Annotated in this window: 47 protein-coding genes and 4 pseudogenes (1 of these 51 running past the window's edge); 37 read left to right on the top strand and 14 right to left on the bottom strand. The window is 68.8% G+C overall.

What is annotated here, in order from left to right; all coding sequences use genetic code 11:
- The 4 genes from OOZ19_RS02795 to OOZ19_RS02780 form a co-directional block, all read left to right on the top strand.
- On the top strand, positions 1 to 489 hold the 3' portion of the coding sequence (locus OOZ19_RS02795) for a glutaminase (protein ID WP_266087881.1). 426 nt of this gene lie to the left of the window's left edge; 489 of the gene's 915 nt are visible here — the last part of the coding sequence; its start codon lies beyond the left edge, outside the window; it ends in the stop codon at positions 487 to 489.
- 430 nt (positions 490 to 919) lie between these two features.
- The gene (locus OOZ19_RS02790; protein ID WP_266087879.1) at positions 920 to 1,381 is read left to right on the top strand and encodes a DUF1707 SHOCT-like domain-containing protein; all 462 of its coding nucleotides are present in this window, start codon (positions 920 to 922) and stop codon (positions 1,379 to 1,381) included.
- An 803-nt stretch (positions 1,382 to 2,184) separates the two neighbouring features.
- Positions 2,185 to 2,514 (top strand): condensation domain-containing protein, encoded by a 330-nt coding sequence (locus OOZ19_RS02785; protein WP_266087877.1) that lies wholly within the window; start codon positions 2,185 to 2,187, stop codon positions 2,512 to 2,514.
- Positions 2,511 to 11,090 (top strand): non-ribosomal peptide synthetase, encoded by an 8,580-nt coding sequence (locus OOZ19_RS02780; RefSeq protein ID WP_266087875.1) that lies wholly within the window; start codon positions 2,511 to 2,513, stop codon positions 11,088 to 11,090. The genes OOZ19_RS02785 and OOZ19_RS02780 overlap by 4 nt, the downstream gene beginning before the upstream one ends.
- A 236-nt stretch (positions 11,091 to 11,326) precedes the next feature.
- Here the strand turns inward: OOZ19_RS02780 and OOZ19_RS02775 are convergent, their stop codons facing one another.
- On the bottom strand, positions 11,327 to 12,607 hold the full coding sequence (locus tag OOZ19_RS02775) for a DUF1214 domain-containing protein (RefSeq protein WP_266087873.1): 1,281 nt from the start codon (positions 12,605 to 12,607) through the stop codon (positions 11,327 to 11,329).
- Between the two features lie 254 nt (positions 12,608 to 12,861).
- Between OOZ19_RS02775 and OOZ19_RS02770 the strand changes: the two genes are divergently transcribed.
- Complete coding sequence (locus OOZ19_RS02770) at positions 12,862 to 14,097, top strand: DUF1254 domain-containing protein (protein ID WP_266087871.1); 1,236 nt, start codon at positions 12,862 to 12,864, stop codon at positions 14,095 to 14,097.
- On the opposite strand, the gene OOZ19_RS02765 is transcribed toward OOZ19_RS02770, so the two are convergent.
- From OOZ19_RS02765 to OOZ19_RS02755, 3 genes are all read right to left on the bottom strand, one after another.
- Complete coding sequence (locus tag OOZ19_RS02765; protein WP_266087869.1) at positions 14,092 to 15,438, bottom strand: MFS transporter; 1,347 nt, start codon at positions 15,436 to 15,438, stop codon at positions 14,092 to 14,094. The genes OOZ19_RS02770 and OOZ19_RS02765 overlap by 6 nt on opposite strands.
- A gap of 150 nt (positions 15,439 to 15,588) precedes the next feature.
- Positions 15,589 to 16,596 (bottom strand): NADP-dependent oxidoreductase, encoded by a 1,008-nt coding sequence (locus tag OOZ19_RS02760; protein ID WP_266087867.1) that lies wholly within the window; start codon positions 16,594 to 16,596, stop codon positions 15,589 to 15,591.
- Between the two features lie 129 nt (positions 16,597 to 16,725).
- On the bottom strand, positions 16,726 to 17,748 hold the full coding sequence (locus OOZ19_RS02755; RefSeq protein ID WP_266087865.1) for an alcohol dehydrogenase catalytic domain-containing protein: 1,023 nt from the start codon (positions 17,746 to 17,748) through the stop codon (positions 16,726 to 16,728).
- Positions 17,749 to 17,960: 212 nt separating this feature from the next.
- Here OOZ19_RS02755 and OOZ19_RS02750 point away from each other — a divergent pair, with 212 nt between their 5' ends.
- From OOZ19_RS02750 to OOZ19_RS02675, 16 genes are all read left to right on the top strand, one after another.
- Complete coding sequence (locus tag OOZ19_RS02750; RefSeq protein ID WP_266087863.1) at positions 17,961 to 18,749, top strand: enoyl-CoA hydratase/isomerase family protein; 789 nt, start codon at positions 17,961 to 17,963, stop codon at positions 18,747 to 18,749.
- 60 nt (positions 18,750 to 18,809) lie between these two features.
- Positions 18,810 to 19,817 carry a phosphotransferase family protein gene (locus OOZ19_RS02745; protein ID WP_266087861.1) on the top strand — a complete coding sequence of 336 codons (1,008 nt, stop codon included), beginning with the start codon at positions 18,810 to 18,812 and terminating at the stop codon, positions 19,815 to 19,817.
- Positions 19,814 to 20,569: an SDR family NAD(P)-dependent oxidoreductase gene (locus OOZ19_RS02740; RefSeq protein WP_266087858.1), complete on the top strand. Its 756-nt coding sequence runs from the start codon at positions 19,814 to 19,816 to the stop codon at positions 20,567 to 20,569. The genes OOZ19_RS02745 and OOZ19_RS02740 overlap by 4 nt, the downstream gene beginning before the upstream one ends.
- On the top strand, positions 20,566 to 21,786 hold the full coding sequence (locus tag OOZ19_RS02735) for an acyl-CoA dehydrogenase family protein (protein WP_266087855.1): 1,221 nt from the start codon (positions 20,566 to 20,568) through the stop codon (positions 21,784 to 21,786). Before OOZ19_RS02740 ends, OOZ19_RS02735 begins: the two co-directional genes overlap by 4 nt.
- A 38-nt stretch (positions 21,787 to 21,824) precedes the next feature.
- The gene (locus OOZ19_RS02730; protein WP_266087853.1) at positions 21,825 to 22,643 is read left to right on the top strand and encodes an SDR family NAD(P)-dependent oxidoreductase; all 819 of its coding nucleotides are present in this window, start codon (positions 21,825 to 21,827) and stop codon (positions 22,641 to 22,643) included.
- An 11-nt stretch (positions 22,644 to 22,654) separates the two neighbouring features.
- Positions 22,655 to 23,074 (top strand): Zn-ribbon domain-containing OB-fold protein, encoded by a 420-nt coding sequence (locus OOZ19_RS02725; RefSeq protein WP_266087851.1) that lies wholly within the window; start codon positions 22,655 to 22,657, stop codon positions 23,072 to 23,074.
- On the top strand, positions 23,071 to 24,219 hold the full coding sequence (locus OOZ19_RS02720; protein WP_266087849.1) for a thiolase family protein: 1,149 nt from the start codon (positions 23,071 to 23,073) through the stop codon (positions 24,217 to 24,219). Before OOZ19_RS02725 ends, OOZ19_RS02720 begins: the two co-directional genes overlap by 4 nt.
- Positions 24,220 to 24,231: 12 nt before the next feature.
- Positions 24,232 to 25,551: an acyl-CoA dehydrogenase family protein gene (locus tag OOZ19_RS02715; RefSeq protein WP_266087847.1), complete on the top strand. Its 1,320-nt coding sequence runs from the start codon at positions 24,232 to 24,234 to the stop codon at positions 25,549 to 25,551.
- The gene (locus tag OOZ19_RS02710) at positions 25,548 to 26,690 is read left to right on the top strand and encodes an acyl-CoA dehydrogenase family protein (RefSeq protein WP_266087845.1); all 1,143 of its coding nucleotides are present in this window, start codon (positions 25,548 to 25,550) and stop codon (positions 26,688 to 26,690) included. The genes OOZ19_RS02715 and OOZ19_RS02710 overlap by 4 nt, the downstream gene beginning before the upstream one ends.
- A 57-nt stretch (positions 26,691 to 26,747) precedes the next feature.
- Positions 26,748 to 26,915, top strand: a complete 168-nt coding sequence (locus tag OOZ19_RS02705; protein WP_266087843.1) for a hypothetical protein — start codon at positions 26,748 to 26,750, stop codon at positions 26,913 to 26,915.
- A 92-nt stretch (positions 26,916 to 27,007) separates the two neighbouring features.
- Positions 27,008 to 28,306 carry an FAD-dependent oxidoreductase gene (locus OOZ19_RS02700; protein ID WP_266087841.1) on the top strand — a complete coding sequence of 433 codons (1,299 nt, stop codon included), beginning with the start codon at positions 27,008 to 27,010 and terminating at the stop codon, positions 28,304 to 28,306.
- Positions 28,307 to 28,352: 46 nt separating this feature from the next.
- Entirely contained in the window at positions 28,353 to 28,979 is a 627-nt protein-coding gene (locus OOZ19_RS02695) for a TetR/AcrR family transcriptional regulator (RefSeq protein ID WP_266087839.1), read from the top strand.
- 411 nt (positions 28,980 to 29,390) lie between these two features.
- Positions 29,391 to 29,753 carry a nuclear transport factor 2 family protein gene (locus OOZ19_RS02690; RefSeq protein ID WP_266087837.1) on the top strand — a complete coding sequence of 121 codons (363 nt, stop codon included), beginning with the start codon at positions 29,391 to 29,393 and terminating at the stop codon, positions 29,751 to 29,753.
- Positions 29,750 to 30,133 (top strand): nuclear transport factor 2 family protein, encoded by a 384-nt coding sequence (locus tag OOZ19_RS02685; protein ID WP_266087835.1) that lies wholly within the window; start codon positions 29,750 to 29,752, stop codon positions 30,131 to 30,133. The genes OOZ19_RS02690 and OOZ19_RS02685 overlap by 4 nt, the downstream gene beginning before the upstream one ends.
- A 31-nt stretch (positions 30,134 to 30,164) precedes the next feature.
- Positions 30,165 to 30,485, top strand: a complete 321-nt coding sequence (locus OOZ19_RS02680; protein ID WP_266087833.1) for an EthD family reductase — start codon at positions 30,165 to 30,167, stop codon at positions 30,483 to 30,485.
- 27 nt (positions 30,486 to 30,512) lie between these two features.
- Complete coding sequence (locus tag OOZ19_RS02675) at positions 30,513 to 32,003, top strand: class I adenylate-forming enzyme family protein (RefSeq protein WP_266087831.1); 1,491 nt, start codon at positions 30,513 to 30,515, stop codon at positions 32,001 to 32,003.
- 64 nt (positions 32,004 to 32,067) lie between these two features.
- Here the strand turns inward: OOZ19_RS02675 and OOZ19_RS02670 are convergent, their stop codons facing one another.
- Positions 32,068 to 32,817 (bottom strand): SDR family NAD(P)-dependent oxidoreductase, encoded by a 750-nt coding sequence (locus OOZ19_RS02670; protein ID WP_266087829.1) that lies wholly within the window; start codon positions 32,815 to 32,817, stop codon positions 32,068 to 32,070.
- A 211-nt stretch (positions 32,818 to 33,028) separates the two neighbouring features.
- On the opposite strand from OOZ19_RS02670, the gene OOZ19_RS02665 reads away from it, so the two are divergent.
- The 6 genes from OOZ19_RS02665 (at position 33,029) to OOZ19_RS02645 (ending at position 37,776) form a co-directional block, all read left to right on the top strand.
- Positions 33,029 to 34,177: an acetyl-CoA C-acetyltransferase gene (locus OOZ19_RS02665; protein WP_266087827.1), complete on the top strand. Its 1,149-nt coding sequence runs from the start codon at positions 33,029 to 33,031 to the stop codon at positions 34,175 to 34,177.
- Positions 34,178 to 34,199: 22 nt separating this feature from the next.
- The gene (locus OOZ19_RS02660; protein WP_323055089.1) at positions 34,200 to 35,060 is read left to right on the top strand and encodes an enoyl-CoA hydratase/isomerase family protein; all 861 of its coding nucleotides are present in this window, start codon (positions 34,200 to 34,202) and stop codon (positions 35,058 to 35,060) included.
- Positions 35,061 to 35,164: 104 nt separating this feature from the next.
- A complete protein-coding gene (locus OOZ19_RS02655; protein ID WP_266087823.1) occupies positions 35,165 to 36,217 on the top strand; it encodes an MBL fold metallo-hydrolase in 1,053 nt (350 codons plus the stop codon).
- A gap of 55 nt (positions 36,218 to 36,272) precedes the next feature.
- A complete protein-coding gene (locus tag OOZ19_RS02650) occupies positions 36,273 to 36,941 on the top strand; it encodes an SDR family NAD(P)-dependent oxidoreductase (RefSeq protein WP_507028801.1) in 669 nt (222 codons plus the stop codon).
- On the top strand, positions 36,878 to 37,030 hold the full coding sequence (locus tag OOZ19_RS30075) for an SDR family oxidoreductase (RefSeq protein WP_416309386.1): 153 nt from the start codon (positions 36,878 to 36,880) through the stop codon (positions 37,028 to 37,030). The genes OOZ19_RS02650 and OOZ19_RS30075 overlap by 64 nt, the downstream gene beginning before the upstream one ends.
- Entirely contained in the window at positions 37,027 to 37,776 is a 750-nt protein-coding gene (locus OOZ19_RS02645) for an SDR family NAD(P)-dependent oxidoreductase (RefSeq protein WP_266087819.1), read from the top strand. Before OOZ19_RS30075 ends, OOZ19_RS02645 begins: the two co-directional genes overlap by 4 nt.
- Before the next feature lie 399 nt (positions 37,777 to 38,175).
- Here the strand turns inward: OOZ19_RS02645 and OOZ19_RS02640 are convergent, their stop codons facing one another.
- Positions 38,176 to 39,231: an MFS transporter gene (locus tag OOZ19_RS02640; RefSeq protein ID WP_266087817.1), complete on the bottom strand. Its 1,056-nt coding sequence runs from the start codon at positions 39,229 to 39,231 to the stop codon at positions 38,176 to 38,178.
- Positions 39,232 to 39,378: 147 nt separating this feature from the next.
- Here OOZ19_RS02640 and OOZ19_RS02635 point away from each other — a divergent pair, with 147 nt between their 5' ends.
- The 4 genes from OOZ19_RS02635 to OOZ19_RS02620 all read left to right on the top strand — a co-directional run bounded on the left by OOZ19_RS02635 (position 39,379) and on the right by OOZ19_RS02620 (position 42,439).
- A complete protein-coding gene (locus OOZ19_RS02635) occupies positions 39,379 to 40,194 on the top strand; it encodes a LacI family DNA-binding transcriptional regulator (RefSeq protein WP_266087815.1) in 816 nt (271 codons plus the stop codon).
- Positions 40,195 to 40,739: 545 nt separating this feature from the next.
- Positions 40,740 to 41,024, top strand: coding sequence for an IS30 family transposase (locus tag OOZ19_RS02630; RefSeq protein WP_266088323.1), 285 nt, complete (start codon positions 40,740 to 40,742; stop codon positions 41,022 to 41,024).
- A 255-nt stretch (positions 41,025 to 41,279) separates the two neighbouring features.
- A complete protein-coding gene (locus tag OOZ19_RS02625; RefSeq protein ID WP_507028800.1) occupies positions 41,280 to 41,969 on the top strand; it encodes an NsdA family TPR-like regulatory protein in 690 nt (229 codons plus the stop codon).
- 134 nt (positions 41,970 to 42,103) lie between these two features.
- Complete coding sequence (locus OOZ19_RS02620; protein ID WP_266087811.1) at positions 42,104 to 42,439, top strand: hypothetical protein; 336 nt, start codon at positions 42,104 to 42,106, stop codon at positions 42,437 to 42,439.
- A gap of 207 nt (positions 42,440 to 42,646) precedes the next feature.
- Here OOZ19_RS02620 and OOZ19_RS02615 read toward each other — a convergent pair whose 3' ends face one another.
- Positions 42,647 to 44,350 carry a hypothetical protein gene (locus OOZ19_RS02615; protein ID WP_266087810.1) on the bottom strand — a complete coding sequence of 568 codons (1,704 nt, stop codon included), beginning with the start codon at positions 44,348 to 44,350 and terminating at the stop codon, positions 42,647 to 42,649.
- A 542-nt stretch (positions 44,351 to 44,892) separates the two neighbouring features.
- Here OOZ19_RS02615 and OOZ19_RS29990 point away from each other — a divergent pair.
- Together OOZ19_RS29990 and OOZ19_RS02610 are read left to right on the top strand one after the other, a co-directional pair.
- A pseudogene (locus OOZ19_RS29990) lies at positions 44,893 to 45,003 on the top strand (helix-turn-helix domain-containing protein); the annotation flags it as partial.
- 54 nt (positions 45,004 to 45,057) lie between these two features.
- The gene (locus OOZ19_RS02610) at positions 45,058 to 45,495 is read left to right on the top strand and encodes a hypothetical protein (protein WP_266087809.1); all 438 of its coding nucleotides are present in this window, start codon (positions 45,058 to 45,060) and stop codon (positions 45,493 to 45,495) included.
- Positions 45,496 to 45,508: 13 nt separating this feature from the next.
- Here OOZ19_RS02610 and OOZ19_RS02605 read toward each other — a convergent pair whose 3' ends face one another.
- The 4 genes and pseudogenes from OOZ19_RS02605 to OOZ19_RS30070 form a co-directional block, all read right to left on the bottom strand.
- Positions 45,509 to 45,904: a hypothetical protein gene (locus tag OOZ19_RS02605; RefSeq protein ID WP_266087808.1), complete on the bottom strand. Its 396-nt coding sequence runs from the start codon at positions 45,902 to 45,904 to the stop codon at positions 45,509 to 45,511.
- A 58-nt stretch (positions 45,905 to 45,962) separates the two neighbouring features.
- Positions 45,963 to 47,033, bottom strand: coding sequence for a glycoside hydrolase family 18 protein (locus tag OOZ19_RS02600; protein ID WP_266087806.1), 1,071 nt, complete (start codon positions 47,031 to 47,033; stop codon positions 45,963 to 45,965).
- Positions 47,034 to 48,139: 1,106 nt separating this feature from the next.
- Positions 48,140 to 48,949: pseudogene (locus tag OOZ19_RS02595) on the bottom strand (MFS transporter); the annotation flags it as partial.
- 166 nt (positions 48,950 to 49,115) lie between these two features.
- Positions 49,116 to 49,241: pseudogene (locus OOZ19_RS30070) on the bottom strand (hypothetical protein); the annotation flags it as partial.
- Positions 49,242 to 50,141: 900 nt separating this feature from the next.
- Between OOZ19_RS30070 and OOZ19_RS02590 the strand changes: the two are divergent.
- Complete coding sequence (locus tag OOZ19_RS02590) at positions 50,142 to 51,362, top strand: ISAs1 family transposase (protein ID WP_266087804.1); 1,221 nt, start codon at positions 50,142 to 50,144, stop codon at positions 51,360 to 51,362.
- Here OOZ19_RS02590 and OOZ19_RS02585 read toward each other — a convergent pair.
- Positions 51,263 to 51,870, bottom strand: a pseudogene (locus tag OOZ19_RS02585) (MFS transporter); the annotation flags it as partial. The gene OOZ19_RS02590 and the pseudogene OOZ19_RS02585 overlap by 100 nt on opposite strands.
- A gap of 19 nt (positions 51,871 to 51,889) precedes the next feature.
- Between OOZ19_RS02585 and OOZ19_RS02580 the strand changes: the two are divergent.
- From OOZ19_RS02580 to OOZ19_RS02570, 3 genes are all read left to right on the top strand, one after another.
- Entirely contained in the window at positions 51,890 to 53,119 is a 1,230-nt protein-coding gene (locus tag OOZ19_RS02580) for a cytochrome P450 (protein WP_266087802.1), read from the top strand.
- Positions 53,120 to 53,226: 107 nt separating this feature from the next.
- A complete protein-coding gene (locus OOZ19_RS02575) occupies positions 53,227 to 53,829 on the top strand; it encodes a TetR family transcriptional regulator (RefSeq protein WP_323055088.1) in 603 nt (200 codons plus the stop codon).
- 7 nt (positions 53,830 to 53,836) lie between these two features.
- Positions 53,837 to 54,058 carry a ferredoxin gene (locus OOZ19_RS02570; RefSeq protein WP_266087800.1) on the top strand — a complete coding sequence of 74 codons (222 nt, stop codon included), beginning with the start codon at positions 53,837 to 53,839 and terminating at the stop codon, positions 54,056 to 54,058.
- Positions 54,059 to 55,175: 1,117 nt separating this feature from the next.
- Here the strand turns inward: OOZ19_RS02570 and OOZ19_RS02565 are convergent.
- On the bottom strand, positions 55,176 to 56,396 hold the full coding sequence (locus OOZ19_RS02565; RefSeq protein WP_266088321.1) for an FAD-dependent monooxygenase: 1,221 nt from the start codon (positions 56,394 to 56,396) through the stop codon (positions 55,176 to 55,178).
- Positions 56,397 to 56,460: 64 nt separating this feature from the next.
- On the bottom strand, positions 56,461 to 57,671 hold a 1,211-nt coding region (locus OOZ19_RS02560; protein WP_266087798.1), incomplete at its 5' end, for a type I polyketide synthase.

Raw genomic sequence — 57,671 nt, 5'->3', positions numbered from 1 at the left:
AGCGGCAACCCGGACTTGCGGGTCGATGAGGAGGTGGCCGCTTCCGAAGCGGCCCACGGGGACCGCAACCTGGCCCTGACCCACTTCATGGCGTCCTACGGCAACATGCGCAACCCGGTGGCGACCGTGCTCGACCAGTACGTCCGGCAGTGCTCGATCGAGATGAGCTGCCGCGACCTGGCCCGCGCGGGGTTGTTCCTCGCTGCGCACGGCGTTCGGCGGGATGGTTCGGAGCTGGTCACGCGCAGGCAGGCGAAGCGCATCAACGCGATCATGCTGACCTGCGGGACCTACGACGCCGCCGGAGATTTCGCCTACCGCGTCGGCGTTCCCGGCAAGAGCGGGGTCGGTGGCGGGATCCTCGCGATCGTGCCGGGCCGGTGCGCGGTCGCGGTGTGGAGCCCGGGACTCGACGAGCGCGGCAACTCGGTGGCCGGTGTCGCGGCGCTCGACCACTTCACCACTTTGACCGGCTGGTCGGTCTTCTGACCTCCGCGGTGACCGACGGGTCGCGCGGGGCGCGAGCGGTGGTACCGACCCGGCGGGCCTGCCGGATCGGCTCGTAGTCCGTGATCGGGCGGCACGCACCACCCGCGGACGAGACCACGACCGGTAGCGCAGAAGGATTCAGTTCTGCAGCGACGCAATTCGTCGCTGCGTGAGCGAGTGCGTGCCGGGTAGGGACGTGGAAACCGGACCGGTTTCCACGAAAGGTCATCTGGTGAGCGAAGATGCTCCGAATTGCCCGGTAAGGGTTCGCCTCGCTTGCCGTGCGGCGAGCACGGGCCGGGCACTGCACGTGCCCGTAGCGTCAGAACCGGCGGTCGATGGCCGGTCAGCGTCGTCGCCGGGCTGTCAACCCCGATCTTCCGCCGTGAGTGGAACTGAGCTCCGTCCAGGCTTTGTACACTCTGCACCTATGGAAGGGCCATCAGACTCGGGACGGGTTCGCGCGTCACATGCAGACCGGACGGAAGCACAGCAACTGCTCGGGGACCACCTCGACGCCGGTCGCCTGAACTCGGACGAGTACGGGCAGCGCACAGCCGCCGCCTCGTGCGCGCGTACACGGGGAGAGATCCAGGCGTTGTTCCGCGAATTGCCGGATCCTCGTCCGCGATTCGGCGCACCCGGCACGCAGGCATTCAGTCCAGTCAAGGCATCCCCGCGGGGTGAGGTGGCTGCTGCTGTTCAGGACGATCAGCTGGTTCGTCACCTGAGGTACGGCGCGATTTCCGTCATGGTTCCGTGCGCGGTGTTCGGCGCAGGGGTGGGACTTGTCGAGTTCGGGGGCGAGCCGGCCGTCTTGCTCCTCGCCGCGGTCACGATCGCGGTGATTTACGGAGTACTCGCCTTCGTGGGTTATTTCAAACGCCGCTGAACCCCGTCCGCTGCCGCTGGCCACCACCGCCGATCAGGCCTGGCGGAACGGACCATCGAACTCGCCGAACAGGGTATCCGGGTCGTCGACCGGCCCTGCCGGTTCGCCGACGAGCTCGCCCGGCTCAGCTGCGGCCGACACCCCGGACCGAACCGGGAGCAGAACTGGCCGACGAGGACCACAGCGCTCGCCCCGGCCGCGCCACCGTTTCACCTGCTAGCGCCGCACCCGCGAAATCAACGCCGTTCCAGTCCGCGCCGGCTTCGTCAGCCACTGGCACGTTGACTGCGCGCCCCCAACGGAGAAGGCGCCGGTTCCACGAGTGGGAGCAGTGCGGTCAGCGGGCAGGTGAGCGACCACGAGCGGGAGGCGAGGAAGGCCACCGTCGCAAGGTGATCGCCAACGGCACGGCGTGGAACTCGGCCGCGCAGCTGAGATGCGTGTGGTCGGGTCGATTCGCCGCGCGCAAGACCGTGCCGAAGGGCGTCTCGGCGTGCACCGCGGCAAGAACCCTGCTGCGGTGGCCTGATCAACACTCGATCCGCACGTCCCGGCACCGTGGATGATCGTCGCTCGCATGAAAGACCTTCCGGACGAGATGTGCCTTCCGCCGCGGGTGCGGCACCGCGCGCGTGCGCGGCAGCGGTGTCGGTCCGGCCGGGCTCTCCGAGCGGAGGCGACTGGCTTGCGGGCGGCAAAAGGAACTTCGGGCAGACTTCGACCGCGGCCATCGACTCTCTCGAACCAGCGGTGTTTGACTGATCTAGACAGGTAGCAGGCGTTTCCTGGAAAGGCCGCCCTCGATGCACGTGTCCGCCCCGTTGTCGTCCGGGCAACAGCGCCTTCGGATCGCCTCACAGCTGGACGGCGCCGACCCGGCCTGCAACGAGACCTTGGCGTTCGCCTTGCGGGACCCGCTCAACCGCGAGGCGTTGCGCCGAGCCTTCCCCCGCACCGTCACCGAGGTGGCCGGGCAGCCGCACGAAGCCGCCGAGCTGCGGCGCGCCGACCCGTCCGAGCCGTTCGACCTGGCGCGCGCCCCGCTGGCCAGGACCCGGCTGCTGACCGCTGGCGAGAGTGCTGCGCTGCCCCGGGGCGCGGAGCTGATCACGGCCGAGCTGGAGGCCCGATGACCTCGATCGCCCACCGCGTCCACGACCGGGCCGTGCGCCACCCGGACGCCGTCGCCGTTTCCGACGGCTCCCGTCGGCTCACCTACGCGGAGCTGGACGCCGGCGCTGCTGCCGTCGCGGAATCGTTGTCCCACAAGGGGTTTCGTCCGGGTGACGCGATCGCCGTGGGCCTGCCGCGCTCGGCGGAGCTGGTGCAGGTCATGCTGGGCGTGCTGCGCTTGGGCGGCCAGGTCGTGCCGCTGGACCGGCAGAGCCCACCCGCGCGCCGCGACGTCATCCTCGCCGACGCGAACGCGGCTGCCGTCGTGCACGACGGGCTACCTGGCCTGGCCCCGCTGCCGCCCGGCGAACTGCTGACTGAGAAGGCCGAAGCCGGCCCCCCGGCCGCGCCCGCCCCTGCCTCGTTCCTCTTCTACACCTCCGGCACCACCGGTCGGCCCAAGGGCGTCGAGGTGCGTGACGCGGGCGTCCTGCGGCTCGCTGATCCCGGCTGGCTCGACCCCGGCACCCGGTTCGCCTGCCTGGCCAACCCCGCCTTCGACGCCATCAGCTTCGAGGTGTGGGTGCCGCTGCTGACCGGTGGCACCTGCGTCGTCCTCGACGACGAAACCGTCCACGACCCGCGGGTCCTCGCGGACGCACTCGTCGGCGAGCGCATCGACACGATGTTCGTGACCGCGACGCTGTTCAACGCGGTCGCCGAGGCCGTGCCGGACAGCTTCGCCACCGTGCGCCGGGTCCTCATCGGTGGGGAGCAGCTCAACGCTTCGCTGATCCGCCGCTGGTACCGGGCCAATCCGGACGCACCGACCCGGCTGCAGAACGGCTACGGCCCGACCGAGACGACGACCTTCGCGCTCAGCCACCCGATCCCGCGCGACTTCGACGGCGACGTGGTGCCGATCGGTCGCCCGCTGCCGGGCACCAGCGCGGTCGCGGTGACCGAAGAAGAACGGGTTGCGGGCGTCGATGAGGTCGCCGAGTTGTACCTGGCCGGGGCCGGGGTCGCCATCGGCTACCGCGGCCTGCCCGAGGAAACCGGGCGGCGGTTCGTCCGGCTGCCGTGGTTCGACGACGGCCGCGCGCAGTTCTACCGCACCGGCGACCTGGTTCGCGTTCTGCCGGAGGGCCGGTTCGCCTACGCCGGGCGAACAGATCGGCAGGTGAAGGTCCGCGGGTTCCGGATCGAGCCGGGCGAGCTGGAACAGCGGCTGCTCGCGCACCCGCAGATCCGGCAGGCGCACGTGGCCGTCCGCCGCGCGGCCACCGCTGAGCTGCTCGCCTTCGTCGTGACCGACGACTTCTCCTTCGACGCCTTGGAAGCGCACCTGAACGCGAGTGTGCCGTCCTACATGCGCCCGCACCACGTGTTCCGCATCGAGGAGCTGCCCCGGAACGCGAACGGGAAGGTCGACGAAGCCGCCCTGCTGGCGGGCGGATTCTCGCCGTGGCGGCCGGACACCGGCGGTGCGGCGACACCGTGGCAACGCGAAGTCCTGGACGGCGTGGAGGACGTCCTCGGCATCACCGGCCTCGGACCCGGTGACACGTGGCTGCGATCCGGGGGCGACTCGCTCAAGGCACTGCGGCTGCGATTCGCGATCCGCGAACGCTGGGGCGCGGACCTGGCGCCTTCGGTGGTGCAGCGGGGCTCCTTTTCCGACCTCGCCTCCGCCGTCGCGGTGGCGGGACGGGCGGAGTACCCGGCCGCGGGTGCGCCGACGAACGCGACGACTGCTTCGGCGACCAGCGAACAACAGCGGATTTGGCTGCTGCAGCAACGCGATCCCGCATCCACGGCCTACCACGTGCCGCTCGCCTTCCGGGTCACCGGCGAGCCCGACGTCGACGCCCTGCGCCGGGACGTGCGCGGCCTAGTGGCGCGGCACCCCGCGCTGCGCACCGCTTTCGCGGCGACGCCCGAGGGTCTGCGGCAGGTGGCGAAGGAGCCGTACGACCCGTGGACCGAGGCGGACGAGGACTTCTTCACCGCGCCGTTCGACCTGACCGCGGGCCGGCTGCTGCGGGCGGCCTGGCGGCCGGAGCCCGGGGGAGGAACGCTCCTGCTGTGTCCGCATCACATCGCGGTCGACGGCTGGTCGCTGAACGTCCTGTTCCGCGAGCTCTCCGGCGAGCAGCCGCATGACGGGCACACGCCACTGGACTTCGCCGGATGGCAGTCCCGGTGGTTCGCCTCCTCCGGCTACCGCGCCCGGCGGGACGCGCTGACCGCCTGGCTCGACGACGACGCGCTCCCCACTGGTGAAACATCGCTCGCCGGGCGGCTGCGGACTACCACGATCGGGCGCGAGCGCGTCGATGAATGGGCCGGAGAGCTGGGTCTGACCCGCTTCCAGCTGCTGCTGGGCGTGTTCGCCTGGAGCCTCTACGCCGTGACCGGGCGGACCGGGCCCCGGATCGCCGCACCGGTGGCCAACCGGCCCGTGCGGGAGTTCGAGGACTGCGTCGGGATGTTCGCCAACACCGTGCGGCTGCCGCTGTCGGTGGCCCCGGACGAAGACCTGGAGACCCAGCTGCGCCGGTTCGGCGAAGCGTCGGGCGCGGCGCTGGACCACCAGGACGTCGCGTTCGCCGATCTCGATCCCGGGCAGGCGGCCTTCGACTACCTATTCGTGCTGGAGAACACCGACTTCGGCGCGCTGCGCCTGCCCGGCTGCTCGATCAGTCCGCAGTGGACCGAGGCGGCCGAGGCCAAGTGCGCACTCACGCTGTCGGTCGTGGAACGGCCGGAGGGCTTCGACTGCCTCTGGGAGTACGGCGAAGGCCACTTCACCGAAGTCGAGGCGGAGGCCCTCGGCGATGTCTTCGGCCGCGCCCTCACCGGAACCGCGCGGACCCCGGCCGAACTGGCCGAGCCGTACCGCCGGGACCTGCCCGACCACGGCCGCGGCGAGGCGGCGGAGCTCGCGTGGGACACCATGGCGGAAGGCTTCGCGCGGCAGGTCGCGCGCACTCCCGAGGCCCCGGCGCTCACCGGCGACACGACGCTGTCCTACGCAGAGCTGGACGCGCACGCGGCACGGCTGGCCGTCGTCCTCCCCGACGACGCCACCGACATCGCGCTGTACTTCCGGCCGTCCGCCGAGCACATCGTCGCGCTCCTCGCGCTCGCGCGGCTGAACATCACCGCCGTGCCCCTGGACCCCGCCTACCCGGCCGCGTTGCTGAGCGACGTCCTCAGCCGGGTCCGCCCGCACTACGTCCTGCTCGCCCCCGGCGACGCGGATTCGTTCGACGCGATCGACACCGGTGTCGAACGGCGGTTCGTCACGCTCGCCGAAGGGCCGGTGCCGGATGTTCCCGCCCGGTATGCCGGCTGGCCGCTCTACGCGCTGTTCACCTCGGGCTCGACCGGTACCCCCAAGGGCGTGCGCGTCCCGGATCGCACCCTGGCCAACCTGATCCAATGGCAGGACGCGCCACCCGCGGCGACCCAGCAGTTCTCGATGCTGTCGTTCGACGTGTCGTTCCAGGAGATCTTCACGACCCTTTGCGGGGGCGGCCACCTGCATCTGGTTCGCCCGGAGTGGCGCCACGACGGTCCGGCACTGCTAGCGCAACTGGAAACAGCCGGGATCGAACGGATCTTCCTGCCCTACGTCGCGCTGCAACTGCTAGCCGAGCACGGCGACCGGCTCGGGCTTTACCCGTCGCGGTTGCGGGACGTGATCACCGCCGGCGAGCAGCTGGTGTGCACCCCGGTGATCCGCCGCTGGTTCGCCGGACTGCGGGGCGCCCGCCTGCACAACCACTACGGCCCGACCGAGACCCACGTCGTGAGCGCGCTGGTGCTCGACGGTGATCCCGAGGACTGGCCCGAGCGTCCTGCCATCGGCCGTCCGGTGGCGAACGCGGTGCTGCGGGTCGCCGACGCCACGGGCGCGCCCTTGCCGCAGGGGCGGGCCGGTGAGCTGCTCATCGGCGGTCTCGCCGCGAACCGGTGCTACCTCGGCGAAATCGCGGAAGAGAGGTTCGCCGAACTTCCCGAGCTCTACTACCGCAGCGGCGACCTCGCGCACTTCGACCGCGCCGGGCTGCTGCACTTCGACGGGCGCACCGACCGGCAGGTCAAAGTCAGCGGGCACCGCCTCGAACCGGGGCAGGTCGAGGCGGCGCTGCTGCGGCACCCCGATGTCGTCAACGCGGTCGTCGCCCCCGAAGGCGAGCGGCTGGCCGCCTATCTGGAGTGCCGCCGGACGCCGACCGCGGCGGAGCTGGTAAATCACCTCCTGCCGCTGCTGCCGCCCCACGCGCGGGTCGACCGGTTCCGCGTCGTGGCCACCCTCCCGCGCACGCCCAGCGGGAAGCTCGACCGGGACGCCGCCGCGCGCACGCCCGGCGACGATCTCCACGGGACGTCCGCGCTCCCGTCGAACGAGCTCGCGGCGCTGTTCGAGGAGGTGACCGGCGCGCCGATCGGCCTCGACGAGACGTTCTTCGCCGCCGGCGCCACCAGCCTCGCGCTGATGCGGTTCCACCTGCGCTGCGCCGAGGCGGGATACCGGTTCACCGCCGCCGATCTCTTCGAGCACACCACCCTCCGGGATCTGACCCGGTACCTCGAAGACCACCGGGCACAGGTCATGGGCTCTGCCGGGGAACCTGTCGGCGCCGACGAGCCGGTGGCGGTCATCGGCATGGCCGTGCGGGCGCCCGGAGCACCGGACCTGGCCGCGTTCTGGGACATGGTCCGGGACGGCCGCCGGGGCATCGAGGAGTTCCCCGCCGCCGACGGCCTGGTCGGCGCGCGCAGCATGCTCGACGCGCCGCTGGCGTTCGATCCGGATCACTTCGGGATCAGCCACCGCGACGCCGCGATCATGGACCCGCAGCAGCGGCAGTTGCTGATGTGCTGCGTCGAAGCTCTGGCACACGCGGGTATCGACGGATCCCAGGGCCGGACCGGGATCGTCGCGTGCTGCGGTGAGAACACGTACGTCCGGAAGATGCTGCGCGAGGCCGACCCGGCCGCGATACCGGACGACTTCCAGCTCGCCCTCCACCACGAGAGGGACTTCCTCGCCACGAAGGTCGCCTATCACCTCGACTTGACCGGACCTGCGCTGACGACCCAGACGGCGTGTTCGAGTTCGCTGGTCAACGTGCACCAGGCTGCCGGGATGCTTCGCGCGGGCGAGGCGGACGTGATGCTGGCCGGTGGCGTGTTCGTCGACATCACGCTGACCGAGGGATACCGGTACCGGCCGCAGCACATCTTCTCCTCCGACGGGCACTGCCGCCCGTTCAGCGACGACGCGGACGGCACGGTGGGCGGAAGCGGCGTCGGCATCGTGGTGCTGAAGCCATTGCGGGCAGCTCGCCGCGACGGCGACGCGGTGTATTCGGTGATCACCGGTTCCGCGCTGACCAATGACGGCGCGGCGAAGCAGGGCTACACCGCGCCATCACCGGCCGGGCAGCGGGAGGCGATCCGGGCGGCGCTGCGCCGGGCCGGGCGCTCCGGTGCCGATGTCGGGTACGTGGAGGCGCACGGAACCGGGACGCGCTTGGGCGATCCGATCGAGGTCTCGGCGTTGCGCGGGGCGTTGGCCGAGTCCCGGGGTTGCGCGATTTCGTCGGTGAAAAGCCAGATCGGGCACCTGGGCACGGCGGCAGGCGTAGTGGGCCTGATCCGCGCGACGTTGGCCGTCCATCACGGCGTGTTCCCACCGACGGTCGATTTCCGCGCCCCCAACCCGGCTCTGGAGCTGGGGCCGTTCCGCGTGCCGACGCGAGCCGAGCCGTGGCCCACGGGTCCGCGGGTGGCCGGAGTGAGCAGTTACGGCATTGGTGGGACCAACGCCCACGTGATCGTGGAATCGGTCCGGCCGGTACCGCCGCAGCACCCCGACCCCGTTCGGTGCCTGGTACTTTCGGCGCACAGCGCGGAAGCATTGCGCGCCGAGGCGAGGCGCGTGGCGGCGTACCTGACGATACGCCCCGAGTCCTACGTGGACGTTCTCCGGCACTTGCAGTCGGGCCGCCCGCTCGGCCGCTGGCGCCTGGCGGCGGCATGCGAGGACGCGGCCACCGCGGTCGGCTGGCTGCGCACCGCCGAGCCACAGCAGGTGCTCGAGCCGCCCAGTCCCGCCCACTCCCGCCAAGGCGCCACGCTGCCTCCCGCCGCGCTGGCCGCCGCCTGGCTGGCCGGGACACCCGTCGACTGGGGCCGCTCCACCGCCCCGGCACCGTGGGACTTCCCCCCGCCCGCCTTCGCGGTGCGAGACTTCGATTTCCCGCGGCGGCCCGCCGTCCAGCGGCGCCCCGAAAACGACTGGTTGCACCAGCCCACCTGGGTCCGGCTCCGCCGGGCCACGCCCGCTACCACCCGTGCGGACCGCATCCTCGTCATCTCCGGCGAGGGCCCGCTCACCGCGCCCGCCCTCGACGCCGCCTACCAGCGCGTCGTGCGGGTGCGCGCCGCCGCCGGGTTCGCCGTCCTCGGCCCCGACGACTTCGAAGCCGATCCGGCCGACACCGCATCGCTGCGCCAGGTTCTCGACGCACTGCCCGCCACCGGGATCGACTGGCTGCACACCCTGCCGCTCGGGATCACCGGGCCCGTCGCCGAAGCCTCTCTCGCCCGAGCGGGTTGGGCGTGCCTGGACACCCCCGTCGCCCTCCTGCGGGCCGTTCGCGACCGGCCGGTGCGGACCTGGTGGATCTCCACCGGTGCCGCGCCAGTCAACACCACCGTCACGCGTCCCGAAGCCGGGCTGCTCGCCGGGGTGAGCACCGTCGGGTCGCAGGAAAGCGGAGTGCCCGGCCACTGGGTCGACCTTCCCGACTCCGGACTGGACCTCCTCGCCGGTCTGCTCACCGGGCCGAGGCCACCGGAGAAGGTCGCCCTGCGGGCCGGGTTCTGGTGGGCGCGGGACAGCGCGCCGGTCGCCGCCGAGGAACCGGTCGTCGGCGACGGGACCTACCTCGTCCTCGGCGGCACCGGCGGCATCGGGACCGCCGTCGCCGAGGTGCTGCTCACGCGCACCCGCGGCACGGTCGTCCTGCTGGCGCGGCGGCCCCGCCTGCCCGAGGCGCTCAAGCCGTGGTCGGACCGGGTCGACCTGCTGGCCGCCGACCTGACCACCATCACCGCAGACGAGATCGACGGCCACCTCGGCACCCCGCTGGCGGGGATCGTGCACGCGGCCAGGGGGTCCGCCAGCGGTCCCATCACCACTCGCGACCAGGCCGCCAAGCTCGCCGGGGCCCTGCTCACGGAGCGGCTCATCGAACGCCACCGGCCCGCGTTCGCCGTCTACTGCTCGTCGCTGTCCGCCGAGTTCGGCGGGACCGGTCAGGTGGACCACGCCGCCGCCAACGGGTTCCTCGACGCGCTCGCGCACCGCGACGGCCCGACCGCCCGGCTCTCGATCGACTGGGACGTCTGGCGCGACACCGGCGTGGCCGTCACGGCACTGGAAACCGATGACCGGCACCAGGCGCACCTGGCGGTCGGCCTGAGCGCCGAAGAGGCCCGGCGTACCTTCGCCCGCGCACTGGGGGCCGGGTTGCCGCAGCTCCTGGTCGCCACGGCCGGGCTTGACGCCGCGCGGAAGTTCCACGAACGCGACACCGCACCGGGCACACCGGTTGCACCGGAACCGGCCAGGGACGCCGAAGCGGAGCTGACCGGGGAGGTGCGCGCCCTGCTGGGCGTCGCCGAGCTCGACCCGGACGTGCCGCTGTACGACCTGGGCGCCGATTCCCTGATGCTGCTGGACGTCGTGGAATCGGTGAAACGCCTTTTCGGCGTCGACCTCAACCTCGCTTGGCTGGGCCCGGAAGTGACGATGAACGCGTTGCTGGCGGAACTTTCCGCGGCGGGCGACACCGGCGAAGTGGTGGTGCAGGTGTGGCGGGACGGCACGAGTCGAGACGCCGTGTGCCTCGTGCACCCGGTCGGCGGCGACGTCCACGCCTACCGCCCGCTCGTCGACGCCCTGCCCCGCGAAATCGGCGTGTGCGTGATCGCCGACCCCGCGCTGAGCCGACCGGAACCGCCCGGCTGGCCGATCGCGGACCGGGCTCGCCGCTACCACGAGGCGCTGCAGGCGCGGTTACCCGGCCGCGCGTGGCAGCTGGCCGGCTGGTCGTTCGGCGCCTGGGTGGCGGCCGGCATGGCTGCCGAAGCCGAGGCGGCTGGGCAGCCGGCGCGGGCCCTGCACCTCATCGACCCGCCACCGCCCGGCACGAGCGCCGCCGACTACAGCGACGCGCAGCTGGAGGCGATGTTCGAGCGAGAACTCGGCACTTCCAGCGGCACGGCGGTCGAACACGCCCGGCGGTTCGTTCTCGCGTGCCGAGCCAACCTGCGCAGCATGACCGGCCACGAGCTGCCGTGCCTGGCCTCGACCCCCAGCTACGTCTGGCTGGCCACGGAACCGGAACCCGGCCTGCCGATCGCCGATCGCGACGGCTGGCGCACCCTCCTGCCTGAACCGAGCCACTGGCGCGAACTGCCCGCCACGCACTACAGCATCGTGCGCGCGCCGCACATCACCTCCATTGCCGCGGCGATCGCCCCGGCCACCGGCTCGCCTGACCTGGGGTAATCCGAGTCGGACTCGGGAGGGCGAGAGGTGCCGGTTGGTGTGGTGCGGTCATGGTCGAGGTCGCATGCTCGTAGGGCGATTGCGGCGCGGTGACGGGCGGTTCCGGTGAGCGGGCGCGGTGTGAGGGTGTCTACTGCGGGGTCATTTCCGGTGGTGGCGGCGATGTGTCCGGGCGGAATCGTATGGGCAGTAGGGCGTATGCCCCGACATGTCGCTGCGGGTGGTGAGCGGAGAGTTCAGGGCATCTTTCGCATGGGCTTCGGGATTACGGGTGGTGGATCCCACTCCGTGGTCGCCGGTCGGTAGAGCCTGAGCATCAGCCGGAACGGACCCGCAGGCACTGGAAGCCAGTTCGCCGTCGTGTCAGGTCGCGCGGCGCTGATCTCGAGAGTCAGCGATCCGTCCGGGCGGTACGTGAGCCGGGGCGTGCGGTCGCCAATGGCATACCGGCCGGTTTCGTTGGCCACCAGCAGGCCCTTCGCGTGGTAAGCGGTCAGCGACCAGAACGCCCGGGCCGGGGGCAGCGATCCCGCCTCGAAGGTCAGCCGGTAATCGTGCACGCTGCCGTCGAGGAGGTCTCGGTTGGAGTCGACCTCGCACACCGGGTACAGCGCTTCGGCGACGGGATTGATGAAGATCTGCGAGTGGGCCACGGCGGCCCGCAAAAGGTGGTCTCCGCCGAAATCGGTTCCGGTGTCGTTGATCGCCCAGCCGTTGGCGGGTCGGCCGAGTCCGCGTACGTGTGCACGGATGTCCTGAAGCCCGTGCCTCAAACCGTCGGCGGATTCTGGCGGAGAGGGGTTGTCCAGCAGTCGCGATCGGGTCAGCGTCCGCTGGAGGGGTTCGTCGACGAGCGCGGGGTCGGCGTCGTCCAGGACCTGTCGGAGCGCGCGGGCGAAAGCTTCGGGCTCTGTGGTTTCGGCCTGGCGGGACAGGCGGGCGAGGCTCAGGTCGCCGGTGGGCGGCGGCGCATCGCTGACGGGCAGGCGCCGCAGCTCGATCGCGTCCTGCAGTCGATGAGTGGCGTCGAGCGCGTCGTCCGATGCCTCCGGTTCGACCAAGATCCGCCCGACGACCATGACGTAGCGCCACCAGGTGCGGAGCCGGACCTCGTCCTCGGTGACCTCGAGTCGGTCCGGTCCGCCTGCGATCGAGACCACGGGCAGGCGTTCGCCCGGCGCCGACGCGCTGATCGTGATCGGGGTGCTGGTGTCGGGCAGGGCGAGTTGGAAGCTTGCGTATCGGGGGCCGAAGTCGGGAAACCGCAGGGTGAAGTCGTTGTGCCGGACGTCTAGCCAGGCGACCGAGTAGAGGGTGTCGACGTTGGGGGCGACGCCGACGGTCAGCGTCGGATCGGAGAGTCGGCGCTGATGTCCGAAGGCGTTCAGCGGGGCACCTGCGGAGTTGAGCGGTCGCTTCGCGTTCGGGTCCAGCGGCTGGGTGAAGTTGAGGCGCACCCGCTGGGCGAAGACGAGGGGGTAGGCCCACACCTGGACCGCCCGCGCGGCCTCGTTCAACGTCGTCGTTCGTTCACCGGCCACGCACGCCTCCCTACTGATTTGAACTTGGTTCAATTACTATATCCGAACCGCGCCCCGCTCTTGCTGAGCGGAAGCGCGATATCGGCGGCACGACGGCACGGGAGGTGGGTGGGGTTATGGGTCCGCTCGGTTATGACACGAATGATCTGCCCCAGGTCGGGAGATCCGCGAGTGACGACATCCTCCCCGTCGAGCAGGGGAGTCGCGCGTCCTGGATCGAGGCACTGGGTGTGCAGGCCGCGATCTACGCCACGCCCGCAGTGCTGCAGTACGCGCAGATGTCGGAGCAGGTGCTCCGTCCTGGCGCGCCGGGACGGGTGGCCTCGTTCATCCACGAGCGCATCCCGGCCGGCCCTGAATTCCACGCTTTTCGGGCGCCCAATGTGGACACTCTCTACTCCAACGCCTGGGTGCGCCTGGGTGCGGAGCCGGTCGAGCTTCGGCTCCCGGACTTCGGAACGCGCTACTTCACCGTCCAGGTGGTCGATGCCTACAGCAACTCCATCAACATCAGCGCCCGGACCTTCGGCTCGGCCGCGGCGTGCTATTGGCTGGTCCCGCCCGACTGGTCGGGAGACGCGCCCGATGGCGTCACCGTCGTGCGGGTGGCGACCACCATCACCTGGTTGTTGCTGCGAATCCAGGTGCTGGACGGTGACCTCGACGTGGTCCGGGAGTTGCAGGACGAGGTCAGCTTGACGGGCGGTGAAACCGGTGACGCTCTCGGTCCCGTCGTGGGCGCCGACGAGGTGGAGGCGGACTGGCGCGCCTTCTTCCGGGCGTTCGACGCGGTGCTGCGCCTCAACTCCTTCCCGCGCGACGAATGGGCCCATGTGCGCCAGTTCCGGGGACTCGGGTTGCTCGGGCCGAAGCCCTGGGATCCGGACGCGCTCGACGTGGCAACAGTGGGAGCGCTGGAGCGTTCCTTCGCCACCGCTCAGTCCCTGCTCCGCTCCTCGCGCCCCCAACTGGGCATTGCCACCGGAACGGGGTGGACGCGAGTCCTCGACAAGGGGGCGCATGGGCACAACTTCCTCGCCCGTGCGGTGATGAACCACGTCGGTCTCGGTGCGAACGTCGCGGAGGAGAACACGTCGTTCAACACGCACGTGGACTCCACCGGGCAGAGGCTGGCCGGTCGCAGCGGACCTTACGTCCTCGAATTCGCCGGGCAGCCACCGCAGACCGCGTTCTGGAGCGTGACCCTCTACCGCGCCGAGACGGGGCGGCTCCACGCCAACCCCGTCCGCCGCCATGCCCTGGGCAGCGCCGCGCTCGCCGGTGACGGGGGACCGGCGCGGCTGGTGATCAGCCACACCGATCCCGGTGCCGCGAACTGGCTTCCGTGTCCGGAGGGCGAGTTCTACCTGATCCTGCGCATCTACTCGCCCGGTCAGGAGGTCGTCGCGGGATCCTGGCTGCCCGCTGCGGTGCGTCGAGGAGCGGGCGCGGCGGACGGCCTATGACCGAACCGGCGGGGAGTCCGGCTCGTCGGCAGCCGGGCTCTCCTCCGCGGGCATGTCCTGGTGCGAGGTCTCCTGCATCGTCGCGACGACGATCAGACCCACCAGCGCGGCGAAGACCGCGTAGAACGCCGGAGAGATCGTGAGTCCGGTGACCTTGACCAGCCCGGTCGCGATCAGCGACACGAGTCCCGTCCCGATGACCCCGCCCACGTTGAAGCCGAGCGAGATCCCGGTGTAGCGCACCCTGGTCGGGAACAGCTCGCTGTACTGCGTGTAGACCACGCCCTGCTGGATGCTGAACGGGATGTTGAGGACCAGTGCGGCGACGATGGCCAAGATGAGCGAACCTTGCTGCATCACCCAGAAACAGGGGATCGCGAGCAGGACGAACCCCGTCATCGCGCCGGCGAGGACGCGACGTCGACCGAGGCGATCGCTCAGGGCGCCTGCCCACGGAATGGCCGCCAACGGCATGAGCACGATCAGGACGATCAGCCACAGCGACCCGGTCAGCGGGTAGTTCAGGACCGCCGAGAGATGGACGAGCAGGTAGACCGACGCGATCCCACCGGTGGTCATGGTCGAGTACGCGATGCCGACGACTCGGAGGACGGAGGCCTTGTGCGTCCGGAGCACTTCCGTCACGGGCGCTTTGGGGGGAGCCGAGTTCTTGGCCATCTGCACGAACATCGGGGAGTCCTCGACCCGCATCCGATAGAGGACGGCAGCCACTAGGAGGGGCGCGGCGACGAGGAACGGTACGCGCCAGCCCCAGCTGCTCATCTGCTGCGTGGACGTGAGGGCGCTCAGGACCGCGACGGTGCCCGCGGCACTCGCGATGCCGAGCGAGATTCCGATCGAGGTCGCGGAACCGAACAGCCCGCGCCGCCGGGAGGGGGCCGACTCGGTCGACAGCGAGGCGGCCCCGCCGATTTCGCCCCCGGCGGCGAGCCCCTGGACGATGCGCAGGAGCGTCAGGAGGATGGGCGCCCCGATGCCGATCGAGGCGTAGGTCGGCAGCATTCCGGTCAGCATCGTGGCCGTCCCCATCACCGCGACGGTGGCCATGAGCACGGCCTTGCGGCCGCGCCGGTCACCTATGCGGCCGAAGATCAACCCGCCGACGGGCCGGGCCAGGGCCCCGGTGGCGACCACCCCCAGCGTCCCGAGCAGCCCGACGAGGCTGTCGCCCGCGGGGAAGAAGAGCGGCGCCAGGACGACCGCGAGGTAGCCGTAGATCGCGAAGTCGTAGTACTCGATGGCCGTTCCGGCTGACGCTGCCACGCTGGCACGGCGGGCCAGGCGGTCGCGGTCGCGATCGCCCATTGCTTGTGTCGACATCGGCGCTCCTTTGCGCTCTGCAACGACCGTCGCAGTCGTTTGGCCGCAGTGCCGATAAGGTAGACATGAATTGACGTCAGTTCAACTAGCTCCGCGAGGTAGGGAGGCGGCAGAAGCCGGGGTCGTCGCATGCGGTCGCTCGTGCGCACCTCAGATCCGGACGAGGGTCTTGCCGATCGTGCGTCCGGCCATCATGTCGACCAGGGCGGTGGGCGCAGCCTCGAGGCCGTCGTAGACGCTCTCCCGGTGGACCAGCCGTCCTTCGGCGAGCCAGCCGCCGAGCCGCCGCTGCATCTCGTCGAGGAGCGGAACGTGCGCGCTGCCGCGGAATCCGCGCAGGGTGAGGTTCTTCGAGGTGGCGAGGAACAGGTTGCGCGGTCCGGCCGTCTCGCCGTCGTATTCGGAGATCGAGCCGCACAGCGCGGCCCGGCCGTTGTTGTTCAACGCGTCGAGCGCGGCCTCGAGGTGGGCGCCGCCGACGCCGTCGAAGTAGAGGTCCAAGCCCTCCGGCGCGGCCTGGCCCAGCGACTCCGCCAACGGTCGCGAACGCCAGTTGAAAGCCGCGTCCACGTCGATCTCGTCGAGCAGCCAGGCCACCTTCTCGTCGCTGCCGGCGCTGGCCACGACCCGGAGGCCGCTGAGCTTCGCGACCTGGCACACCAGGTTGCCGACGGCGCCGGCGGCGGCCGACACCCAGATCGTGCCGGTGTCGCCCAACGCGCCTATCACGTGCAATCCCGCATAGGCGGTCAGGCCCATCGCGCCGAGCGGGCCCAGGTACGCCTGGGCCGGAGCCTTGTCGACGTCGAGCAGGCGCAGGTTCGCGATGCCGTTCATCGCGACCTCGTCGGAATCGACGACCGCGTGGCTGCGCCAGCCGTAGGAGTGCCACACCGTGCTGCCGACGGGAAAACCGTCGGCCAGCGATTCCTCGATGACGCCGACGGTGAAGATGCCGTCCATCGCCTCGCCGACCGGGAACGCGGCGAAGTACCCCTGCGGTGCGTCGGCGCGCAAACGCAGCCGCAGCCCGGGATCCACCGAGGTCCACGTGTTGCGCACGAGCACTTGCCCCGGCTCGAGATTCGGCAGGCCGACGGTCGCGAGCTCGAAGTGGTGCCGGCCGACCTCGCCGACCGGCAGCTCGAGCACCTGCACTTGAACGCACTCCATGAGGTCTCCAAAGGTCGTTGACGTTCAGGACGTGGTGTCCGGGCGTCCCGCAGTGGGTTGCTTCGCCGAACGCGCCGCCGGCCTCGGCGTCTCGGAGCCGGCATCGCTCGGTGATCAAGGAAGGACGACGGCACGGCCGAGGACTCTGCCGTGCCGGAGGTCGTCTAGCGCTCTGTCCACGTCGTCGAGCGGGTAGATCGTGGTTTCGGCGCGGAGACCGTGGTCGCGTGCGAGCATGACGACCTCGGCGAGTTCGTCGCGACCTCCCCAGAACGGGACGTGCGCACGAGCTCCGAGTGGCAACGCGGCGCCCTTCGCAACCGGCAGCGTGCCGCCTGCGCTGCCGATGACGACGAGGTCGCCGGCCCGCCGCAGCGACCGCGCCGCCAGGGTCATCGTCGCGTCACTGCCGACGAAGTCCAGCACGACGTCCGCGCCCCGCGCGGGAAGCGCGCCGGCCACGTCGTTCGGCGCGCAGGCGGTCGCGGCGCCGCAGGCGCGTGCGAGATCGCGCGCCTCGGTGCGGACGTCGACGGCGATGACGTGCGCGTTCGACAGGGCGGTGAGGATGCCGACCGCGAGGTGTCCCAGGCCGCCGACGCCGATCACGAGCGCGATCGCGTCCGGTTCGGTGAGCGCGTCTCGGCAGCCGCTGATCGCGTGGTAGGACGTGAGCCCCGCGTCCGCCAGGGTCGCCGCGAGAGTGGGATCGAGGCCGCCGGCGGGCACGAGGCGCCCGGCCTCGACGACCATCTCATCGGCGAGCCCGCCGTCGATCCCCAGCCCGATTCCCGCCGCGTTCGGATCGGGCTGGTCGCAGTAGTTCGGCCTTCCTGTCGTGCACCGCGCGCACTGCCCGCATCCCCACGGGCCGTGGACGATCACCTGGTCGCCGACGTGCACGCCGGTCACGCCCGCCCCGAGCTCGACGACCCGGCCGCAGGTTTCGTGGCCGAGCGTGTACGGCGTCGGCCAGGCCGTGGCCGAGCGGACTCCGGTCGCGTCGATGACGTGCAGGTCCGACTGGCAGAGACCGGTGGCCAGCACCTCCAGGCGAGCCTGGCCGGCCCGTGGCACCGGAGAGGCGACCTCGATCAGGCCGCTGCGGCCGTCGCTGAACATCCGATACGCACGCATGCTGCTCCTCATCGCGTCTGGCCTGAAATCTGAAGTGAAGTGAGTTCAGCATGGGCTCGTGGCGGTCTTCTTGGCAACGCTGGAGGTGGCGGTGCAGTTCGGCGAGCTCCTGGCTCTCGTGCGGCCGAGAGGCGGGCGGGGTGTTCGAAGTATTGACACGGGAGAGTCCGCGACCCATTATCGAATTGAAGTCAGTTCAAGGGAGGAAGCACATGGCAGTCGAGGATGACATCCAGTTCGAGAAGGACGGCAACGTCGCACGCGTCTGGCTGAACCGCCCGCACAAGCGCAACTGCATCACGGTGCCGATGCTCAACCGGCTCGACGAGATCATCACCGAGATCGACAACGACCCGGAACTGCGCGTTCTGGTCTTCCGCGGCCGTGAGAATACCTTCTCGTCCGGCTTCGACCTGGACAGCTTGCAGTCCGACTTCATCGGATCGAGCACCGCGATGGACGTCGCCGTCGTGTCCGCCAAGGTCTGCGACCGGCTCTACAACATGTCGACGCCGTCGGTGGCCGTCATCGAGGGCTATGCGACGGCGGGCGGGTTCGAGGTCATGATCTCCTGCGACTTCGCGATCGCCGACGACGACGCGAAGATCGGCGACTTCCACATCCGCCGCGCCCTGTTCGGTGGTGCCGGCCCGATCTACCGCCTGCCGCGCATGCTGGGCATCCGCAAGACCAAGGAGCTCATGCTCACCGGCAAGTTGCTCAGCGGCAAGGAGGCCGACGATTTCGACCTCGTCAACGCCAGCGCTCCGGCCGACGAGCTGGACGAGACGGTCGAGGAGTTCATCAGCCACCTCACGGACAAGAGCCCGTTCCAGATGAAGCTCACGAAGATGGCGGTGGACCGGGGCCTGGACGCCGACATCGCCTCGCTGATGGTGCTGGAGCACCTCGCGGTGGGCGTCACGCTCAACTCCCAGGACGCGGCCGAAGGCGTCGCGTCGTTCTTGGAGAAGCGCGACCCGAAGTGGACCGGTCGCTGAGCCGGCAGTCCGTTCCGTGGTGATCGAGCAGTGGTGGCCTTGCGGGCAAAGGAGCTTGCGATGACGAAGCCGGCCGTCGTGGACGCCGATCCCGAGCTCGGTGCGCGGGTGCGTGCCGAGCTCGGCGGGCCGGGCCCGTTGCGGACGCTGGAAGGTGGCCGCAGTGGTTTGACCTACGTGGTCACCGACGCCGTCGGGAACGACCACGTAGTCAAGGCGGTGCCGCCGGGGAGGCGTGCGGTGGGACGCGATGACGTACTGCGGCAGTCGCACGTGCTGTCGGCCCTGGCCGAAGCCGGCGTGAGGTCCGCGGTGCCGCTCCCGGCGATCACCGCCCGGAGCGAGGCGGAACCGGCTTGGTTCGCCATGGAGCGTGCGCGGGGAACGGCCGAGGAACCGGTGCTCGAAGACCATCCGCTCCCGCAGGGCGCCGGCCGGGATCGGATGCTCGCCGCGGCAGGAATTCTCGGTGGGCTCCACGCCGTGCCCGTCGCGGAGATCGAAGCGGGCCTGCGTGCGGCCGGGGGCGCGGTTCCGGAGCCGCTCCGCCCCGCGGACGAGCTCGCGCGCTGGACCAGGACGATGCACGCCGTTCCCGAGGAACTCCGCTCCGGTTCGGACGCCTTGTTGTCCGCGCTGGAAGGCGCGGTGCCCGACGCGGTGGATCCGGTGCTGGTGCACGGCGACTTCCGCCTCGGCAACCTGCTCTGCGTCGGTGCCGAACCGACAGCGCTGGTCGACTGGGAGATCTGGAGCATCGGAGATCCGCGGGTCGACCTCGGCTGGTTCGGCGTGTTCACCGACGGCGCGCTGTTCCCCGGTGTCGGTCGCGTCGTGGCGGAGCTGCCGTCCGAAGCGGAGCTGCTGGCGGTCTACGGGAACCCGGAACCGCCGGACTACGCGTGGTTCCGCGCGCTCGGTCGGATGAAGATGGCCGCGATCATGGGGCACAACCTGAAGCGGCATCGCGAGGGCGTGCACCACGATCCTGTTCAGGAGCAGCTCCCGGCCACCATCGACGCGCTGATCGGTTCGGGGAGCTCGATCCTCGAGGAGTGGTCGCGATGACGGTGCCGACTCCCGGGGAGCTGTTCGGGCTGCAGGGCAAGACGGCGCTGGTCACCGGGGCGTCGTCGGGACTGGGTGCGCGGTTCGCGACCGTGCTGGCCACCGCAGGCGCGACCGTGTGGATCACGGCCCGGCGCAAGGAGAAGCTCGACGCGCTGGCGGCGACGAATCCGGCGCTGCGCGTCCTGTCGGCCGACCTCTCCGACGAGGAGGCCCGGGAAGCGCTGATCGCCGAGACCGGGGCGGTCGACGTGCTGGTGAACAACGCCGGCACGGAAAGCGGCGCGAAACCGTTGGACGAAACGCCGTCCGGATTCGCGGGGGTGCTCGGCACCAACCTGGTCGCCCCGTTCCACCTGGCTCAGCTCGCGGCTCGCGCGGCCGACGGCGGCTCGCTGTCGGTGATCAACGTCAGTTCGATCCTCGGACTGGTTTCCGCGGCACCGCTGGGCGGTGCGAGCTACGCCTCGGCCAAGGCCGGTCTGATCGGCCTCACCCGGGAACTGGCCGGGCACTGGGGCGGGCGCGGTGTGCGCGTCAACGCCCTGGCGCCGGGGTGGTTCCGCACGGAGATGAACGACGAACTGTTCGCCGACGACCGGTCGGTGCGCTGGATCGAACGCAACACCATGCTCCGCCGGGCCGGTGAAGGGTCCGAACTGGACGGTGCGCTGCTCTTCCTCGCATCAGCGGCGTCGAGCTACTGCACCGGCCAGGTGCTGGCGGTCGACGGAGGGTGGACGGCCCGATGACGAGCATCGACGAATTCATCGCGGAGGCGCGCGAGTGGCTCGAGCAGAACGCGACTCCACGTCAGGACGTCGACGCGTCCCGCGCGTCGGTGTCGGTGTTCCACGACCTGCCCGCAGACGAGGAACGCGCGCTGCTCGACCGCGTGTGCGCCTGGCAGCGCAGGCGGTTCGACGCCGGATACGGCGCTCTGACCTGGCCCGAATCCGACGGCGGCGCAGGACTCACCCCCGCGCACGAGGAGGCGTTCGCCGAGCTGGAGCGCGAGTTCGACACACCGGGTCAGCACGAGCTGGCCTCGGTCAGCGCGCACCTGATCGCTCCGACGATCGACCTGTTCGGCACCCCCGAGCAACGCCGACACCTCGTCCGGCCGCTGCTGCGCGGTGACGAACTCGCCTGCCAGCTGTTCTCCGAACCGTCCGCGGGATCCGACCTCGCCGGGCTCGCCACCCGGGCCGAGCGGCGGGGAGCGAACTGGGTGGTCAACGGGCAGAAGGTGTGGAGCTCCGGTGCTCAGTTCGCCGGTTGGGGCGAGCTCATCGCGCGCACCGACCCGGACGCCCCGAAACACCGCGGCCTCACGGCGTTCCTGCTGCCGATGGACACCCCGGGTGTCGAGGTGCGGCCGTTGCGGCAGATGTCGGGCGGGGCGTCGTTCTGCGAGGTGTTCCTCGATGACGTTCGCATCCCGGACGAGTGGCGTCTTGGTGAGGTCGGTGCGGGCTGGAAGGTCACCCTCGCCACGTTGGGATTCGAGCGCAGCCACTCCGGCGCGAACACCGAACTCGGTGGCGGCTACCGACATCTGGTGGCGACCGCGCGCAGGTTGGGCAGGCTCAACGACCCCGACGTCCGGCGTGGCCTGGCCGACGCGTGGGTGCAGGAGAAGCTCGGTGAACTGGCGGCCACCCGGGACCGCGAGGCACGACTGGACGGTGCCGAACCGTCGGCCATCGGCTCGCTGCGCAAGCTCGCGTGGGCGCAGAAGCTCAAGCAGGTCAGCGAAATCGCGGCGACCGTGCTGGGAAATCGGCTGATCGCCGATACCGGTGACGAGGTCTACCAGTGGACCGAGCACGTGCTGGGCGCGCCCGGGTACCGCATCGCGGGCGGGTCGGATGAGATCCAGCGCAACATCATCGCCGAACGCATCCTCGGCCTGCCCACCGAACCGCGCGCGGACAAGAACGTTCCGTGGCGGGACATCCCGCGGTAGCGGCGGCACGGCAAGAGGGACACGAGACGGGAGTGGCCATGCAGGCAGACAGCACCGGTCCGGTGCGCACCGTGGCGGAAGCGGTCGCCGAGGCGCGGCCTCAGCAGAGCCCGCTCCGGGGGAGAAACGCGCTGGTGACCGGTGGTTCGCGCGGGCTCGGCCGGGAGATCTCGATCGCCTTCGCGGCAGCTGGTGCGGACGTGGCCGTGGTGTCCCGGAAGAAGGACGCCTGCGAACAGCTCGCGGGTGAACTCGCCGAGGCTACCGGGCGCCGGGTGAGCGCGCACGGGGCTCACGTCGGTGATTGGGAACGCCTCCCTGCCTTGCTCGACGAGGTGGAGGAATCCCTCGGGCCGGTCGACATCGTGGTGAACAACGCGGGTATCGCCCCGGTCTACCCGAGCCTGTCCGAGGTCTCGGAGCAGTTGTTCGACAAGGTCGTCGGGGTCAACCTCAAGGGGCCGTTCCGCCTGATGGCACTCGCGGGTGAGCGGATGGCGTCCCGTGACGGCGGCTCGATACTCAACATCTCCTCGATCGCTTCGGGCAGGCCGACCCGCACCGACTTGCCGTACGCGGCGGCGAAGTCGGCGTTGAACACGCTCACCGCGGGCTTCGCTCAGGAGTACGGACCGCTGGTGCGGGTCAACACGATCCTCGCAGGGCCGTTCTTCACCGACATCAGTTCGGCCTGGGACATGGACGCGTTCGAGGAGATGGCCGAGGCCTGGCCGTCGAAGCGCGGGGGTCGCCCCTCGGAGATCGTCGGCGCGGCGCTGTACCTGTGCGGACCGACGTCCAGCTACACGACCGGGTCGCTGCTGGCCGTCGACGGAGGAAGGCTGGCCGCGCCATGACAGGAGTCGCGATGAGACTGGTGGACGACGCGCTCGTCACCGACACGCAGGACGGGCCGGCGCTGCTGGGCAGCCGGTGCTCCGACTGCGCCGCCTACACGTTCCCGCGGCAGGCCGGGTGCCCGCGGTGCACCGGAGCGTCCATGGTGGACACCCCGCTGGCGCGGCACGGCTCGCTGTGGACGTTCACGATCCAGGGCTTCCGGCCGAAGGATCCGTACACGGGGCCGGAGGAGTTCGAACCGTTCGGATTGGGGTACGTCGAGCTGCCGGGACAGCTCCTGGTGGAAACCCGGTTGACGGAATCGGACCCGGAGGCGCTGGAGATCGGGATGCCCGTGCATTTGGAGCTGGTGCCGTTCCGGACGGCTGACGACGGCGCGCCGGTGCACACCTTCGCGTTCGCCCCGGACCGGGAGGTGCGGGCATGACGGACGGTGTGGCGATCGTCGGGATCGGGATTCACCGGTTCGGACGGACGAAGGGCGTCTCCGGCCGCGCTCAGGCGGTGCACGCCGCGCGGGAGGCGTTGCGGGACGCGGGCCTGGCCTTCTCGGACATGCAGTTCGGGTTCGGCGGTTCGCACTCGGCCGGAGACGCCGACACGTTGGTCTCCGAGTTGGGGCTAACCGGGCTGCCGTTCATCAACGTGGCCAACGGTTGTGCGACCGGTGGTTCGGCACTGATCTCGGCCGACGCGGCCATCCGCTCCGGGCAGCACGATCTCGGCATCGTGATCGGTTTCGACAAGCATCCCCGGGGCGCGTTCAACGTGGACCCGGCCGAGCACGGCATCGGCTCGTGGTACGGCGAGACCGGGATGATGGTCACCACCCAGTTCTTCGGCATGAAGATCCAGCGATACCTGCACGACCACGACATCAGCCCCGGCGTCCTCGCGTTGATCGCGGAGAAATCGTTCCGCAACGGCGCGCTGAGCCCGAACGCGTGGCGGCGCGCCGAGCTCACCGCGGCCGACATCGCCGCGGCGCCGATGATTTCGCACCCGCTGACCCAGTACATGTACTGCTCACCGGGTGAGGGCGCGGTCGCCCTGGTGCTGTGCCGCGCGGAGGAGGCGAGCCGGTACACCGACAAGCCGATCTTCCTGCGCGGTGCGGCGTTCCGCAGCCGGCGCTACGGATCCTTCGAGGTGTACGCGCCCTGGATCGCCGTGGAGCGCGCGGAGGCGCCGACGGTGGAGGCGTCGCAGGCGGCGTTCGAGGCCGCGGGGATCGAACCGTCCGAAGTGGACGTCGCGCAGATCCAGGACACCGAGTCCGGTGCGGAGCTGATGCACATGGCCGAGACCGGTCTGTGCGAGCACGGTGAGCAGGAGCACCTGATCAAGGCCGGGGACAACGCGATCGACGGGCGACTGCCGATCAACACCGACGGCGGGTGCATCGCCAACGGTGAGCCGGTCGGCGCTTCCGGGCTGCGGCAGATCTACGAGAACGCGCTCCAGTTGCGCGGTGACGCCGGTGCCCACCAGGTGCCGTCTCAACCGCACGTGGGGTTCACGCACGTCTACGGTGCGCCGGGAATCAGCGCGTGCACGGTTCTGACCCGCTGAGAGGACGATGAAATGGCTTGGGATTTCGAAACCGACCCCGATGTGCAGCGGGAGCTGGACTGGGTCGAGGAGTTCGTCCGCGACGAGGTCGAACCGGTGGACCAGGTGATCGAGCACGCCTGGAACACCCGCGACCCTCGCCGCAACGCGCTGATCAGGCCGCTGCAGGAACGGGTGCGGGAGCGCGAGCTGTGGGCCTGCCACCTCGGGCCGGAGCTGGGTGGCAAGGGGTACGGGCAGCTGAGGTTGGCGCTGCTGAACGAGAAGCTGGGGCGCACGCATTCCGGACCGGTCGTGTTCGGTTGCCAGGCGCCTGATTCGGGCAACGCCGAGATCCTCGCCCACTACGGCAGCGACTTCCAGAAGAAGACCTACCTGGACCCCTTGATCGAGGGCGACATCGTGTCCTCGTTCTCGATGACGGAGCCGCACGGCGGGTCCGACCCGACGGGCTTCCGCACCACCGCGGTGCTCGACGGTGACAGCTGGGTCATCAACGGGGAGAAGTGGTTCTCCTCGCACGCGTTGTTCGCCGAGTTCCTCATCGTGATGGCGGTGACCGAGCCGGATGCCCCACCGCACGAGCGGATGTCGATGTTCGTGGTGCCCGCGGACACGCCGGGGGTCGAACGGGTGCGGGACGTGTCGGTGTGGGGGCACGAGGAGTCCGTGGGGACCCACCAGTACCTGCGCTACACCGATGTCCGGGTGCCGGTGGAGAACCTGCTGGGGCGGCGCGGCGAGGGTTTCGCGGTCGCGCAGACCCGGCTCGGGGGTGGCCGCATCCACCATGCGATGCGCACCGTCGGCCTGGTCCAGCGCGCGTTCGAGCTGATGAAGCGCCGCGCGGTGTCGCGCACCACGAAGGGCGCGCGGTTGGCGGACAAACAACTGGTGCAGGAGATGCTCGCCGACTCGTGGATCCAGATCGAGCAGTTCCGGCTGCTGGTGCTGCGGACGGCGTGGAAGATCGACAAGCATGACGACTACCGCGCGGTGCGCGCCGACATCGCGGCTGTGAAGGCCGCGATGCCGAAGGTGCTGATGGACGTCTCGTCCCGAGCCATCCAGATCCACGGCTCGCTGGGAATCTCCAAGGAACTACCGTTCGGCAAGTGGGTGATGGAGTCGTTCCACATGGGACTCGCCGACGGTGCCACCGAGGTCCACAAGACCAACCTCGCCAAGGCGCTCGTCCGCAGCACCACGCCGGATGACGGGCTCTTCCCGCCTTACATCGGACCCGAACTCACCCGGGAGGCGCTAGGCCGGTACGCCGAGCTGCTCGCGGAGGCGGACGAGGTCGACCCGGTGGCGGGTGGTGCGGCGTGACCGCCCGAAGGCTGACCCACGACGCGGACGTCGAGGAGTTCCGCGGTGCCGTCCGGGAGTTCCTGCGCGAGCACGCCGACACCCCGGCGGTGTTCGGGGAGATGCGCGAGGGGTGTGCCTGGGATCCTGCGGTGTGGAGCCGGTTCGCCGCCGAGCTCGGCGTGGTCGGGCTGGACGTGCCGGAGACCTACGGCGGGGCGGACGCCGGATTCCGCCCGGTCGCGGTCGTGGCCGAGGAACTGGGCCGGTCACTGGTCCGACTGCCGTGGTTCGCGACCGCCGTACTCGGCGTCGGCGTGCTGCTCCATGCCGAGGGCGCAGAGGCCGAGGATTGCAGGACGCAACTGCTGCCCGCGCTGGCTGGTGGTGAGCGCACCGCCACGCTGGCATGGGCGGAAGGCCCGGACCGCATGGACGGGCCCAGCATCCAGTCGCGCGCCGGGCACGACGGCGAGACCTGGCGCCTCACCGGTCGCAAGATCCTCGTCGTCGAAGGCGCCACGACGGACCTGCTGTTCGTCGTGGCGCGGGCGGAAGACGGGCTGGCCCTGTTCGTCGTCGAGGGGGACGCGCCGGGTGTGGGCCGCACCGCCGACCGCGCGATGGATCCGAACCGCCAACTGGCCACCGTCACCTTCGACGCGGCACCGGCACGACTGGTCAGCGATCCGGGCACCGGGGATCGGGTGCTCGCGCGGGTGCGCGACCGCGCGGTGACGGCGCTGGCCTGCGAGCAGACCGGCGGCGCGGCGGCGTCGCTCGACATGGCCGTCGAGCACGTCAAGAACCGCGTCCAGTTCGGACGCCCGATCGGGATGCTGCAGGCGATCAAGCACCGCTGCGCCGACATGGCCGTGGAGCTCGAGGCCGCGCGGTCGGCATCGCTGTGGGCCACCGGGCTGATCGCGGAGGACTCGCCGGAGGTCGGCATCGCCGCCGCCACGGCCGCGCTGACCTGCAGCCGGTCCTACGAATACGTCGCCGCCGAGACCATCCAGGTGCACGGCGGCATCGGGTTCACCTGGGAGCACCCGGCGCACCTGCACTTCCGCCGGGCGGCCACGAGCGCGGTGCTCTTCGGCGATCGGCGCACCCACCAGGAGAGCCTGCTGGCGGGCCTGCACGTCGACGCCGGGTGACGGGTGACCGGAGGTGCGCGCGACGACCGCGTCCGCCGCTGGCATGGAGGATCAACGGTGACCATCAGGGAAACCGCTGCACGGCAACAGATGCTCGTCGGCGAACGAGCGAGTTCCGCGGCTGCTGCCGGAACGGAGGTGGAGTACTACGACTTCGCGAGCTACGGCCATCTCGCGGTGGTGTTCTCCCCGTCGCGACCTGGCTGGTGGTCTCCACCCGCATGAGCCCGGCGTTCGGCAGCGGCTCGGTGGCCTGGTGATCGCCTGATTCATCCGGAAGACCTCGCATGACGCTCTACGAGGAGGTGTGGTGAGCGATGTTTGATCTGCTGGTGCTCGGCGGTGGTATCGCCGGTATGACGGCCGCGGCCACGACGGTCCGCGGTGGCGGGTCGGCGATGGTGGTGGAGAAGGGCCCCTTGCTCGGCGGATCGGGCCAGTACGCGGGATACATCTGGACCGCGCCCGACCACGACGTGATGGACCGGGTGAACCCCGGTGGCGACCTCGGGCTGAAGAGGGCGCTGGTGGACGACTTCGACGACGTCGTCGAGTGGATCGGTTCGCTGGGAGTGAGCTGTGGCGAGCGCGTACCGGTGATCGGCTACGGGCGTGGGCACCGGTTCGACACAGCGCACTACGTCGACGGCTGCCGACAGGTGGTCGGGGCGAACGGCGTGATCGTTACCGAGGCGTCGGCCCGGAGGTTGCTGCTCGACGACGGCGCGGTGCGCGGTGCGGAAATAGGTCTGGCCGATGGCTCGGTGCGGATCGTGGAGGCGAAGGCGACGTTGCTGGCCACCGGCGGTTTCCAGGCGGACGCCGAACTGCGCGCGCAGTACCTGCACGAGCAGGCGCGGGACGTCGAGCTGCGGTCGAACCCGTTCAGCAGTGGTGACGGACTGCGGCTGGCGCTCGAGGCAGGTGCGGCGATCGGATCGGAGGGCGCAGGGTTCTACGGGCACCTGATTCCGTCCGGTGTCGCGCTGGAGCCCGAGCTGTTCGTGGACATCACGCTCTACTACAGCGAACACGCGGCCCTGTTCAACCTGGCGGGCGAGCGGTTCGTCGACGAGACGGCGGCGGACCACCTCACGGCGATGGCGTTGCTCGAACAACCCGAGGCGCGGGGCCTGCTGGTCACCGACGCCCGCGGCTACCGGGAGTGGATCACCGGCGCGTACGTCGAGGGAGCGGACAGCCTCGACAAGTTCGCGCTCGCCCGGTCCCGGGGTGCGCGGTGCGTGGTCGCCGACAGCGTGTCCGATTTCGCCGAGATGCCCGCAGAGTGGGGCTACGACGGCCCCAAGATCGCCGAGGAGCTGGGGAGGCTCGCCCGAGGTGAGTCGGCACGACCTGGCCGGGAGTCCGACCCCCGGGCTCTGGACGAACCGCCGTACTACGTCGTGGAGGCGCGGCCGGCCGTGACGTTCCCGTTCACCGGCGTCCGGATCGATCCGCAGGCGCGGGTCCTGGCGGCGGACGGTGCGCCGATCCCGGGCCTGCTCGCGGCAGGGGCCGACATCGGCGGCCTGTACGAGCGCTCCTACGCCGGGGGACTGGCACCGGCGATCGTGTTCGGGCGGCGCGCCGCGGCCGGATCCCTCGTGAACTGACATCGGTTGGCATCTATGCTGGATCCTCACCGACGGAGGGAAAGGTGTGGGCGTCGAGACGTTGCGGGAGGCCGACGACGGCCCCAGGTCGAAGCGAGCGGCGATTCTGGGCGCTGCCGTGGAACATTTCGGCGAGGTCGGTTTCGAGGCCACCAAGTGGTCGGAGATCGCCAAGCACGTCGGCATCGGCCAGACCGCGCTGTACCACTACTTCGAGTCGAAAGCGCATTGCCTGCTGACGGTGATGCGCATCGGCCTGCACAACTCGGACGAGGCGTTCCGCGCGGCGACCGCGGACGCGCCGAGCGCGCACGAGGCGCTGCGCCGGGCGGTGCGCAGCGCCTACGAGATCTCGGATTTGGAAGTGCGGCAGAACCGGATCCTGCAGGCCAACATCGCGTTGCTGGTCAGCGAGCGCAGCTCGGAGCGGGAGGAGGCCGAGCGGCTGGCGTGCCGGGAACTGGTCGCCAGGATCGAGCGGAACTGGACGGAGCTGCTCCGCCAGGGAATGGATTCCGGTGAGTTCGCACGCCGCGATCCGCAGCTGTTGGCGCGCACGCTCCTGGGCACGATCGTCGCCGTGTGGCGCTGGTACCGACCTGGTGGCGAGACCAGCCTCGATGCGATCTGCGAGCTGGTGACCCACTGCTGCGTGCGCATCGTGACACCGTGACCGCGCGCCGCGTGCGCGGTGCGGCCGTCTCGCGCGGGGGGCCGATGGCGGTGTGCGCGGGTGGTGAGCGAGGCCGCCGCGTTCACCGCTGATTTCTGATCCCTCGTTCCCGCGGCCCTGAACGGTCGCCGCGTCGCCTTTCCATTGAACCGATACCGCTGCGAGCAGTGGTATCCGGTGCCCTCCCCGCGCGTCGACCCCGACGTCCGCGCGGGGAGCTTCGTCCTGTTCACGCACCTTCTTCGCGGCTGGGCGATTTTGAGTCTTGCGGCGGGTTTTGGGGCGCGCTAGCGTCAGTTCGAGCGAACTGAATTCAGCTTAGTTGCCGAGCGGGCTCAGTGATCCACCCAGCGGCGGATCTCGTTCCGGCTGGTGTGCCACCTCGTCAACGGCGACAGGGAGGAGCCGCACGTGCTCATCGCAGACTACTTCGCACGGCTGGATGGCCCGGATCCGTTGAGCGGACTGGAGCTGGTGGAGTCCGATATCGAGTTCCTGCTCGCACTGCCGGGCAACGAGGTTTCCGGCCGCGGCCTGGATGACCTCGCCTCCTACATCTCGGGCCGCCCGGCGGTCGGGCGCAAGCACCGCGTTCTCAGGTCCAGCCGGGACTGCGAGCTGGAGATGATCTACGGCGTGGTCGTCGAAGGATCGGGGGAGAAGCCCACCGGTTCGTTCGCCTCCGTGGGCGTGGTCTCGCCCGGCGGGAAACTGGCGCGCTACCAGGCCTTCTTCCACCCGACGTTCTCCATGTTCCCCGAGGAGGCGGCGTGACGTCCACGGCAGGTGCTCCCACGCTGACCCGGTGGTTCGCGCTGATCGACTCCGACCACCCCGAAGGCATCCTCGACCTGATCGCGCCGGATTTCAGGTTCTCGATCGTGTTCGGCACGGGCGCGGGGCAGGCGACGGACTTCGCGGGCCGCCGCGAGGCGCTCGAGGGCTATCTGCGGCAGCGCGAAAAGGGGGTGCTCACGCACCACGTGGTGTCGGCGAGCGTCGATGGCCACGACGAACTCGTGCTCGGCGAGACCAGGCGCGGTGAGGTGTTCGAGTCGACCTTCGTCGCGGCGGCCCGGCTCGGAACCGGCGGCGCGGTACGGAATTTGATGATCGGTCGCTCGCCCATGTTGGAGCTGCACGAGTCCGACTGAGCGGGTGCCAGGCGTGGAAGGACGACGTGGAATGTTCAATCTGGCTCTGCTTGCCTCCCGTCCCCCGGAGTGGACCCATGAGCAGTTCATCGAGTGGTGGCGAGGCGAACACGCTGAGGTGACGTATCCGCTACCGGGCCTGCGGGCGTGGCGGCACACCGCCATCACCAGCGCGATGGAGCCGCGATCGGAGGGTTGGGACGGGCTGTCCGTGCTGAGCTTCGATTCCGAAGAGGCGGCACGCGCGGCGTTGGCCAGCGCGGAGTGGGACGCGGCGATCCGCCACGTCGGACGCATGCGGGGCAAGCGCCTCGCGGTGCTCGGCGAAGAGCGGGAAATGTTCTTGGGCTGAGTCCCTGAGCCAACGGAGGCGAATGCAATGCGGGAACTGGTGGCCGAACTCGAGTCCAGAGCAGCTACGACGGCCGCGGGCGGCGATGCTGTCATCGCGGCCGACGTCGACGGCGAGCATTCGCTGCGCGAGTTGCTGCACGCCGCCGAGGAACTGTCGACCGCGGTGCGCGACGTCGCCGGACCGCAGGCGACGATCTTGGTGCAGGCGGACAACTCCTGGCGGACCGTGGTCGCCGCCCTCGCCGCGGGCAAGCTGGACGGCACGCTCGGTCTGCTCAGCCACCACGCCACTCGCGCCGAGTACGACGCCGCGTGCGAGGACATCGACCCGGCCGTGGTGATCGCCTCGCCGGAATGCCTCGGCGAGTGGTTACCGGGCTCCGAGGGCCCGCAAGTCCTCGACGGGTGGGGCAGCCGGACGCGGCCGACGAGGCCGGGCCCGCGTTGGAACGGTGGCGTGGTGATCGGCCTGACCAGCGGGTCGACCGGCCGCCCCAAGGGCGTGGTGCAATCGGAGGCGGCGCTGCGCTACGCCGGGCGGAGCACCATCGACGCGGTCGGCCTCGCCTCCGGTGACTCCGTCGCGGCGCTGGTTCCGCTGTCGTCGGCCGCGGCGTTCTGCTTCGGCCTGTACCTGCCGCTCATGCTCGGCGGCCGCATCGTGTTCCTGGACCGGTGGCATCCGCCGACCGCGCTGCGACTGATGGCCGAGCACGACGTCCGCTGGACGATGTGCGTGCCGACCATGGTCTTGCAGCTGGGGAGCGCGGTGGAGGGCGACCGCCCGCTGCGTGACGTGCGGGCGATGACGATCGGTGGCGGGCCGATGGAGGCGGCGGCGCTGGCGCGCGCGGAGGGACGTCTCGGCACGCGGATCCTGCGCGTGTTCGGCATGTCCGAGTGCCTGGGGCACACGTCGCCGCGAATGGACGACCCCGACGAGACGCGTCTGGGCACGGATGGCCGTCCGTTCCCCGGCACGGAGCTGCGCGTGGTCGACCTGGATGGCGTGCCGGTTGCGGCGGGCGAGGTCGGGCGGGCGCAGGTGCGCGGACCATCGCTGTTCCTCGGGTACGCCCGCAGCGGAGCCGTCGAAGCACCCGAGGTGACCCCGGACGGCTTCTTCCCGACCGGCGACCTGATGTCCGTGCGGGCCGACGGAGTGGTGTCGGTGCGGGGCAGGGAGAAGAGCGTGATCATCCGCGGTGGTCGGAACATCGACATCGTCGAGGTCGAGACGGCCCTCGCCTCGCACCCCGCCATCGAGCAGCTGTGCGTCGTGCCGGTGCCGGACGAGCTCCTGGGCGAGCGGGTCGCGGTGCTGATCGTGACGCAGGACGCCGGCTTCGACCTCGACGCCGCGACGGCGCATCTGGACCAGCGCGGGCTGATGAAGGCCAAGTGGCCCGAGTACCTGTTCCGCGTGGACGAGCTGCCGCTGAACCGGGTCGGCAAGCTGTCCCGCGCGGATGCCGCGCGCACGGCCCGTGAGCTCAGCGAGCGCAGCGCCGTCTGACGGCGCTGCGAGAAGAAGCGGGGCCGTCCTTCGAGGTGAGGACGGCCCCGTCGCCTTGCCGGGGCTACCTGGCGGTCCAGCCGCCGTCGACGTGCAGCTCCGAACCGGTCGTGTAACCGGCGTCGTCGCTGGCCAGGTGAGCGACCGCGGCGGCGACCTCCTCTGGCCGTCCCAACCTGCCCATCGGGGTGTTGGCGAGCATGGCCCGGTGCCGTTCGCTGCCGTCGAAACGCTCGTGCAGCTGGGCGGTGCCGATGAACCCGGGCACGACCGCGTTGACGCGGACGCCGCGCTGGGCCCAGTGCAGGGCGGCGTTCGCGGTCATCGAGCGCACGGCGCCCTTCGCGGCGGCGTAGCCGAAGCTGTTGGCCAAGCCGCCACCCGCACCGAGGATCGACGCGATGTTGACGATCGACCCGCCGCCGCTGCGCTCGATCAGCGGGCCGCAATGCTTCATGCCGAGCCAGGTGCCCCGCTGGTCGATGTCGATCACCCGCTCCCAGCGTTCGACCGTCTCGTCCTCGACGGTGGCCAGGCTGCCGATGCCGGCGTTGTTGACCAGCACGTCCAGACCGCCGTGCTCGGCTTCCACCGCTGCGGTCACCTCGTGCCAGCGCTGTTGCTCGGTGACGTCGAGCGCGTGGGCCGTCGCACCGGTGCCCAGCTCGGCGGCGAGCCGTTCGCAGGCGGAGGCGTCAACATCCGTGATGATCACCACTGCGCCCTCTGCTACGAGTCGGCGGACGATGGGTACGCCGAGTCCACCGGTGGCGCCGGTGACGAGTGCTGTGCTGCCGTCGAGTCGCCTGGTCACATGCCCTCCTACGGAACTGAACTGGACTCAGTTTAGCTCGTAGGTCGCCCGGTTCCCAGCTGTCCGCATCTATGCAACTGAATTCAGTTCTGTTAATTTGAGGCTAGCTCGAGCGACCGTCAAGTGCGGAGCGCACGCCGGAAGTGCGCCGACAGGCCTCACCCGGTTCGGCTGTCTCGCGTTGTGCAACTTCGTCGCATCTGGAGAAACCATGCCCGAGGCCTACGTCGTCGAAGCTCTTCGCACGCCGGTCGGACGTCGTGGCGGCGGGCTCAGCGCCGTCCACCCGAACGATCTCGGCGCACGCGTTCTCGCCGCGTTGCTGGAGAGGACCGGCGTCGATCCGGCGGCGGTCGATGACGTGATCTTGGGGTGCGTCGACCAGATGGGTGCGCAGGCCGGGAACGTCGCCCGCAACGCGTGGCTGAGCGCCGGGCTGCCGGAGACGGTCCCCGCGACCACGATCGACCGTCAGTGCGGATCGTCCCAGCAGGCGATCCACTTCGCGGCGCAGGCCGTGATGTCCGGGACCCAGGACCTCGTCGTCGCCGGTGGTGTCGAGGTGATGTCGCTGGTGCCGCTCGCCGGTCCGGCCGTCGTCGGCCAACGAGAGGGAATGGGGTTCCCCTACGGCGGTGGGGGTTGGACGCACCGATACGGAGATCAGGAAATCTCCCAGTTCCGCGGCGCGGAGCTCATCGCGGAGGAGTGGAGCATCTCCCGCGGGGACATGGAGCGGCTCGCCTTCGACAGCCACCAGCGCGCCATCGCGGCCACCGCTGACGGTCTTTTCGCCGAAGAGATCGTGCGGGTCGGTGATGTCGTCGCTGACGAAGGGCCGCGTCCGGACGGTTCGATGGAGAAGATGGCCGGCCTGAAGCCCCTCCGCGAGGGCGGCCGGCTCACACCTGCCGTGTCGAGCCAGATCTCCGATGGCGCGTCCGCGATGCTGATCGCGTCCGAGGAGGCGGTCGAGGTTCACGGACTCACACCGCTGGCGAGGATTCACACCATGGCGGTCGTGGGGTCCGACCCGGTGTTCATGCTCACGGGCCCGATCCCCGCGACGGAGGCGGTCCTAGTCAAGGCCGGGCTCACGATCGACGAGATCGACCTGTTCGAGGTGAACGAGGCGTTCGCTTCGGTGGTCCTGGCCTGGCTGAAGGAATCCGGGGCTCCTTGGGCGAAGACGAACGTGCTCGGCGGGGCCATCGCGCTGGGCCATCCGCTCGGCGCGACCGGGGGACGGCTCATGACCACCCTGATCCACCACCTCCGCCGGACCGGCGGCCGGTACGGCCTCCAGACCATGTGCGAGGGCGGCGGCATGGCGAACGCGACAGTCGTCGAACGCATCTGACGACACGAGAGTGAGGTCCGAGATGACCGAGGATCTGCGCAGCGATCGTCGACGGGAGCCGAACGGACCCGTGAGCGGGAACAGCGTGGGAAGATCACCCGTCACCGTCGAGGTGGGGGGTTCGATCGCCCATGTGGTCATGCGACGCGGAGACCGAGGCAACCCCATCGATCTCGTGATGGCGTGCGCACTTCTGGACGCTGCACGGACCTGCCGCCGTGCGAACGCCCGGGTCGTACTGCTGCGCGGCGAAGGACATTCGTTCTGCGTCGGAGGGGACCTTCGCGACTTCGAGGCGGTGGACGTCGAGAATCGACGGGATCACCTGATATCCGTCACCGACGCCCTGCACGACGCGCTGCGAATCTTCGCGTCGATGGAGGCACCGCTCATCGCCGCTGTGCACGGCTCGGTGGCCGGTGCCGGAGTCGGCCTAGCGGCTGCCGCGGACTTGACGATCGCCTCGGCGGACGCGGTGTTCCTGCTCGCCTACACCGGGATCGGCTATTCGCCGGATGCCGGGGTGACCTGGTGGCTGCCGCGACTGGTCGGCCCGAAACGCGCCATGGAACTACTGCTGACCAACCCCCGAATCTCCGCGGACGAGGCGGCGGACATGGGGCTGATCACCCGCGTCACCGATGGCGAGACGCTGGTCGACGAGGCGCAGCGGCTCGCCGGTCAACTGGCCCGTGGTGCGACGGGGGCGTTCGGTGCCACGAAGCACCTCGTCGCCCAAGGGCTCTCCAGCGGCCTCGACACCCAACTGGATCGCGAATCCCGTTCCCTCGCCGCAGCGGCGGTATCACCCGAGGGAGTCGAGGGTTTGGCGGCATTCCGCGCCAAACGCCCACCCCGCTTCCTCCCACCGCCGGAGGACTGAGTCGCGGGGACCCTCCGGCCCGATCGGTCACGACTCCGACGTGGCAGGGAACAGCTGTCTCGCAGCAGAACCGAACCAAGCTCCGACGCGGCGAAGGGAAGCGCGTGACGAAACTGGACAGGGGGCCGTGGGCCGACAGCGGGGTGGAAACGATCCGGCCGGACGTGCATCGGATACCGCTGCCGCTGCCCAACGACGGTCTCCGGGCCGTCAACATCTACGCCCTCGAAGACGGCGACGACGTCATCCTGGTCGACGGGGGCTGGGCGATCCCGGAGTCGCGCCAGGCGCTCGAGGCCGGGTTGGCCGCGCTCGGCCACGACCTCGGCGACGTCAGCCACATCCTGGTCACGCACGTGCATCGGGACCACTACACGCAGGCCGTCGAGCTGCGCAGGCTGGTCGGCTCGCGGGTGTACTTGGGAGCTGGCGAACGTCCAGGACTGGACATGCTGGACGAGGTCCGCACGGACGTCCCGGTCACCTCCCTGGACACGCTGCGCCGGGCAGGTGCCGGCGAGCTCGCTGAGCGCGTGCTGCGGGACATGGACCGCGGCGAGTTCGATGCGAGCGTCTGGGAGAAGCCGGATCAATGGCTGGGGCCGGGCGTGGTCCGGTTTGAGCGGCACGTGCTGCGCGTAATTCCGACGCCCGGTCATACCCGAGGACATGTCGTGTACCTCGATGAGAGCCGCGGCCTGCTGTTCTCCGGCGATCACGTGCTTCCGCACATCACTCCGTCGATCGGCTTCGAACTGACCACGTCCGGTCGGCCGCTCGCGGACTACCTGGACTCGCTGCACCTCGTCGCCGCGTTCGCGGACGCGGAGCTGCTGCCGGCGCACGGTCCCGCCGGAGGCAGTGCGCACGCGAGAGTCGCCGAACTGCTCGAACACCACGACGCGCGGCTCGACGCCACCATCGACGCGCTCGGCCGCCGCACGAGCGACGCTTCGGCGGTGGCACGGGATCTGATGTGGACCAGGCACGAGGTCCCGTTCGCAGAGCTCAACGCCTTCAACCAGATGCTCGCGGTGAACGAGACGGCCGCGCACCTCGACGTGCTGGTCGAACGCGGACGACTCGCGGTCGAGCTCGTGGAGGGAGTTGGCCAGTACGTGCGGACAGGCGACGACGACACCCGCGACCCGCGCTGAACGAGCCCAGGAATCGAACCGTTTTCGGAGTGTCTCAACAGCGGATGAGGTGGGGATGCAGTTACTCGCAGGGAAATCCGTGCTGGTGACCGGTGCGGCCGGTGGCCTCGGTGCCGCCATCGCCGACGCGTGCGTGCGGCATGGCGCGCGGGTTTTGCTCACCGACGTGCTGACCGAGGAACTGGAGCAGACCACTGCCGCGCTGGGGAGGTCCGCGGCTTGTCAACCGCTCGACGTGGCTAATGCCGCCGCGTGGGCGGAAGCGGCCGATGTCGTGCGCCGGAATCTCGGGCACCTCGACGTCCTCGTCAACAACGCCGGCCTCATCGTCGGGAAGGCGCTTGCCCAGTCCAGCCACGCTGATCTCGAACGCAGTTTCCGGATCAACGTCATGGGCACGTTCCTCGGCTTGCAGACGTTCGCTGAGCTCCACCGGGACAGCGGGGCCCGAAGCGGGTCGGTGGTCCATGTCGCTTCCGCGCGTGGCTTGATCGGCGGTGCGGGCGCCACGACGTACTCCGCGACGAAGTTCGGCGTGCGCGGGCTCACCAAGTCGGCCGCGGTGGAGCTCGGACCGCTGGGAATCCGGGTCAACGCACTCTGCCCGGGACCGATCGAAAACGGCATGAGCGTCGGTGACCCGCAGTTCTCGCAAGCGGATTGGGGCGGCTCGGTCGTCCGACCGACATCGGTGAAGCGGCGGCGTGGCTGGGTTCGGACCTGAGCGCGTTCGTCACCGGTGTGGGCCTCCCGGTCGACGGAGGCCTGACCGCGACGTCGTACGGCATCGAAATGAAGGGGAGCGGCGCATGACTCCACAACGGATTCTGATCACTGGTGCGGGCAGCGGTATCGGACGCGCAACGGCGGAGTGCTTCGCCCGGGACGGCGCGTCCGTCGTGATCTGCGACGTGCGGGGCGATGCCGCAGCGGAGGTCGCCGACTCGCTCGGCGAGGCGTGCGTCGGTGTGGAGTGCGACGTGAGCGACGAGGACAGCGTCGCCCGCGCGATGATGGTGGGCGGCGAGCGGTTCGGCGGGCTTGATTCGGTTGTCGCCGCGGCCGGCATCGTGATCGGCGGTCCCGCGCACGAGATGTCGTCCGAGTCATGGCACGACCTCGTCAGCGTCAACCTCACCGGAATGTTCTTCACCGCCAAGCACGGCTTGCGGCAACTGTTCGCGGCCGGTGGCGGTTCCCTCGTCACCGTCGGCTCGGTCGGATCGCTCGTCGCCGCTGGGCGCAGCGCCGCCTACGACGCGACGAAAGGCGGCGTCGTGCAGCTGACGCGCGGGATCGCAGCGGAGTACGCCGACCGCGGAATCCGGGCCAACTGCGTGTGCCCCGGTCATGTCTCGACGAACCTGGCGACCAACAGCGAGGGTGTCTACGGTGCTTCCGTGGTGTCAGCGGGCCCACAGCGGTGGACGACTCCGCCGATGGACCGAGCCGGTTCGCCGGAGGAGATCGCGAACGTCATCGCGTTCCTGTGCTCCCCAGGTGCATCGTTCATGACCGGCGCCGCCGTGACCGTCGACGGTGGCTACACGGCGGTCTGATCGGAAATCACGGCACGACCGAGGATCCCGCCTCATCACAAGTCTTCCCGGGCCAGACTTCCAGCGGTCCCTGGAACAAGAGCTTCTCCCGATGCGGCGGCGGCCAGCGCACCCTCGACACGAAGCGAACCGAGTTGTGGACCAGGCCCTCCCGTTGCGCGGCCAGGGACGCGCTGAAGGGTAGGCAGGGCACATTGTCAATCTTGCTGCGGGCGTTTCAGCTCTGGACGACGTGGTGCCCGTTCTCGTCTGCTTCTCCGGCCGACTGGGGTTGGTATTGCCGATGTGCGAAGTCGTGCCGTGCCAGGGCGAGGAAGACGTCCTGTGGGTTCAGGATTCGCAGGGTCCAGATGTTGAGGCGGTGCAAGGAGGTAGCCAGCAGCGATGGGATTCGGCTTGTCATGGTGAACTCCTGGCCTCCACGGTGGACGGTAGGTTCTCGGGTTCGGTCGTAACGGGGCGCTGTCGCATCAGCCACCAGATCGCGGCCAGGCATGGCACGTTGAGTGCGAACAGGGCGATCGGGATGGACATCGCGGAGGTGTGCTCGATGCCCAGGCCGAGCAGCGGAGGGAACACGACGCCTCCGAGCATTGACGCCGCGATGACGTACGCCCCTGCGCGTTGCGCGTCGGGGACGAGGCGGTGCAGCCAGGGCAGGCCGGTGGGGAACACGGGGCCGATGAACAGGCCCACGCCGGCATAGGCGAAGGGCGCCCATGCTGGTACGGCTGCTAGTCCGAGGCAGACGGCCATTCCTGAGCAGCCCCATAGGAGGATGGTCTGATCGGAGAACCGGAGGCTCAGTGGTGCCACCAAAAATCGGCCGGTGGTCATCATGAGCCAGTACCCGGCTGTGGCGGTCGTCGCTGCGCTCAAGGTGTAGCCCGCAGCCGTCAGGTGGGTCGGTTCCCAGCCGCCGGTTCCGGCCTCGACGCCGATGTTGAGCACGTACAGGACGACCCAGGCGGTGGTGATTGCGATGCTGCGGTTCCGGAGGTTCGCGTTCCGTTGCCGCGGTGACGCGGGCGCGTCACGGACGTGTGTGTCGTGCACTCCGAGTAGGAGCGGTATCAGCGCGGCCGACAGCAACGCGAAGACGAGGAACACCCAGCGGTAGCTGGCGGGACCGAGCTGTGCCAGCAGTGTGGGAGCGAGGATCGACCCGACTCCGAAGAAGGCGTTGAGCAGGTTCAGCATCGCGGTGCTCCGCTTGCTGAACCCGATGGTGAACAGGTGGTTGAGCCCGTAGTCGATCGCGCCGTATCCGAGTCCGGCGACGAACGCACCCAGCAGTGCGATTGGCCATGGAGGTGCGGACGCGAAGACGGCCGCTCCCGCCGCCATGATCAGGAATGACGCCCCGAGCATCAGTCGGGTGCTTCTCCTGCCGTAGTACCGGTGGAAACCCATCACGCCGGCGAGTCCGCCCACGAAGTGGGCACTGAGCGCCAACCCCGCGATGGAGGGCTATATGCCGTAGTCGGCTCGCATGGCCGGGATCGCAGGCCCGTACAGCGCTTGGAGCGCCCCGATCAAGATGAACCCTGCGAATGCGCTGACGATCCCCACGCCGCTGAAGCGAGTCGGCACGTTCGTGCGTTGGTCAAGCCGCCGCTGAGCACGATCGGACTCGTCGTCCCGGATCTGGCCAACCCGTTCTTCCCGGAGGTCGTCTCAGGGGTGATCGACTCTGCGGCGGAGCGCGGCTGGCAAGTGAAGATCGTCGGAAGCGGGCGGTTTCCGGACGAAGCCGAGACGGTTCGGACCTTCGCTTCGGAGGTCGATGCGATGGTCGGCTACTTCAACCACCTCGACCGTGCCCCTGGTGACCTGGAGGTCGACATCCTGGTCGTGCTGCTGGACGCCGAGGAACCGGTTTCCACCTGCGGAGCGGTCACGGTGGACGTCGACGCGGGTGTGCGGGCAGGTGTGCACCACTTGTTGGAGCGAGGGCACCGAGCGATCGGAATGATCGACTGCTCGACGAGCTGTGACCGGTATCAGCGGCGGAGGTCCTTCGCCGCGGTGCTCGACGAGCGCGGCATCGCGCTGGCCGCAGATGCGATAGAGGAAAGCGAGCAGTCCATCCCAGGCGCCGAGCGTGCCACGCACATGTTGCTGGATCGCCATCCCGAACTGACCGCGCTGTTCGCGTTCAACGATCTGACTGCGGTGGGGGTGGTGCGCGCAGTGCACGCCCGCGGGCTGAACGTTCCTGGAGACTGTGCGGTGCTGGGGTTCGACGGCCTCGCCCTCGGGGAGTTGATCACGCCGACGTTGACCACCCTGCACGTTGACAAGAGGCGCCTAGGAGCGCTCGCGGTGGATGAGGTGGAGCGCTTGCTCGAAGAGGGGCGACGGGAGGACCGCCACGTCGAATTGTTGCCGGAGCTCGTCATTCGAGAATCCACTTGATCCTCCGCTGAACGAGCAGCGTGGTAGGTCAGTGGGGAGGCGCGCGTGGCTGAGTGGTTGATGGTGGTTGTCTCGCCGCCCATCGTTTCTGCCGAGCTGGGCTCTTCCATTTTCGTGAAAGTGCGATAGGCGACGGGCGAGGGTGGCGCTCCCGCGGGAACTCGAGCAGCCCACCACCCACGAAGACGATCTCTCACGGATCGGTGTCGACTCGCCCGGCTTCGCCCACGCGTTGCTGTGCTGGAAGGCATCGCCGCCGAAGGCAAAACCTGGATCCACCGCACCGCTAAACCTGGACCGACTTTCCTCGGTCCCGAGGCTGCGTAGCCAGAGCGCGAGAATGCTGGGAGTTCGGCGATGAGCCTTTGAGTAGTGTCCGTCGCTCGGCTGAACGAGTGGCTGATTCAGGTGCGGCGTCACAGGCACCCAGTCTGCTCGTCCCGCTGTCACCGGATTTGCTTGGGAGGTGGCGGCATGGTCGCGAACGGTCATCAGGGTGCTCGGGACGTGCTGGTCGGTTGGGCTGAGCACGTCAACGGCCGCAACTGTCGCTTCCGGGGGATCAAGGCGCGGAAATGGCCCATCATGAACAGATCGCGACGTTGCTGCGGCAGGGCGTGTTCTTCGCCCATCCGGGCTGTCCGTGGCAGCGCGGCACGAACGAGAACACGAACGGCCCGGCATCGCAGTACTTTCCGAAGAACACCGACCTCGCCGTCCATACACCCCAGGATCTGCGCGTCGTCGAGGAACGACTCAACACACGACCACACCAGACACTGGGATGGCACACACCCGCCGAAATTCTCACCGCCGCCCTGGCACCATGATCACATCACCGTTGCGACGACTACTTGAATCCACCCGCGCCGACCTGGCGTGGGAGAGCGATAGACGAACGGAACGCTTTCGTTGCGTCCGTGGCGGCATCCACCGAGTCCTACCGGCGAATGGAAGCGAGTGTCTCGTCCCAGTACCTCGCGCCTGCTGCCGAGGGGCATCTACGTCTGGTGAAGCAGATCGTTCGAGACGCTGCATGACGCGCGAGTATTCGCAGCGTTGAGCGAGATCGCAGAATTCTCGGCATGGCTGGCGGCCGATCGAGGCGACACGGCTCCTGTGCTCGGTACCAGGAGAGCATTCGTTACGCGGAGTCCGCGCACAATTCGCTGCTGGTGCCGTACATGATGGGCAGCCTGGGGCACTACGCCGTGGAGATCAGGGACCCCCATCAGGGTGTGCAGCTGCTCGACAAGGCAGCGCGTCATCTCGACGGTCGAAGCCTGGCCGCGGCACGAGCTTGGCTGGCTTCGCTGCGTGCAGTCGCCTACGGCGCGCTACATGACCGAACCGCCATGACCGAATCTCTCAACACGGCGGAACGGCTCGCCGACCGGAACCCGCACGAGGCGCAATGGCCGTGGGTCTTCGCGTTCACGTCCGCGAAGGTCGCGCGGTACCAGTCGAGCGCGTTCGCCAAACTCGGTGACTTGTCGGCGGCAAGGAGCGTGTACGCCGCAGCCAACCCGACGATGACGACGCCGAAGTCACAAGCGCTCGCGAAGGTCGAGCACGCGCTGCTGCTGGCGAGCGCGGGGCATCAGGATGAAGCAGCTCGGATTGGGGTCGAGGCGTTGCGTGTCGGCCGGAAGTACGGTTCGGAGCGGATCGTCGCGAACATCCGGACCCTGCCTTCCAAGCTGCCAGAGCGGAGTCGAGAAATGGAAGATCTCGATCGAATGCTGATTTCCCTCTACGGCCAGGAGCAGTGGTGACCAGGCTTGCCATCACCGGACATCGCGGACTTCCCGACGAGACCATCCGTCTTGTTGACGGCGCCCTCCGCGATGAGATCGCTGGTACTCCGCACGCTAGCGGAGTGAGCTGCCTCGCTGACGGAGCGGACAGCTTGTTCGCCCACTCCGTGCTCGATCTCGGCGGGGAGCTGATCGCCGTCGTGCCAGCGGCTCGCTATCGCGACGAGCTCCCTGAAGAACACCAGGCCGTCTACGACGCACTGTTCACCCGCTCCTCGGAGGTCGTGTACCTGGATCACCACGAATCCACCGAGCAGTCCCACATGGACGCGAGCATCGCGATGTTCGACCGAGCGGATCGGCTCGTGGCGGTGTGGGACGGGAAGCCGGCACGGGGGTACGGCGGTACCGCTGACGTCGTGCAAGCCGCGAAAGACCAAGGTGTGCCGGTGACCGTCGTCTGGCCAGGAGGAGCCCAGCGGGACTAGGTAGGCGCGCTTGCTCTATCCGAGGCGATTCATGCTGTAGATGCCGAGGCTTGCGCGCCGCCGTGTGGGACAGGGCTAGCGTGACGTGGGGTCGTGGAGGCGGCGACGACGAGCGCGTCGAAGTTCGTGACCAGTGCTGTGACCATGAACGTTGGCCGGTTCGTCGACATGGACTCCCGGCGAAGTTGGAGGCCGGATCAGCTGGTTCTAGGCGTCTCGTTGTTGCTGTTGCAACTTTTCGTTGATGAGCAGCAGCATGGGGTGGAGCAGGTTCTTCTGGACGAGTTTCCGTTCGGGATCCACCGGCACCGACACCACCGTCTTGTTGGCCTCCTTCGCCTTGGTCATGACGGACCCTGTGGTGCCCAGGCGCCTGTGCTCGTCGTAGGCGTTCAGTTCCTCGATATGCCGGTATAATTTCCGCTGGTGTTCCTCCACGTCGTATCTGATTTCCGTATTCGGGGCCATCATCTGGTATGCCTCCATGAAGCTCTGGTCGCCCGTCGCGCCTGCGGGACTGAGGCTCGAGTGGTACAGGCTGAGCATCTCGGTAGGGTGCACGCCTGCCGGAAACTCGACGAGAACGAGGACGTGTCGCCCATCGGCTGGGGCCGAGCTCGCCTCCGCCTCCACATCCGGCGTCGCTGTTGTGGGCGTCCTCCTGCTGGTCTTCCCCTTCGCCCTCTTCTCCGCCTTCTTGCTGGTCTTTTTGCCGCCGCCCTGGGCATCCGACGGGGCGGGAGGGTTGACCGGCGTCGTCTCGATCGTGGTTTCGTTTCGCGAGATCGAGTACCGAACGACTTGCCAGCCGGGCTTCGCCCGGACAGCGGCTGCCGCACTATCCAGGCCCTTGGCGGGCTTGGAGAAGGCGATACCCACGTTCGGATTCTCAGGCGAGTCCGCGCTCTCGGGACGGTTGTTGATCGAGTCCACGATATTGGTAACGAAAGGTTTCACCGGATGATCGAACGTCGAGTAGTAGGCGAAGTGGAAACCGGCGAGGCCGTGCTTGCTCTTCAGGTCGTTCAGAGCTGCCATCATGGTTGAGGGCGGTTGTTGTTCCTCGGCTCCACGTGCATTGGCCTCATTGGCCGCGGTGATCGCAGCTTGGCGGTCCGGCTCGGGAACCGGCAGTACACCGAGGGAACCGAACCCCGGACCACTGCCGTACTGGTCAAATTCCGGCAACCCGAACTGGTCGAAGCCGTACTGCGCCACGGTGAGGTCAACGTGCCCCCCTGATACCGGGTACCCGACGGTGACCTCGGCCTTCTCCCCGTTCCCGTCGTACAGTTCCGCGCCGGATTTGCCGAGGACGTCCGTGACCTCCCGGCGCACCGAATCCTTGTGCGCTGACGTTGCCGTCGTGCTGTCGAGACGCCCGACATAGAGGCGCACCTTGACGTTCTTCCACTCCGCGATGAAGGAGTAGAACTCCGCCAGCGCACGCGCGAGCTTGGCCCCGGCCATGTAGTCGCCGGAACCGGGCAGATCGCCCGCCATAACGTCGACCGTGAAGGAGCCGTCGAACGGCGCCTCCGCGGCGAGTGTGTCGAGGCGTTCGTTGAACTTGTCGATTTTCGCCCTGTCGTCCGCCACTTTGGTGTGCGCATCGTCAGGGATTCGGTACTTCGAGATCGGCATCTCGAGTTTGGCGAGCAGGCCACCCATTGTGGTGATGCCATCAGTTCGCAGGCTCTGCTCAGCGGTGTCGGGGGGCTGCAGCATTCTCGCCACAGTCATGTTGCCGAGCGTCCGTTGTAGGTGCATGACCGTGGCCGGGGGAATCCGCCCGGACGGCCGGACCTCGACGCTGGGGCGCCTCCCACTGCCGAGCGGCACGCGCGACTGAACGGGCTCGGCGGTCGGCGATCGTGCGAGGTGGGGATCAACCTGCTTGCGTAATGACATGACCGAACGGTAGGGACTACGACCCCGCTAGGTCGTGCCCTGACGTCCCGATCCGAGGGCACGCCGTCTTCCCAACGGGCCCCTCAGGGCACAGCCGATCGGGTAGCCGTTGAGGAGCACACCGTGGCCGCGATCCCCGCATCGCAGGAAGACGCCGCGCGAAAGGCCAGCGCGGGAGAGCGGCGACGAAGCGGCTCGCCGACGTCGAGGCGCGGATACGAAAGCTCCCAGGGGTGATAGCGGCCAGCGTCGAGCCGGATGTGCTAGTCAGCCTGCGCACACTCATCGGCTCAGCCGCCAGCGCCTCTACAGCTCGACGATGTCCCCACCATCGAACCCTTGATCACGCATCACTACCCAGCGACACCCGGCAAACCATTCCGGGCACGGCCCTAGCTCGCCCCGCAGTACGGCGATGGCTATCTCGTTTCTCGAAGATGCTCCTCGGTTCCGTGGGATCTACCGATGAAGCTGTCGCCGACGGGTGAATCCTGATCCGGTGTGGACGGGCGAAAATGGACCCACTCCCCGACACATAGGGAGTGATCAGCGTGGAGGACTGGGCAGAGATCCGGCGTCTGCATCGGTGTGAGGAGATGCCGATTAGGGTGATCGCGCGTCGGCTCGGGGTCGGGCGGAACACGGTGCGGCGTGCGCTGGCGGCTGAGGGCCCGCCTCGATATCAGCGGCCTGCGAAGGGCTCCGCCGTGGATCAGGTGGAGCCGGAGATTCGTGCGTTGCTGGCGGAGTGGCCGACAATGCCGGCGCCGGTGATCGCGGAACGGATCGGCTGGCAGCGGGGCATGACAGTGCTCAAGGATCGGGTACGGGAGTTGCGACCGTCGTTTTCGCCGCCGGATCCGGTGTCGAGGACGATGTATCAGCCCGGTGATCTGGCGCAATGTGATTTGTGGTTCCCGCCGGCCGACGTTCCGTTGGGTTTTGGGCAGCTCGGGCGCCCACCGGTGCTGGTGATGGTTTCGGGCTACTCGCGGGTGATCAATGCGGTGATGAGCTCCCCAGGGCAGGTGTCGCCCGATCCGGAGCCAGAGGTGGTCGTAGCGGCGGGTGGTGATGGGTTCGCCGTTGCATCGCATGCTCGAGGACCGTCGCGCCTCGGCAACTCCCGCACCGGAAGCGGTTGATCCGGGGGAGCCGTTACGGGCACGAGCGCAGGAAGCGTTGCGGCGGGCGCGGGAACAGCTCGATGCGGCCGGGCAGCAGAGCGCGAAGATCGTCGTGGGGGCTCAGGCCGCAGCGCCGCAGGAACGTGGGCTTCTCGACGGCATCGGGGACGCACTCGAAGTGATCGGGGACGCGTTCAGTGCAGTCGGTGGAGCGGTCGCTGACATCCCCGGCAACCTCTTGCACAACAGCGTGGACTCGGTCGCCGATGTCGGAGATGCCGTCGGAACAGCAGTCGGAGCGGGCATTCAAGGGGGCGGCCTTCTCGGCGCAGGAGTGCGTGGTTGATGTCGTCGGGTGAAGCGATCTACGTGGCGGCCATGCCGTACCGGGCCGCTCGGCGAGCGCCGCGTCGGCAGAGCGGAGCACGCGGACTCCGAAAGCGCGTGGTCGCGGGTGAGTTCCCGCGACCACGCCTGCTCTCGCGTCAGCCGCCGGCGACCGGTGGCGCCGGTGCTGGCGGCGCAGCGGTGGCGAACTGAGCGGTCAGCTTGGTGAAGTCCCAGGGCTGCTGCGGCACGCTGCTGCACGTCCCCGACGTCTGGCCGTTGTCGGGCTGGTCGCATTGGCGGTCTCGGTTGAGCGACCAGAACGTGTACCGGGAGAACCCGCGGCTGATCCCGTAGTCCAGCACCGCCCGCATGTCCTCCTGCCGGTAGTACTCGCCCGCGTCCGAGCGCCCGTTCATCAACGAGACGCCTTCGTGGGCGTACGCGGTGGCGCTGTCCCAGCCGAACGTGCTCATCAAGGTGCCGTGGAACGCTTCGAGCGAGGCAATCTGGCTGTCGACGTCCGGGAACCCGTTGAACGGCATGGTCGCGTAGTTGTCCGGGACGAAGTTCAGCGCCTTGGCGGTGTCCAGCAGGTTCTGCCCGGCGGGTGTCGTGCCGGTCGTGGACGCGACGGTGGTCACCGAGACGTACAAGCCGGGATTGTTCCGCTGCAGGATCTGTGCCGCGGCAAGCTCGTTCCTGATCGCGTCGGGCTGCTGGATCTCCGGCTCTTCCAGGTTGAAGTCGATCGCGCGGAGTTGGTGCGCGTCGATGACCTGCTGGTAGGCCGCGGCCGTGGCCTCCGGCGTGCCGCAGGTCTGGCCGAGGTTCGTCCCGCCGTAGCCGCCGACGGACACTGAGACGTCACCACCCGCCGCGCGAACGCCGTCGACGATGGCCGCCGTTCCGTCGTCCGCGGAGACCGGGGTCGTGCCGTCCCAAGTGGGCTGGCAGCCCCCGCTCGTCGGAGCGAGTACGAACGCCAGTTGGAAGGTCTTCTGCCCGGTTTCGCGCATTACTCGGGGCAGGTCCGGCGGGTTGCCGTACATCGGTGTCACGTACGGTGCCGCCCCGTACCACCGGGGGTCCAGCTGCGGTGCTTCCGCGGCCTGCGACGCCGCCGCCGACGCCGTCTGCGGATCGGATGGGGCCATCGACAGCAGGCCCACAAACCCCGCAGCGCCCAGCACGGCCACCGCGGTGCTGAGCATCAAGACCGAACGCATCTATTCTCCTCGCTAGTTTTATTCGGAGCGCGGCCGAACCGTCCGCTGCCATCGCTGTCGCGGGACTGCTGTCCGCGGTTCAGGTGCTCACCAGGTCTGCGAGGTCGCCCAACACCTCGGACAGGGTGGTCCAGATCGCCAGCCAGCTCACCGGCTCTTTCCGGTGCACCGCTTCCAAGTCGGGCGTGGACAGCGCCATCGCCGGCTCGATGTCGAGCGCGGGGACCGGCCACCGGGACTGGATGTCTTAGCGACTCCACGTACTGGCCGTCCGCATCGAACACCCCACCGCGCCGGCGCAGCCGGGTCGAGGGGGGCGGACCTGACCCGGGCAAGCAGATGGGTCGGCCCTCGCCCGCGGAGCGCCGTCGTCCAGCGGAGCCTGCTCGCTCTGGCGCACCCACGGCGGACGTATCGGGAAGTGCGGGTTTCGGCAGGCACGGCGAACCGAGCGTCGGCTGGCATGAAGACACCTGGAGAGAGGAATCGGTGAGAGGAACCGGTCGGGCAGCAGCTCATCACGCGGGCACGCCCGACAGATCGCGACAGCGGTACGAGGGCCGCATTGTCGGGAATCCACTCACGGAGCCGCTGGATTCAGCGGTAACGCGCCCATGACCCCGATTAGGGGCAGCCGCCACGATGAGCATTCCACAGCGAGGGGCCACCCCTGCTGCAAGCGCGGCCCAGTGCAGTCATGAGCGGGTGACGGCGCTCGTCCGCGTCGAGATCGTGATCGGAGGCACAACGTCGCGCGACGAGGTGATCCGTGCCCGGGTGGAGGCATTGCTGGCGCCCGTGCTGGGGGCTTCGGCGGTGGCTGTCCTCGCACACACGATGACGCCGAATACGAGAGACCCCAAGGCGCGGCGATCCGCGACTCCAGGCCCGGAGACGAGTCGCCGCTGCGAAGCCGCCGCCGGATGGTTCACATCGAGCAGCCCCATGTGAAGGCACCCCTTCATGCCACGTGATCGGGGTGGATCCGGGCTGACCATCCGAAGGGATGTGGGGGCGTGGATGAGCCAGGGGCGGGAAGGTGTTCGGCCGGGGGGATCCGGGGCGGCCCCGTCCCCATGCGGGGTACGGGGTCCACCCCGGACTTCTCACGCCGCCGCGGTGGTGCGGGCTGCTTTCGGCAGCGCCCGCACGAACGCGAAGACCAGCACACCGCTCACCGCGAGCAGCACCGCGCTGATCGCGAACGCGACGTGGTAGCCGTGCATCGTCGCGGCCACTTGGGTTTCCGGGGTGCTGCCGGACGAGTCCAGATAGGACGCGACCGCCGTGGTGAAGATCGTGTTCAGCAGGGCGACCCCCAGCGAGCCGCCGATCTGCTGTGAGGTGTTCACCATGGCGCTGGCGACGCCCGCATCAGCGTTGTTGATGCCGGTCAGCGCGACGTTGCTCATCGGCGTGTAAACCAGGCCCAGTCCCACGCTCATCGCAACCAGCACCGGCAGGATCAGACCGAAGTACGACGAGTCCGGTTCCAGCAAGGTCAATGCCAACACGGCCACCGCGGCCAGCGCCGAGCCCACGGTCATCAACGCCCGCGCACCGGACCGGGGCAGCAACCGCGCCGTGTAGGTCGAGGTGAGCACCACGCAGATAGGGAACGGCAGGAAAATGATCCCGGCCCCGAGCGCGGAGTAGCCCAACGTCTGCTGCGCGTAATACATCATGAACAGGAACATGCCCATGGTGCCGACCCCGAGCAGGCCCGACGTGAAGTAGGCGGTCCCGCGGTCGCGGTCGAGCACGATCCGCAACGGCAGCAGTGGCGTCTGCACCCGCCGCTCCACGAACTTGAACGCGATCAGCAGCAGTGCGAAACCGATCAGGCCGAGTCTCCGGCCCGATCCCCAGCCCTGGTCCGCCGCGGTGGTGAATCCGTAGACCAGCGCGATCAGACCGACCGTGCCAGCAGCGCCCCCACAACGTCGTACTGCGGACGGCCCTGCACGCGGCCTCCCGCATGGTCGGGACCGCGAAAGCGAACGCGATCACGATGACCGGGATGTTGAAGAAGAGGCACCAGCGCCAGCTGGCGTACTCGGTCAGCACCCCGCCGACGAGTGCGCCGACCGCGGCGCCGGCACCGCTGACCGCGCCGAAGATGCCGAACGCCTTGGCGCGCTCCAGCGGTTCGGTGAACGTGACCGTGAGCAGCGAAAGGGCAACGGGAGCCAGCAGCGCGCCGAACACGCCCTGGAGGCCGCGGCCGACCGGAACCGACCCGCGTCGGTCCCGCCGCGCCGCTTGACACCGCTCACCGCGAAGGCGGCCCCTCGCGAGGCCTCCCGCGCTTGTTCCCCACCCCCGACTTCATCAGGAGGACGATCGTGTTCGCCCATCACCAGCAGCGCGACCTGCGCACCCCGCTACCGCAGCGGCCGAGCCTGCGCCTGGCGGCCTCGACCGAGCACCAAGCCCACGTCACTGCCCACGCTGGTAGTCGCGATCAACACGGCGCAGGCCGAGCGGACAGCCGCACAGGCAGAGCGGGACGGCACGCCCGAGGCACGGACGCTGAAAGACGGGGAGGTTTACGCCATGATCGATTCGCTCGGTGACGTAGGGAAAGCCCTGGCGGACGGCAAGCCGGAGGGCCTGAACGAGCTCTACGACAGCCTGCAACTCCGCCTGAAATACGAACCACACGCGAGAGTCGTAGAAGCTGCGATCTCACCGCGTGTGGTTAGCGTGCGTGTCCGAGGTCGGAGGTGAACCAAAGGCCCAGCCCGTTGTGCTCGCCGGTGATCTGGAGGTGGCGCGTAGGTAGCGCGGTGGTTGTGGCAGCAGCCGGCTGCGCGAGGCTGGGACCGGGCCGACGAAATCGCTGCTCCAGACAGGACCGTCTGCTGCACTCGCCGTTCTCCCGCCGGGCCGCCGAACAGCTGGGCGCGGTGGGCAGGGCGTGTGCAGAGTTGATCTGAGGGTTGCGGTGGGTCGGTGACCAGGCGGGACGTAAGACGAGGACGTGACCTTGATGGGAGATCATCAGGTTGCTGAAGCCGTGACGTTCTACCCGAAAGCCGCGCCCTCGTGGCCGCATCTTCCCCGATCCCGTCCGCACTGAACCAGCCCACTCTCACTCTGGAGTCCTTGCGGGGCCGTATCGACGGCCGGTGGCAGGCTCTGGAAGCGGTCACCGATCCCCGTGATGCCCGTGGGGTGCGGTATCCGTTGCCGTTACCGCTGATCCTGGCGCTGCTGGCCGCGACCGCCGGGGCCAAGACCTTCCTCGAGGCCGCCGAACACGCCGCCGATCTGCCGGTATGGCTACTCACCGAACTCGGGGTGTGTTCCTGGGCCGGCACCCCGTCTGTCCGGACCTTCGGCCGGGTGCTGAGCAGAGTCGATGATGACGAACTCGACCAGGCATTCTCAGGCTGGATGTTTACCGACAGCGAGCCTGCCGCCGCGTTCGCCATCGATGGCAAGACGATGCGGGCCGCGACCACCGGACAGGCCGGCATGCCGCAAACCCAGGTCGTGGCCGCGATGAACTCCCGCGGTGAAGTCCTCGGCCAGACCACCGTGGACGCCGGTGACGAGAACACCGCCGCCCGTGACTCGATCACACGGATGGGACGAAAAGCCTTGGCAGGAACAGTGATCACCGCCGATGCCAAACACACCAGCATCGCCTTCATCACCGAGGCCGAGAAGATCGGGGCATTCTGGCAGCTCCCGATCGAAGGTAACCGTCCCGCCACGTACCAACGGTTGAAAACCCTGCCCTGGAACCAGGTTCGCACCGACACCCACGGCCGCAGCCGCGGCCACGGACGTGCCAAGACCCGCAGCCTGAAAGTCCTCGTCCTGGACAACGATCTCCGACCAGAACTGCTGGGTGCCCGGCAGGCCATCCGCATCCGCCGCTGGCGCCGCCCGAAAGGCAAACCCGCAAGCGTCGAAACGGTCCATTACCTCACCAACCTGCCACCGGACGCCGCCGACGCCGATGACCTGGCGAAACTCATCCGCGGACATTGGGGCATAGAGGGACGGCTCCACCCGGTGCGCGACGTCGCCTTCAACGAAGACCGCCACCGCGCCCGCACCGGCAACGCACCCCAGAACCTCGCCGACCGCCGCAACGCCGCCACCACCCTGCACCGCCAAAACGGAGCTACCCGCATCCAACCCGCACTCCGCGCCGCCAACCGCAGGCCCGAACGACTCCTGCACCTACTCCCCGAAACCACCTACACCGGGACAGGTCAACTTTGCACGCGCCCTGCCCCGGCGCCGATCGCCAAGATCACCCGGAAGCCATCCTGTGAAGGTAAGGCCGTCGATGCGACGGTGATGGTCAGCTGAGCCAGGACCAAGGCGGCCACGGCGCTGGACACCGAGGTGCCGATCGAGCGCGTCAGTGTGTTGAAGCTGTTGGCGGCGGCGGTCTCGGTCACCGGAACGGCGCCCATGATCAACGCTGGCATTGCGCCGTAAGCCAGGCCGATGCCTGCGCCGATGATGCTGGAGACCAAGACCAACTGCCACAGCTCGGTCATCAACAGCAGGTTGAGTCCGTACCCGGAGGCGACCACGAGAGCGCCGACGATCAGCGTGACCTTGGGGCCGCCCGCCCGTGAAATACGGGCGGAAACCGGCGCCATCGCCATCATCACCAGCCCCGAGGGCGCGAGCACCAGGCCGACGACCATCATCGACTGGCCAGGCCGTAACCGGTGGATACCGGCAATTGCAGCAGCTGCGGCATCACCAGCGACATCGCGAACATCGAGAATCCGAACACCGCCGAGGCCAGGTTCGTCAGTAAGACCGGTCTGCGGCCGGTTGTGCGAAGATCCACGAGTTGTTTAGCTGGCCACATGGAGATCCACATGGACGAGCCAGCAGCAGGCCGCGAGCGCACCGACCCGATCCTCGACTATCCGATCCCAGCCCCGTCGGCGTTGGAACCGCCACCCGAGTGGACTTGGTTGCGCCAGACCTGCCCGGTCGCCAAAGTCCGGCTGCCCAGCGGGGACGAAGCTTCGCTGCTGACCCGTTATGCCGACGTCAAGCAGGTCTTGGCCGATCCGAGGTTCCGCCGGGCTCTCGACAGTCCCGATGCGGCTCGGGTCTCGGATAACGAGTCCGGCGGCGTGTTCAGCACCACTTTGGTTACGGCCTTGGCCCTCGAGACCCATCAGCAGTGGCGCCGGATGGTCGGCAAATGGTTCACCGCCAAGCGGATTACCGCGCTGCGACCCGCCATCGAGGCGATGGCCGAACAGCTCGTCGACGACATGGTGGCCGCCGGTCCCACCGCCGATTTGAGAAGCGCTCTCGGTTTTCCGCTGCCGGTGTGGGTCATCTGCGACATGCTCGGCGTGTCGGAGAACGACCGGGACAAGTTCGCCTACTGGTCCAACGCTCTGTTGAGCCTGACCCGCTTCACCCAGGCGGAAATCGACGTGGCGCAGGCCGAATTCGACGCGTACATGGCTGGCCATATCGCCGCTACCCGCGAGAATCCCGGCGAAGACCTGATCAGCGAACTCATCGCGGCCGCCGATGCCGAAGGTCAGATCATGACCGACGTCGTGTTGCTGACCACAGCACAGGGACTGTTGCTTGCCGGCCACGAGACGACCTCCAACATGATCGGCAAAATGGTCGGGATGCTGCTGGCCGACCGCAGCCGATGGGAACGACTCCTCGCCGATCGCACCCTCGTGCGTACCGCCGTCGAAGAAGCCCTGCGCATGGACGCGAACCCCAGCATCGGCATGCCCCGCTTCATCAACGAGGACATCGAGGTGGGTGAGGTCGCCGTGCCGCAACGGACGACCTTGGTGTGCAACATCGGCGCGGCCAACCGCGACGAGAACGCCTTCGACAACGCCGCCGAAATGGACCTGGCCCGCACCCCCAACCCGCACTTGGCCTTCGGTGCCGGTGCCAACTCCTGTATCGGCCAATCGTTGGCCCGCACCGAACTGCAAGCCGTGCTCGAGGTGCTGTTGCGGCGGCTGCCGACACTGGAACTCGCGGTGCCCGCAGAAGAACTCGAACGCGTCGACGGTTTGGTGGTCGGCGGACTGAACGAGTTGCCTGTGCGGTGGTGACCATGGCGGAGCGAACGGAGCGGTCCGGCACCGGCTGAGCCGACAGATCGGGCGGGACCCGCGAGGCAATCCTGGAAGCGGCTGAACGGCTGTTCGCCGAACACGGGGTGTACGCGGTATCGAACAGGCAGATCGGCGAAGCCGCCGGACAGGGCAACAACTTCGCCGTCGGCTACCACTTCGGCGGCAAAGAAGAACTAGTCCGCATGATCATGCGTCGACACGCCGAGCGCGTCGAACACGTGCGGATTCGGATGGTGGCCGAGCTGAGCCAGAGCACCGAGGTCCACGACTGGGTCGCCTGCCTGATCCGGCCCGACGCAGTATCTGGCGGCCCTGGGCACCCGAGTTGGTACGCGCGTTTCGGTGCTCAGGTGATGGCCGACCCGGGGCTTCGCCGGATCGCCATTCACGATTCGCTTACCACCGTGCCCCTTCAGCAGGTTCTTGACGGACTGAACCGCTGCCTGCCCTCGCTCCCGAGATCCGTCCACTTGGAACGCAGCGCCATGGCCCGCAACCTCATGTCCTACACCTTCGCCGAGCGAGAACGCGCCTTGGCCGAGAACACCACCACCCCCAGGTCGACATGGGAAGACACCCTGATCGACGCGATCGTCGCATGTGGACGGCCCCGGTCACCACTACCTGAACTCACACCCCCGACATCGACCGACGGGCGCCGACTCGGCGCCCGTATTTGGAGGTAGACAGCTGATGAAAATCACCGTGGACGAAGACAAATGCTGCGGAGCGGGATCCTGCGTCATGGCCGCACCGGACGTCTTCGACCAGCGCGATGAAGACGGGGTCGTGATCCTGCTCGACGCCGAACCGCCTACCGACCTGTACGGGGCCGTGCAGGAAGCCGCCGCCGTCTGCCCGGCCGCCGCGATCCGGCTGACCAAGCAGCGAGCGGCAGTCTCGCCGAGGTCCTGATCGTCGGAGCCTCAGTGGCGGGGCGGTTACCTTTGATCGGGAGCTGCCAGAATGCCCCGATCTTCTCGGCCTCGGTGATGGGTGGCCCTCGGCCGGATCACATAGGCGGCGACCCGATCGCCACGGCCATCTCCGTAGGAGTCGATCTCGGTGTCCACGAACACCAGCTCGCGCACCGCGTCCGCGTAATCGTGGGGGTCGCGTTGGCCTGAGTGGGTCGGGGAGGCGGCGTGCGTCGGGGACGGTGCACCGAGGAGCAACACGAGGACAAGTGCTACCCGTACTCACCGACGCCGGTTCTGAAATAGCGCTGGATTTTATGCAGTTCCTCATCGGAACGGAGGCTCTCCAATCGCTCGACGAACCGTGCTGCAATCAACTCGATCGTCATCTCGTCTCCCCTCGGACACCGGTACCCCGACATCACAGTCTGCCGTGGACGGATCATCAGGCGAGGCTGAGCAGCTCACCCCTATGCGGGGCGGACTCCAACGCGATCTCAACGCCTGGATCGTTCTGAGTGTGTTGAAGGCCGTGAGTTTTAGGAAGGATTGAGCGGTACGAGTTCGTCGAAGAAGTATTCACCGGAGTTGCGGGAGCGTGCTGTGGCGATGGCGTGATGTGGAGGCGGAGTGGGGGCCTGGGCATGGGGCGATCACTCGGGTGGCGGGTCAGTTGGGTGTGCATCCGGAGGCGTTGCGGTATCGGTGCGTCGTTCTGATCCGCGTCCGTCGGGTGATCGTGAGGTGTCGGGGTCAGGTGCGGAGACGGTTTCTGATCGTGAGCGGGTGGTGGCGTTTGAGCGGGAGATATCGGGCCCGTCAAGCCGATCCGCCCAAGGTTTCCCTCAGAAAAACCGGTCGTAAGCCGCCAGGCAGACCGCAGGGGACCGACGTAGAAGTTCGCCGGGCGGTGACGCGTCGAGCGACCATTGCAGGCTGGATCGCGCGCTGTTTCGCCCAACAGTGCGCCCGCTGCCGTTGGCCTCCTGTGCCAGGCACAGCAGGTGGGCACGTTCGGCGCCGTCCAGCTGCAAGACGCGGGCGACTGCCTCCAACGCACAGGGGAGACCCCGGCGACGATCGAGCTCGGCGACGGGGACGCGGGCCGGGGTCCATCACACTCGGGTGATGTCGGCCTCCTTCATCCGAGCCGCCTTGTTGTTCACGGTCCACCAGCGCAACGGGGCTCCTACCACGCGCCTGCTGTTCAGGAACAAGATCACCCTGCGCAGTGCGGTGTGGAAGCGGGTGTGCGGGGTGAAGAACGTCCGCTGCTGCACCCCGATCTTCTGGTACAGGTTCATGTACGGGCGCAGCTTGCGCTCCCATTCGGTGAACGCGCGGGGCAGGTCGTCGGGGTAGGTGGCGATCATCGTGCCCAGCAGCTCCGCGCCGCACAACCCGGCGGAGGCGCCCATCCCGGAGTACAGCGTCGGGCACCACGCCGCGTCGCCGACCAGGACCACTCGACCGCGGTGCCAGCTGTCCAGGTGCACCTGCTCGATCGAGTCGAAGATCAGTTCGTCGGCGGACTCCACGGCCGCCACCGCGTCACCGAGCGTGTGACCCAGCGGCTCGGGGCCGAACGTCGCGCGGATCCGCTCGGCGGGCGACTCGGCGAACTCGGCGTCCACGTCGTCGGTGCGGTAGGACAGCAACACGGTCGGGTTGTGGTCGGAGAACGGGAGGATCCACATCGACCGGCCGCGTTCCAGCAGCGTCGCCCCGTCCCCCTTGTCCAGATCACCCGGCGTGCCGGGGAACTCGAAGGCGGCGATCATGTAGTTCATCCGGTGCAGGTACTTCTCGTGTGGCCCGAACGCCAGCGCCCGCACCGTGGAACGAAGCCCGTCCGCGCCGACGACCAGGTCGAACCGCTCGATGGCCGAGGTGTCGTCCGTGACCCCGGTCAGCGTGACGTCGACACCGTCGGCGTCCTGCTCGATCTTGGTGGGCACGGTGGAGTAGCGGATCTCGATCTCGGGCGGCAGCTTGTCGAAGGCCGCTCGCTCGACATCGCCACGCAACATCAGCCACGGCACACCGGGCAGGTCCTTGAAGCCCAGCCCGGACCGCCGGTTGCCGGCCCGGTCGATGTCGAAGTGTGCGCCCGGCGGCGTGCGGTCGTGCACCCCGTCCAGGACACCCAGCCGCTCGGCGGAGATCCGACCCGCGCCGAACAGCCCGATGAAGTAGCCCCCGTCACGCCGCGCAGGCGCCTTCTCCACGATGACCGGCGTCCACCCGATGCCGTGCAACCGCAACGCGGTGGCGATCCCGCTGATCCCCAGGCCGACCACCAGCACCCGACGTGCCTTGTCCTCGTTCAAGTCCATCATTCCTTCATCTGGTCAATGGGGGATGCGAGTCGCGCACGAAATGGTCACGGGGCAGTCCTCATCAGCTCAGGTCGATCTCGTTGTCGATGAACCTCAGGAGGTTTTCCGCGTCGGCCGTCATCACCTTGTCGGTCATGCCGTCGGTCACCGTGGCGCCGACATCGGCGTTCAGGGCGGAGAGCATGGTCTGGAGGCGCGTGGAGATCTCCCGGTTGAGCGCCTTGTCGTGCGACACCTTGAACATGTCGGCCTGCATCTGTTCGAGCTGGGCAAGCAGCCGATCCGCGCCACCGCCCTCGTGCGCCTCCTGCGGTGCGAGCTGCGCCCGAAGGTGTCCGGCCAGCACGGTCGGTGTGGGGTGGTCGAATACCAGGGTGGCTGGCAGCCGGACGCCCGTCGCCGTGGTGAGCCGGTTGCGGAGTTCGACGGCGGTGAGTGAGTCGAATCCGGCTTCTTTGAATGCCTGGTTCGCGTCTACTCCACTGGTTCCGGACAGGCCTAGGACGGCGGCGGCGTGGGTTCGGACGAGGTCGGTCAGGAACGTGGTGCGTTGTTCGTCGGTCATCGAGACGAGTCTGCGGGCCAATCCACCTGTCTCGGTGGTGGCCGCTGTGTTCCGCACCGGCGCGGAGGCAGGCACCAGACCGCTCAACAACGGCGGAATGTCATCGGCCCGCCGCAACGCGGCGATATCCAACCGGGCCGCCAGCACGTAGGCGGGTTCGGCGAACCGGGCCAGGTCGAACAGACCCAGCCCCTCCTCGCTGCTCAACAGGGCCAACCCGGATGCGTTGATCCGCCGCATATCGGTAACACCCAGATGCCCGGTCATGCCGCTGCGCTGTTCCCAGAAGCCCCAGGCCACGGCGGTGGCGGGCAGGCCGTGTGTTTTCCGGTGTTGGGCGAGTCCGTCGAGGAAGGCGTTCGCGGCGGCGTAGTTTCCCTGCCCCGCAGCACCCAGAACAGCCGAGGCGGAGGAGAACATCACGAATTCCGACAGGTCGTGTCCCGCTGTCAGTTCGTGGAGGTTGATCACCGCGTCGACCTTGGGTCGTAGCACGGCTGCGAGTCGTTCCGGTGTCATCGACACGAGCAGCCCGTCGTCCAGGATGCCTGCGGTGTGGATCACCGCTGTCAACGTGTGTCCGGCCAGCACTCCTGCCAGGGCAGCCCGGTCGGCGATGTCGCAGGCTTTCAGGGTGACCTTCGCCCCCAGCTCCTCCAACTCGGCAACCAGTTCGGTCGCGCCGGGGGCCTGCGCCCCACGACGAC

It is taken from the genome of Saccharopolyspora sp. NFXS83, assembly GCF_026241095.1.
Lineage (GTDB): Bacteria > Actinomycetota > Actinomycetes > Mycobacteriales > Pseudonocardiaceae > Saccharopolyspora_C.
This window is presented reverse-complemented; position numbering and strand designations above follow the sequence as displayed.

Coding starts and splice junctions, on each gene's coding strand:
- OOZ19_RS02720 (WP_266087849.1), top strand. CDS start 23,071: ATGACGGACGGTGTGGCGATCGTCGGGATCGGGATTCACCGGTTCGGA.
- OOZ19_RS02700 (WP_266087841.1), top strand. CDS start 27,008: ATGTTTGATCTGCTGGTGCTCGGCGGTGGTATCGCCGGTATGACGGCC.
- OOZ19_RS02785 (WP_266087877.1), top strand. CDS start 2,185: ATGCACGTGTCCGCCCCGTTGTCGTCCGGGCAACAGCGCCTTCGGATC.
- OOZ19_RS02615 (WP_266087810.1), bottom strand. CDS start 44,350: ATGTCATTACGCAAGCAGGTTGATCCCCACCTCGCACGATCGCCGACC.
- OOZ19_RS02755 (WP_266087865.1), bottom strand. CDS start 17,748: ATGCGTGCGTATCGGATGTTCAGCGACGGCCGCAGCGGCCTGATCGAG.
- OOZ19_RS02600 (WP_266087806.1), bottom strand. CDS start 47,033: ATGCGTTCGGTCTTGATGCTCAGCACCGCGGTGGCCGTGCTGGGCGCT.
- OOZ19_RS02645 (WP_266087819.1), top strand. CDS start 37,027: ATGACTCCACAACGGATTCTGATCACTGGTGCGGGCAGCGGTATCGGA.
- OOZ19_RS02650 (WP_507028801.1), top strand. CDS start 36,273: ATGCAGTTACTCGCAGGGAAATCCGTGCTGGTGACCGGTGCGGCCGGT.
- OOZ19_RS02715 (WP_266087847.1), top strand. CDS start 24,232: ATGGCTTGGGATTTCGAAACCGACCCCGATGTGCAGCGGGAGCTGGAC.
- OOZ19_RS02625 (WP_507028800.1), top strand. CDS start 41,280: ATGGCTGGCGGCCGATCGAGGCGACACGGCTCCTGTGCTCGGTACCAG.
- OOZ19_RS02730 (WP_266087853.1), top strand. CDS start 21,825: ATGCAGGCAGACAGCACCGGTCCGGTGCGCACCGTGGCGGAAGCGGTC.
- OOZ19_RS02680 (WP_266087833.1), top strand. CDS start 30,165: ATGTTCAATCTGGCTCTGCTTGCCTCCCGTCCCCCGGAGTGGACCCAT.
- OOZ19_RS02765 (WP_266087869.1), bottom strand. CDS start 15,438: ATGTCGACACAAGCAATGGGCGATCGCGACCGCGACCGCCTGGCCCGC.
- OOZ19_RS02780 (WP_266087875.1), top strand. CDS start 2,511: ATGACCTCGATCGCCCACCGCGTCCACGACCGGGCCGTGCGCCACCCG.
- OOZ19_RS02580 (WP_266087802.1), top strand. CDS start 51,890: ATGGACGAGCCAGCAGCAGGCCGCGAGCGCACCGACCCGATCCTCGAC.
- OOZ19_RS02725 (WP_266087851.1), top strand. CDS start 22,655: ATGAGACTGGTGGACGACGCGCTCGTCACCGACACGCAGGACGGGCCG.
- OOZ19_RS02675 (WP_266087831.1), top strand. CDS start 30,513: ATGCGGGAACTGGTGGCCGAACTCGAGTCCAGAGCAGCTACGACGGCC.
- OOZ19_RS02570 (WP_266087800.1), top strand. CDS start 53,837: ATGAAAATCACCGTGGACGAAGACAAATGCTGCGGAGCGGGATCCTGC.
- OOZ19_RS02750 (WP_266087863.1), top strand. CDS start 17,961: ATGGCAGTCGAGGATGACATCCAGTTCGAGAAGGACGGCAACGTCGCA.
- OOZ19_RS02665 (WP_266087827.1), top strand. CDS start 33,029: ATGCCCGAGGCCTACGTCGTCGAAGCTCTTCGCACGCCGGTCGGACGT.
- OOZ19_RS02790 (WP_266087879.1), top strand. CDS start 920: ATGGAAGGGCCATCAGACTCGGGACGGGTTCGCGCGTCACATGCAGAC.
- OOZ19_RS02660 (WP_323055089.1), top strand. CDS start 34,200: ATGACCGAGGATCTGCGCAGCGATCGTCGACGGGAGCCGAACGGACCC.
- OOZ19_RS02745 (WP_266087861.1), top strand. CDS start 18,810: ATGACGAAGCCGGCCGTCGTGGACGCCGATCCCGAGCTCGGTGCGCGG.
- OOZ19_RS02740 (WP_266087858.1), top strand. CDS start 19,814: ATGACGGTGCCGACTCCCGGGGAGCTGTTCGGGCTGCAGGGCAAGACG.
- OOZ19_RS02735 (WP_266087855.1), top strand. CDS start 20,566: ATGACGAGCATCGACGAATTCATCGCGGAGGCGCGCGAGTGGCTCGAG.
- OOZ19_RS02565 (WP_266088321.1), bottom strand. CDS start 56,396: ATGGACTTGAACGAGGACAAGGCACGTCGGGTGCTGGTGGTCGGCCTG.